The sequence below is a fragment of the Pseudomonas sp. GYB4201 genome, assembly GCF_056312595.1.
In genome coordinates, this window is record NZ_JBWGIG010000008.1 from 168,012 (window position 1) to 223,656 (window position 55,645).

A 55,645-nucleotide genomic window follows, 5' to 3' on the forward strand; every position below is an offset into this window, starting at 1 on the left:
ATACGCCGCCTCGCGCACCTCGGTCACCACCTCGCTGTCCACCGAGGAAAGCGCCCTGGACAGCGTCAGCGACGCCATCACCAGCGCCAAGACCCTGCTGATCCAGGCCGGCGACGGCACCCTCAGCGACGAGGACCGGGCGTCCATCGCCACCTCGCTGCAGGGGGTGTACGACACCCTGGTGTCGCTGGCCAACACCACCGACAGCAGCGGCAACTACATCTTTTCCGGCTACCAGAGCCAGAGCCAGACCTTCGTCACCGACGAAGATGGCAACCTGACCTACCAGGGCGACGACAACGCGGTGATGCAGCAGGTCAGCGCCACCGAGACCCTGGCCAGCGGCGACACCGGCCAGACCGTGTTCCTCAGCGTCGGCAGCGCCGCCGGCTTCGTGGCCCAGGCTAGCGCCGACAACAGCGGCTCGGTGACCTTCGACGGCCCGGACATCACCGACACCAGTGACGCCAACTACGGCACCGGTTTCACCCTGACCTTCGCCGTGGACGACGAGGGCGTGGCCACCTACAGCGTCGACGGTGGCGACGCGGTGGCCTATGAGGCGGGCGACACCCTGGAAATCAACGGCCTGTCGCTGACCCTGGACGGCGAGCCGGCCGACGGCGACAGCATCAGCGTCAGCACCGCCAGCGACGCCGACCCGAACATCTTCACCACCCTGCAGAACATCATCACCGCGTTGAACACGCCGGTGGAGGATGACGCCGACCAGGCTGCGCTGAGTAACACCCTGTCCACCAGCAGCCGCGAACTGGACAACGCCCTGGACAACGTCCTGACCGTGCGCACCTCGGTGGGCACGCGCATGAACGAGATCGATGTGCTGGACACCGTCGGTGACGATGCCTCGCTGAACTACGCCACCAGCCTGTCGAACCTCACCGACGCCGACTACACCACCTCGGTGTCCAACTACACCGCGCTGCAAGTGGCGTTGCAGGCGGCGCAGCAGACCTTCTCCAGCGTGCAGGGCATGACCCTGTTCGACTACATCTGACGGGGCTCAGGCCGGCACGATCATGTTGCCGACCAGGGTCTGCAGGAAGTGCAGGGACTCATCCAGCAGTAGCTGGATGAAGTGCCCCAGGTGGCTGGTCAGCGCCATGATCAGCACCAGGCCGGTGCTCAGGGTGACCGGGAAACCCACGGCAAACACCGTGAGCTGCGGCGCCGCACGGTTGAGAATGCCCATGGCCAGGTTGATGATCAGCAGCGCCGCCACCATGGGCAACGCCAGCAGCAGGCCGGTGAGGAAAATGTGCCCGCCGTAGCGCGCCACCATCTCCCACGACGACGGGTCGAAATGCAGGTTGCCCACCGGCAGGCTCTGGAAGGTGCTGGCCAGCAGGCGCAGCACCAGCAGGTGGCCGTCCAGGGCGAGGAACATCAGCAGGGTGGTCATGCTCAGCAGCCGCGACAGCACCATGGTGTTGGTGTTGCTTTCCGCCGAATAGAAACTGGCGAACGCCAGGCCCATCTGCATGCCGCAGATCTCCCCGGCCATCTCCACCGCCGCCAGGGTCACGCGCATCACCATGCCCAGGCTGGCGCCGATCAGCAGCTGTTCGACGGCGATGCCCAGGCTTTCCCAGGACATGATCGGCACGTCGGGCATGGCCGGCAGCACCGGCGCGATCAGCACGCTGAGCAGCACCGCCAGGCCGGCTTTCACGGTGTTGGGAATGATGGTGTGGCCCAGCAGCGGGTCGGCCAGCATGAACGCAGCGATGCGGCACAGCGGCCAGAAGAACAGCGCCAGCCAGTGTTGCAACTGGCCCGGATCGAGCTCCAGCATCGGCCGTCAGCCCACCAGGTGGGGCAGGCCCACCAGCAGGTCGCGGGTGAAGTCGAGGATCATGTCCATCATCAACGGCCCGGCCAGCACCAGTACGGCGCAGATACCGACGATCTTGGGGATGAACGACAGGGTCGATTCGTTGATCTGCGTGGCGGCCTGGAACAGGCTGACCACCAGGCCCACGGCCAGGGTGGTGAGCAGCAGCGGGGCGGCCACGAACAGGCTGACGCGCATGCCCCTGTAGGCCAGGTCCATGACCATTTCCGGTGTCATCGTGGTGGGGCTCCGAAGGTGGGTGTCAGGTGTAGAAACTCTGCGCCAGGGAGCCCAGCAGCAGCTGCCAGCCGTCCACCAGCACGAACAGCATCAGCTTGAACGGCAGGGAAATGGTGGCCGGTGGCACCATCATCATGCCCAGCGCCATCAGCACGCTGGCGACGATCAGGTCGATGATCAGGAACGGCACGAAGATGCTGAAGCCGATCTGGAAGGCGGTTTTCAGCTCGCTGGTGACGAACGCCGGCATCAGCACGCGCATGGGCACCTGCTGCGGGCTGTCCAGGTCCTGCAGGTCGGCGATGCGCGCGTACATGGCCAGGTCGGTCTCGCGGGTCTGCTTGAGCATGAAGCCGCGGAATGGCTGGCTGCCCTTGTCGAGCATCTCCTCCAGGCCGATCTGGTTGCTGGAGAACGGCTGCCAGGCCGTGTCGTAGGCCTTGTTCAGCACCGGCGACATGACGAAGAAGGTCAAGAACAGCGCCAGGCCCAGCAGCACCTGGTTGGGCGGCGCCGAGGTGGTGCCGATGGCGGTGCGCAAAAGGCCCAGGACGATGATGATGCGGGTGAAGCCGGTCATCATCAGCAGCAGCGCCGGCAGGAACGCCATGGACGACAGCAGCATCAGCGTCTGCAGGCTCAGCGACCATTGCTGGCTGCCGTTGCCCATGGCCTGGCTGGTGAAGGCTTCAAGGCCCTGGGTGCCTTGGGCGAAGGCGCTGTCGATACAGGCGGGCAGCAGGCAGGCGGCCAACAGCAGGGGGCGCAGGTTCATGGCTTGTCCGTCCCGCCCAGGCGTTGCTTCAGGGCCGCGGCCAGGCGCTCGGCGAACGCCGGTGCCAGGGCGGTGGGCGCCACTGCCGGCGCTTGCTCGGGGGCGGGCATCTCGCCCAGCGCGCTGATGTGCTGTGGGGTTACCCCCAGCACCAGCCAGCGTTCCTGCACCTGGACGATGACCACGCGCTCGCGCTGGCCCACCGACGTGCTGCTCACCAGTTGCAGGTGCGCGCCAGGGCGGGTGTGGCCCGGGCGCAGGCGCTTGGCCAGCCAGCCGCACAGCAGGATGCTGGCCACCACCACGGCGAACGCCAGCGCGGTCTTGCCCAGCAGCGCCAGGCCCAGCAGATTGTCGGGGGAGGACGAGCTGCTCATCGGTTGAGTTTCTGCACCCGCTCGGACGGGGTGATGATCTCGGTGATGCGGATGCCGTACTTCTCGTCCACAACGACCACTTCGCCCTGGGCGATCAGGTAGCCGTTGATGAGGATGTCCATGGGCTCGCCGGCCAGGCCGTCCAGCGCCAGCACCGAGCCCTGGGCCAGTTCCAGCAGCTGCTTGATGGTGACCCGGGTGCGGCCCAGCTCGACGCTGAGCTTGACCGGGATGTCCATGATCATTTCCAGGTCGCGGCTCACTGCGCCGCCGCCCTGGCCAGCCAGCGGCCGGAACATCTTGCTGGCGGCCGACGCCGGGGCTTCCACGGGCGCGGCTTCCTGCTCGGCGAGGGCCTCGGCCCACGGGTCGTCGAGGCCGGCGTCGTCGCCCTGTTCAGCCATGGCGCTGGCCCATTCGTCTTCCAGCGACGGTTCGTCCGCCGGGTTGTCCTGGGGGGTGTTCGGGTCAGTCATGGGCGGAGTCCTTGGCTGGGGGCATGGGGCCTTTCACGAAGCTGGCCGCTTCGGGGCCGGCGGGGGAGTGGTCGATCAGGTCTTTCACCAGCAGGGCGCACAGGCCGTCCTGGCTGCCGTATTCACAGGTCATCACCGGCACGCCGTCGACCTTGGCGACGATGGTGTCGGGCAGCTCGATGGGCAGCACGTCGCCCACCTGCAGGGCCATGACCTGGCCGATGCTGGTGTCCAGCTCGGTGAAGTCGGCCACCAGCTCGATGTGCGACTGGGTGATCTCGCCGGCCATCTTGCGGCTCCAGGCGCGCTCGGCGTCCGGGTCGCTGTCGGTCAGCGGGCCGTTGAGCAGCTGGCGCAGCGGCTCGATCATCAAGTAGGGAATGACGATGTTGAAATCGCTGGAGAGGTTGCCCACCTCCAGGTGGAAGGTGGTGTTGACCACGATCTCGTTGGGCGAGCTGGTGATGTTGGCGAACTTGGCCTGCATTTCCGAACGCAGGTATTCGATTTCCAGCGGGTACACCGAGCTCCAGGCGTCCTGGTAGGCGCTGATGGCCAGGCTCAACAGGCGGCGGATGATGCGCTGCTCGGTGCGGGTGAACTCGCGGCCTTCGGACTTGGCCAGGAAGCGCCCGTCGCCGCCAAACAGGTTGTCCACCACCATGAACACCAGGTTGGGCGGAAACACCGTCAGCACGATGCCGCGCAGCGGTTTCATCGCCAGCAGGTTGATGTTGGTGGGCACCGGCACGTGGCGGGAAAAGTCGCTGAAGCTCTGGTAGCGCACGCTGTCCACGGTGATGTCGGCGCTGCGGCGGATCAGGTTGAACAGGCCCATGCGGAAATAGCGGGCGAAGCGTTCATTGATGATATCCAGCGCATGCAGCCGCTCGCGGATCACCCGATGCTGGGTGGCCGGGTCATAGGGGCGGATATGAGCGTCCCAGCTGGTGGCATCGCCATCGGCGGGGTGTTCGTCCTCGCCGCTGACGCCCTTGAGCAGGGTATCGATCTCTTCCTGCGACAACAGGTCTTCTAGGGCCATGGGCTATTGCACGATGAAGTCGGTGTAAAGGACGTCGAGTATGGAAAGCTCGGGTTGGGGTGTAGCCAGGGGCCGCTTGACCAGCTCCAGCACCTTGGCGGCCAGGGCGCTCTTGCCCTGGCTGGTCATCAGCGCGGTGCTGTCCTGTTCGCCCAGCAGCTTGAACAGCTGGCTGCGGATTTGCGGCACGTAGGGTTGCAGGAACGCCTGGGTAGCCTTGTCGCCCACCGTGATGCTGAAGCCGATGTACAGCAGGCGCTGCTCGTGCTGGGGGTTCTGAAGGTTCACCGTCAGCGGCGGGATGGTCACCAGCTCCGGCGCCGCAGGCGGCTGGGCAGCCGGGGCGGTGGCGGTTTCCATGCGGGTCACGTAGTACCAGGTACCGGCGACGCTGGCCGCGGCCAGCACCACAACGCAGAGGATCATCAGCAGCCAGGGGGTCTTGCGGGTCGTGCTCATCCGGTGTCTTCGTAGGTCTGATCAGACAAGCCGCGAGTATGAACACCGGGGCCTGCGGACCATGGCCGGATAAGGGCAGGCAATGCCCCGTATCTTCGGGTTTTGATTGCCCACCGCCCCGTAGCAGCGGCCGCCAGGCCGCGTCATGGGCGCGATGGACGCGGCCTGCGGCCGCTGCTACGGGTTATGTGTAGAGGTCGATGCGGGTCAGCAAGGGCGTGGCGATTGGTTCGCTGGGTTCTTCTTCGGCTACGGATGCACTCGTCGACGGGACATACGGCGCCTGCTGGTCCCGCGCCTGGCGCGACGGCTGGTCGCTGACCGAGGTGTCGCCCAGGGTGATGCCCTGGGCGGCCAGGGCTTCGCGCAGCTGTGGCAACGCCTGCTCCACCGCGCTGCGCACCGCCGGGTGGGCGCAGACGAACTGTGCCTGGGTGCCGCTGGTGTCCTGCTTGAGGCTGATGGACAGCGGGCCGAGGTCGGCCGGGTGCAGTTGCAGGTCGACCTGGTGCTTGCCGCGCTGGTGCAGGTTGAGGACTTGCTGGCTTAGGCCCGACTGCCATTGCGAGCTGCCGACGGCGGCAGTCAGGCTGGGGTTGTTGGTGTTGACCTGCGCGGTTTCGCTGCTCACCGCTGGGCTGGCGGTGGGTGTCCAGGCGCTCAGGGCATCAATGGGTGGTGGGCTGGAGCTGTCGCTGTCGGTGGTCGTGTTGTCGTCCTGGGTCGGGGCGGGCGTCACGGCTGCGGTGGTATCGGTGGGTACGGCGGCGACGGGCGAGGTTTCGTCTTCGCTGACGGCAGGCTCGGTTTTCGGCTCAGTGGTCTTCACGGCGGGCAGGGCGGTGCTGCGCTGGGTCACCAGGGGCGTGGTCTGTGCGGCGGTGTCGGCAACCTCAGGGGTGGTCACGACCGGCGCGGGCATAGGCGCGGGTGCAGCGTAGGCCTGTACCGTGCTGGGGTCCGGAGTGCCGGCGGTGTCGATCAGGTGCATGCGGTCGCGGATATGCTGCAGCTGCGTATCCACGCTGTCGTCGGTATCAGGGGTGGCTTGAGTGTCGGCTGGCTCGGCGGGCGCAGGCGGCACTTCGATGTCTGCGGTTTCCTCTTGCGTCACGACCGGCTGTGGCTTGGCCACTGCGATCGCCGGTGCCGCCACGGGAGCCGTTGGTTCGGACACTGGCTCGGGAGCCGGTTCAGGCAATTGCGGCAAAGGCTCGGTCGGCAGCTCGACGTCGGCTGTTTCGAGCGGAACAGGTTCGGTCAAGACGGGTGGCGTCTCCACGGCCGCCTCTACTGCTACGGGCGCGGTTTGCACTGGCTCCGCCTGCACCTGGGTAGCAGCGTCCAGCGCCTGGGCGAAGACGCTGCCGTCGCTCTCGGCCGCCGTGGCCTGGGGGGCGCTGGCGGCTGCCGGGCTGACCAGCAATGCGGTGATGTCCATGGTGCCTCTCAAGTGCGGGAGAAGGTGCCGGGCTGCTGGCGCATCCGGGCCCCGAGTTCGTCGTCCAGGCGCTGCTCGCGGCGGCCGGCGGTCAGTTGCAGCTGTGCCGCGCGGCGTTGCAGCAGGGTGTCGTAGGCGTGCGCCTTGCGCCATTCGGCCTGCCAGGCCAGCTGGCACTTGTCGATCTCGGCCTGCTGCTTGGCCATGCTGGCGCGCGCGCGGTCCATGGCGGTGTCCAGCGAGGTCAGGAAGGCGCGGTAGTTGGCCAGCCCGGACGGGCTCATGCCTTCCTTGTGCAGCTTGTGCTGCAGGCCCTGGCGGTACTCCTGCTGGTACTGCTGCAGGGTCTTGAGCTGGGCGGCCAGCTGGCGCAGTTGCTGGCGGTGCTGGGCCAGGGTGCGGGCCGCGGCATCCTGGGCCTTGTGCGCCAGTTCAGACAGCAGGTCGAGGGACGAAGTCATGCGGGGGTCTCGTCATTTGCCCGGGAACAGCTGGTTGAGGGCCTGGAGCGTGGCGTCCAGGGTGGTCTGTTCCTGGATGCGCTGTTGCAGGAAGCGCTCCAGGTGCGGGTTGAGCTGCACCGCGCGGTCCAGCAGCACGTCGTGGCCGGGGGCGTAGGCGCCGACGGTGATCAGGTCGCGGTTGCGCTGGAACTTGCTCAGCACCTGCTTGAACTGCTGGGCCTTGCGCTGCTGGCTGTCGCTGACGATGGCGGTCATGGCGCGGCTGATCGACGCCTCGATGTCGATGGCCGGGTAATGCCCGGCTTCGGCCAGGGTGCGCGACAGCACGATGTGGCCATCGAGAATCGCCCGCGCCGAGTCGGCAATCGGGTCCTGCTGGTCGTCGCCCTCGCTGAGCACCGTGTAGAACGCGGTGATCGAGCCGCCGCCGGGCGGGCCGTTGCCGGCGCGTTCCACCAGCTTGGGCAGCTTGGCGAACACCGACGGTGGGTAACCCTTGGTGGCCGGCGGCTCGCCGATGGCCAGGGCGATCTCGCGCTGGGCCATGGCGTAGCGGGTCAGCGAGTCCATGATCAGCAGCACGTCCAGGCCCTGGTCGCGGAAGTCCTCGGCCACGCGGGTGGCGTAGGCGGCGCCCTGCAAGCGTTGCAGCGGCGAGGTGTCGGCGGGCGCGGCCACGACCACGGCGCGGCGCAGGCCCTCCTCGCCAAGAATATTGTCGATGAAGTCCTGCACTTCGCGGCCACGCTCGCCGATCAGGCCCACCACGATGACGTCGGCGCGGGTGTAGCGGGCCATCATGCCCAGCAGCACCGACTTGCCCACCCCGGAGCCGGCGAACAGGCCCAGGCGCTGGCCGCGGCCGACGCTGAGCAGGGCGTTGATGGCGCGAATGCCGACGTCGATCTGGCGGTCGATGGGCGCGCGCTTGAGCGGGTTCAGCGGCGGCGTGGCGAGCGGGCTGCGACGCACGTCGGCCAACGGGCCCTTGCCGTCCAGCGGCTCGCCGCGGCTGTCCAGCACCCGGCCCATCAGCGCCGGGCCCAGCGGAAACTGGCGGCTGGCGGCGCCGCCGGTCTCGCGCTCGTCCAGCGGCAGCACGCGGGCGCCGGGTTGCAGGTCGCCGATCTCTTCCAGCGGCATCAGGTACAGGGTGTCGCTGGCGAAGCCCACCACCTGCGCCTCGGCGTACTCGCCGCCCTGGGTCTCGATGCGGCAGGCGCCGCCCAGGGGAATGCTCAGGCCCACGGCCTCCAGCACCAGGCCGGTGGCGCGCACGATGCGCCCGCTGTGCACGTAGCGCGGGGCCTGGCCCAGGGCCACGCGTTGGGCGTCGAAGTGCTGCTGCCAGCGCGCGGTGATGGGGTTGGCCGGGGTCATGACGTGGCGGCCGGCAGGTTGTCGTGCAGGCGGCTGCGGATGCCGGCCAAGGCGGTTTCCAGGGTGGCGTCGAGTTCGCCGCTGGCGCTGCTCACCCGGCAACCGCCACGGGCCAGGCCGACGTCGGCCAGCAGGCTCCAGCCGGCGGCTTCCAGCGGCTCGCCGAGGGCCTCGCGCACCAGCGCCAGGTCGTCCGGGTGCAGCCACAGCCGCGGCTTGCCGGCCAGCGCCGGCTCATGTTGCAGCAGCGCCTGCACGGTGTGGATCACCTGCTCGGGGTGCGCCTGCAACGCCTGGCCGGCGATCTGCCGGGCAGCGGCCAGGGCCACTTCGGTGAGTTGGGTCAGCAGTTGCCCGTCGAGCTGGCGCAGGGCCTGGTCGAAGTTGTCGCACAGGGCCTGCAGCGGCGCCAGGGTGGCGTGGATCTGTTCCTGCAGCGCCGCCTCGCCGGCCAGCCGGCCTTGCTCCAGGCCCTGGGCATAGCCCTCGGCCTGGCCGGCGCTGAAACCAGCCTCGTGGCCCTGGCGCCGGGCTTCCTCGCGCACCTGGTCGCGCCGCGCCTGCAGCTCCAGCTTGCGCTGGAAGGCATGCTTGCGCTGGGCTTCGGCCTGGGCCTCGTCCAACTCCAGGGCAGGCGGCGCCTCGCTGGGCAGCACGGCCATGCGCCAGGGCTGCCATTGCCCGGTCGCGTCGGGCCAGGCCTGGTCGTCAGACATAGGAGTCGTCCCCGTTGCCGGTCACGATGACGCCGTTGTCGGCCAGGCGGCGCACCACCTGCAAGATGGCCTTCTGCTCGGCTTCCACCTGGGACATGCGCGTCGGCCCGCGGGCCTCCATGTCTTCGCGGAACAGCTGCGCGGCACGCTGCGACATGTTCATCAGGAACTTGTCCAGCAGCGCCGTCGGCGCACCCTTGAGGGCGATGGACAGCGAGTTGGTCTCCACTTCCTGGAGGATGGTCTGGATGCCGCGGTCGTCGATGTCCAGCAGGTTCTCGAACAGGAACATCTCGTCGAGGATCTTCTGGGTGAGGTCTTCGTTGTGCGCGCGCAGGGTCTGGATGGCCGACTCTTCCAGGGTCGAGTTCATCAGGTTGAGAATCTCGGCCACGGTGCGCACGCCGCCCATCTTGCTGCGCTTGAGGTTCTGGCCGTCGAGCATGCCGCCCAGCACTTCGGTCAGCTCCTGCAGCGCCACCGGCTGCACGCCGCTGAAGGTGGCGATGCGCAGGATGATGTCGTTGCGCTGGCGCTCCTCGAACAGTTCGAGGATGTCCGAGGCCTGGTGGCGGTCCAGGTGCACGAGGATGGTGGCGATGATCTGCGGGTGTTCCTCGCGGATCATCTCGGCCACCAGCGAAGCCTCCATCAGGTTCAGCTTGTCGATGCCCGAGCCGCCATCGTTGGCCTCCAGAATGTCGTCGATCAGGCTGGCGGCGCGCTCGCTGCCCAGGGCCTTGGTCAGCACCGCGCGAATGTGGTCGCTGGACTGGATGTTGATGGCCGCGTACTGCTCGGTTTCCTCGATGAACTCCTCGAGCACCTTGCGCATTTCGTCGTGGGACACCTGGCTCAGGCGCGCCATCTCCATGCTGATGCTTTCCACGTCCTGGCTGGGCAGCAGCTTGAACACTTCGGCGGCCTCGTCGGCCTCCAGCGACAGCAGCAGGATGGCGCTGCGGCGGGTAGCGGTCATTTTACTTGTCATCTTTTTTCATCCAGCCCCTGATGATCATGGCGATCAGGCGTGGGTCTTCCACGGAGATCTCGCGCAGGCGTTTCATGTTCTGCTCGTAGCCCTGGGCCTTGCGCTGGCCGGCCGGCATTTCCACGGTCTCGCCGCTGGCGGTGACGATGGTCGGCGGCGCCTCGGCTTCCTGGGCGGCCTTCAGGGCCTGGGCGTGGCGCTTGTTCATCGGGCGCAGCACCATCAGCCACAGCAGTAGGGCGATCAGGGCCACCAGCAGGTAGCGCGACAGGCTCATGGCCAGGCCGTAGAACTCCGGGGTGCGCCACCAGGCCAGTTCCGGGCCGCTGGTGTCTTCGCTGGCGAACGGGCTGTTGATCACCTTCAATTCATCGCCGCGCGCTTCGGTGAAGCCCATGGCCTGGCGCACCAGGCTGTCGATGTTGGCCAGTTCTTCCTTGCTCAGGGGTTCCTGGGCCGGCTTGCCGTCCTTCTCCGTGGCGCGGTAGTTGATGACCACGGCGGTGGTCAGGCGCGTGACTTCGCCCTGGGCCTGCTTGACGTGCTCGACGCTGTGGTCGACCTCGTAGTTGGTCATGCGCTCGCTGTGCAGGGTCTTGCTGCGTGCCGAGGCGCTGGTGTCGCTGTCGTCGGTGGCGGCCTGGCTGCCTTCGCCCGGTTTCGCCGGTGCGGTGGCGCGGGTCGCCGGTGGCTGGTTGGGCGGGGTGTTGGTCAGCGCGCCGGGCACGCCGCGGGCGGCCGAATCGCTGCCGGCCAGGCTTTCGTTGACCTGCTTGCTGCGTACCGCGGCGTGGTCGGGCGACTGGTTGGGCTCGTAGTGTTCGGCGGTGCTCTCGCGGCTGTCGAAGTCGACCTTGGCCACCACTTGCGCGTGCACGTTCTGGCGGCCCAGCAGCGGCGCGAGGATGTCCTCGATGCGGCGCTGGTAGGAGCGTTCGATGTCGCGCACGTAGGTCAGCTGGGTGCCATCCAGGCCGTTGCTGTCGCTGGGGTTCTGCGACAGCAGGCGGCCGCTCTGGTCGACGATGGTGACGCCGTCGATGCTCAGGTCGGCGACGCTGGAAGACACCAGGTGGGCGATGGCGTTGGCCTGGCTCTGGCCCAGCTCGCGGCCGGGCTGCAGGTTGAGCATCACCGAGGCGCGGGCCGGCTCGCGTTCGCGCACGAACACCGACTGGCGTGCCATCACCAGGTGCACCCGGGCGCTGGCGATCGGCCCCAGGGATTCGATGGTGCGCGCCAGTTCGCCTTCCAGGCCGCGCTGGTAGTTGAGCTGTTCGGCGAATTGGCTGACGCCGAAGGCCTGCTTGTCCATCAGCTCGAAACCGACGTTGCCGCCCTTGGGCAGCCCCTGTTCGGCCAGCTGCAGGCGCAGCGCGTTCATCTGCGCGGCCGGCACCAGGATGGCGTGGCCACCTTCGCTGAGGCGGTAGGGGATCTGGCGCTTCTCCAGCTCGCTGATCACCTGGCCACCGTCGGCCTCGCCGAGGTTGGAGAACAGCACGCGGTATTCAGGCTCGCGTGCCCACAGGGCCAGCACCACCAGCAGGGCCACGGCGGCCGCGCCAGCCAGCACCAGGGGCAGCGGTTGCCCGCGCAGGCGCGCCAGCAACGGTTCGAAGACGCCGGTCTTGTGCTTGGCGGGGGTGACTTTGGCGGAGCCTTTCCCTTGGGCCGCGTTACTCACACGCACCTCGCAGGCGAGGGTAGGGGCGGTACAAAAGACATTGCTCGTTCCGGTGTCGAAAGTGGTCGAGAAGCCTCGCCGCAGTGGTGCGGCGGAGCAGCCTGTTGCCAGCGCTGGCAGGTATCGCAGGGCGGCTATTATCTCGACCCGCCCCGGATCTAAAGGACGGAAAAGCCAGCGCTTTTGTAGCCAATTGGTTGCTTGTGAGAGACCGCCACCTTGTTAACCTTTGGTGCTATCACCTTGCCTTCTTTTCTGTCTGGACAAGTTCTTGCCATGAATACATCCGCTATTGCCGCCGCCCTGCAGCAACTCAACCTGATGGCCAACGAGTCCCAGGGCGCAAGTTCTGTTCTGTCGAGCAGCGCCGCCGGTGGCGGCTTCGGCGGCGAACTGCAGGCCTCGCTCAAGCGCATCAACCAGCTGCAGAACACCGCCGTGCAGCGCTCCAACGCCTTTCAGGCCGGCAGCCCGGACGTTTCGCTCAATGACGTGATGGTGGATATGCAGAAAGCCTCGGTAAGCCTGCAGATGGGCGTGCAGATGCGTAACCGCCTGGTGACTGCTTATAAAGACGTGATGGCCATGCAGGTTTGAACGAGGGAAATGTATCTGTCTGTACGTATGTCGATACGTTCGGGTGCTTGAAGGTCGTGATGAAAAAAAATTCAGGAATGAACTAAGGGTGTACTCGGGTGGATACCCGGAGGGCTCAGGTGTGTAACTGGCTTATTACTTAGGTTGCAGCGACGAAAGTGCCGTCAACATGGGTTGTTGGAAGTCTGGAAGTTACAAAAAAAGCCTTTGTTTAAAAGGCGTTACTTAAAAAATAAATAGACATGTGTCGTTAAAGTTTTATATTCGGCTGCCGATTTCCTCTGCGTCATTGCGAATGTTTCATTCGTGATGGGGTGACTTTTGATTGGCCCTGCTTAATAGGCGCGGACCTGTGAGGACTATATGACGACGACCACTTCCACTTCTTCCTCTTCTGCTACCAGCGGAACCATTACCTCGTTGGGCGTGGGGTCGGGGCTGGATCTGGACTCGATTCTCGATAGCCTTGAAGAGGCCCAGGAAACCAGCCTGTTGACGCCGATCGAGAACGAAGAAGACGACATCAACGCCGAAATCACCGCGTATGGCACCTTGACCAGTTCCCTCACCAGCCTGCAGACGGCCATCGAGACGCTGACCGATCCCGACACCTACGATGCCCTGACCAGCAGCGTCAGCGGCACTGGCACGAGCGCGGCCGTCACCAGCGAGGCGGTGACCGGCACCTATTCGATCGTGGTCAGCCAGCTGGCCAGCGCGCAGAGCCTGGCCACCGATGGTGTCGCCGATTCTACAACGGCCCTGGGCACCGGTACCCTGACTATTACAGTGGGTGACGACGAAAGCTTCAGCATCGACCTGACGTCGAGCAACAACACCCTGGAAGGTATCCGCGACGCCATCAATGACGCCGGCGGCTCGGTAACCGCCTCCATCGTCAACGACGGCAGCGACACCCCGTACCGCCTGGTGCTGACCTCCAACGACACCGGCACCGACTCGGAAATGACCGTGACCTTCGACGGCACGGGCGACGCCGCCGACCTGTTCGGCTACAGCGCCGACAGCGACAGCAACGCCATGACCGAGACCGTGGCCGCCGCCGATGCGCTGCTGACCGTGAACGGCCTGAGCGTCACCAGCCAGAGCAACACGGTGGAGGAGGCCCTGCAGGGCGTGACCCTGAGCCTGACCGACACCGGCACCTCGACCCTGACGGTGAAGCGCGACACCGACTCGATCATCGATGCCATCAACGATTTCGTCGACGCCTACAACTCGTACGCCTCGACCATGGACACGCTGACGTCCTACGACGCCGACGACGACACCGCCGGCACCCTGCTGGGTGACTCCACCACGCGCCGCGTGGACAGCACCCTGAGCAAGGACCTGTACAACTCGATCTCCAACAGCACCTTCAGCTACCTGTCGCAGCTGGGGATCAGCCTGGGCGTGGACGGCACCCTGAGCATCGACGACGACACGCTGGAAGACGCGGTGACCAATAACCTCAGCGACGTCACCGACTTTTTCGTGGGCACCGATGACAGCGAGGGCTTCGCCACGCAGATGGCCGCCGACCTGGATACCTTCCTGGACGAGGACGACGGCTCGATCGTCTCGGTGGTCAACGACCTGAACGACCAGCTCGACGACCTGGAAGAGAAGTACGAAGACAAGCAGGACTACATCGACAGTGTGATGGACCGCTATACCGAGCAATTCACGGCCCTGGACACACTGATTTCCGAGCTTGATTCGACAGCGGACTACCTCACTACCCAGTTCGATGCGTTGAGCAGTGATGATTAATCCTCGATAGATGGGAGTGAGGTTGTGAGTGTATTGCGCGGAGCGAATGCCTACGCGACGGTGGGGTTGGAGAGCGGCATCCTGGCCGCCTCGCCGTACCAACGAATCGTGATGTTGTTCGACAGCTACCAGGCTGCCATCCGTACCGCCCGGCTGCACATGCAGGCGGGCGACATGGCCGGCAAGGGCCGGGCCATCACGTCGGCCATCAAGATCGTCAGCCGCGGCCTGCGCGGCTCGCTGGACCTTGAGCGCGGCGGCGAGATCGCCGCCAACCTGGACCAGCTCTACGACACGGTGGTGCGGCTGTTATTGCGGGCCAATCTGCATAACGACGAGGAGGTCCTGGATGTGGCAGCAAGCCTGATTGAAAACATTGGTTCCGCGTGGCGGCAGATAGGACCTCGAGTCGAGGGGGAGGATGGCGATGTCGCAAGCGCAGGTGGTTGAGTCGTACGAGCGGTTGCTGGCGCAGTCGCAACGCATGCACGAGTGCGCGTTGCAGGGGGACTGGGAGCAAATCCTGTTGTTGAAGTCCGAGGGATTGATCGATGAAGAGACCCTGCGGCGCGAAGAGGCCGGGGTGCAACTGGACGACGAACATCGTCGTCGCAAGTTCGAGTTGATCAGGCGAATACTCGAACTGGAAGTTGAGGTTCGCAAATGCCTGGCCGAGCGCCAGAGTCATCTGGGTGCACTGATAGTTGCCGGCCGCTTGAAGCGCGGACAAGGCAAGGCATATATGCCAAGTGCCACTGTTAGGCCACTACTTAGGGCAGTGGTTCGTCCGGAAGTTTAATACTGCGACAGGATGTCGCGACCAATAAGAAATGTATCTCCAACATTACCCGCCAACGAGCCGTGGCAACACTTTGTTGTCATCTTGATACTGGTTGGTGGGCCAGGGTTATAAATAGCAAATCGGTCCGTAATATCTAGGCGGACCTGCCAACTGATACGACAAGTGCAGGGGAGTAGCAAGTGTTGAACGCCGATAGAGGTCTGGAAGACATTCAGGATCTGAATTTTTCTTATTTGTTGCTGGTACAACGGCTGTTGCGCAAGGACCGTGCTACCGCCATGTTCCGTCTCAAGTTGACCGAGGGCATGGCGGACCTGCTGGTGAAGCTGACCAGCAAGCAGCTGACCCAGTTGGCGCGCATCAACCAGCTGGTGTGCCGCCCGGTGTTCGATGAAGCCGAGTGCCTGTCGCGGGTGTTGGGGAACTCCCGCGAGCTGGGCCTGGTGGAAATTCATTCGTCGTTGCTGATGGCGTCGGTGGACGCCGGGGGCGACACGGGGGGACGCGTGGGGCAGGCCCATGTCTGAGAAAAGTCTGGTCGAGGAGATGTTCCAGGTGCAGCTGGCGATCGAGCTGATCGAGCTGGGCGCGCGCCTGCAGGTGCTGGAGGTGGAAACCAGCCTGAGCCGTGGCCGGCTGATCCGCCTGTACAAGGAAGTGCGTGGCGTGTCGCCACCCAAGGGCATGCTGCCGTTCTCCACCGACTGGTTTGTGACCTGGCTGCCGAATATTCATTCGTCCCTGTTCTACGGCATTTATCTGCGGCTGACGCGCATTGGTTGTGATCGCATCGAGGCGTTCATCAAGGCCTACCGCCTATACCTGGAGCAGGTAGGCGGCGACGATGAGTCCGAGGTGGTGCTGGGCCTGACCCGCGCCTGGACGCTGGTGCGCTTCTTTGAAAGCGACATGCTGGAGCTGGTGTGCTGCTCGTCCTGCACCGGCAATTTCGTCGCCCACTCCCATGGCCCGGCGCAGCGCTATGTGTGCGGGATCTGCCAGCCGCCGTCGCGTGCGGGCAAGACCTTGAAGCGTCGTGAGAGTGAAGAGCTGGACGATTTGCGCCAGGCGTAGGAATTCGCGGTGCCTGTGACGCGGCCTGATGGCCGCTGCTACAAGGCTGCGTCATGGCCGCGAGGCTGCGGATTAAAGTTGCCCCCCGCCACGCCGATCTTCGCCAAGGCCACTCCCGGCGTTGAAAAAGGAACGGCCTGTGCTCATTGCGTTAGGACTCATCGGTATCCTGTTGTCGGTCTTCGGCGGCTATGCGCTGTCAGGCGGCAGCCTGGGGCCGCTGTACCAGCCCACCGAAATGCTCATGATCGGTGGCGCGGCCCTGGGGGCTTTCGTCGCTGCCAACAACGGCAAGGCAATCAAGGCCACCCTGGGCACCGTCGGCCGCCTCAAGCGCAGCACCCGCTACCACAAGGCCTTGTACCTGGACGTGCTGGCGCTGCTCTACCACCTGCTGGGCAAGGCCCGCCGCGAGGGCATGCTGGCGGTGGAGCGCGACATCGACGAGCCCGGGCAGAGCCCGTTGTTCGCCGACTACCCGGCGTTGCTCGACGACCCGATGATCCTGACCTTCATCACCGACTACATGCGCCTGATCCTCAGCGGGCAGATGCAGGCCCATGAGCTGGACGAGCTGATGCTGCACGAGATCGAGGCCTTCGAGCACGAGGCGCACATCCCCGCCGATGCCCTGTACAAGGTCAGCGACGCGCTGCCGGCGTTCGGCATCGTTGCCGCGGTGATGGGCGTGGTGAAGGCGCTGAGCGCCGTCAACGTGGGCCCGGACCTGATGGGTGAAATGATTGCCCACGCCCTGGTGGGCACCTTCCTGGGCATCTACCTGGCCTATGGCGTGATCGCCCCGCTGGCCAGCCGCATCGACCGCCAGGTGGCCGAGGCGGTGAAGATGCTGCAATGCCTGCGCATGACGTTGCTGGCCAGCCAGCAGGGCCTGGCGCCGATGCTGGCGGTGGAGTTCGGCCGCAAGGCCCTGCACCACGGCGAGCGGCCGTCGGCCCTGGAACTGGAAAGCTACCTGCGCGGCACGCCGGTCGGCGCCATGGCCCTGGGATGAGCGAGCGTCCGATCATTGTGCGGCGGCGCAAGGGCGCCGGCCACGGCCACCACGGCGGCGCCTGGAAAATCGCCTTCGCCGACTTCATGACCGCGCTGATGGCGCTGTTCCTGGTGCTGTGGGTGCTGTCCAACGCCAGCAAGTCGCAGAAGAACGCAGTGGCCGACTATTTCAGCACGCCGCTGCTCAGCGCCATCAACCGCAGCCAGAACCCCATACCCGGTGGCACCCCGGCGCTGGCGTTCAAGGAGACTTCGCTCAACCCCATCGAGCTGCCGGCGCGGCCGTTGTCCGAGGAGGAGTTCAAACGCCTAGATGCCCTGCGCCAGCGCCTGCAGCGGGTGATTCGGCTGAACCCGGCGCTCAAGGACCTGAGCAAGCAGATCCTCATGGAGCTGACCCCCGAAGGGCTCAACCTGCAGCTGATCGACAGCGAGCAGCGGCCCATGTTCGAGCTGGGCAGCGCACGGGTGGCGCCGTACATGCGCACCCTGCTGCGCACCATCGCGCCGGTGCTCAACGAACTGCCCAACAGCGTGCAGATCAGCGGCCACACCGACAGCCACCCCTATGCCGGCGGCGAGGCCGGCTACAGCAACTGGGAGCTGTCGGCCGACCGCGCCAAGGCATCGCGGCTGGAGCTGGTGAGCGGCGGCCTGGACTCCGCCAAGCTGCTGCGCATCTCCGGCATGGCCGACCGCATTCCCACGCGCAACGCCGAGCCGGCGGACGCGGCGAACCGGCGCATCGAGATCACCGTGCTGGACAGCCAGGTGGCGCAGAAAATCCTCACCCGCAACGAGTGACCGGCCCCGTAGCAGCGGCCCAAGGCCGCGTCCGAGCCCGCCGCCAATCCACGGCGTACCCCGACGCGGCCTTTGGCCGCTGCTACGGGAAATAAGCGTGGTTTGTGCTTCTGTTCCAACGATGGGGCCGGCAGGCGGCTAAGCAAAATACCGCCCTTATCACCAGCCGATGAACCGCCATGGCGGAAGACACTAGCAACGAAGACAAAACCGAATCGGCGTCAGCGCGCAGAATCGAGAAAGCCCGCGAGCAGGGCCAGGTGGTGCGCTCCCGCGAGCTCAATACCTTCCTGGTGCTGCTGACCGGCGTGGCTGCGCTTTGGGGCGGTGGCGGCTGGTTCTACGGGCAGCTGTGCCAGGTGCTGGAGCACGGGCTGCTGTTCGAACGCGCCCAGGCCTTCGACAGCACGCGCATGGTCCAGGCCGCGCTGGGCCTGGCGCAGCTGGGGTTGCTGACGGTGATGCCGTTCCTGCTGGTGCTGATGCTGGCCGGTGTCGCTGCCTCGCTGCTGCTGGGCGGGCTGGTGATCACCCTCAAGGCCCTGCAGCCGAATTTCTCGCGCATGAACCCTATCGCCGGCCTGGGCCGCATGTTTTCCCTGCGCGCCCTGGCGGACCTGGGCAAGGCCTTGGCCAAGGCGTTCCTGGTGGGCTGCGTGGCGGTGCTGTTCCTCAAGAGCCATGCGCTGCTGTTGCTCGATCTCACCGGCATGCCCGTGGAGCTGGCGCTGGCCACGGCCATGGGCCTGGTGGCCAAGGCCTGCGCGCTGGTCATCGGTTCGCTGGTGCTGGTGGTGGGCCTGGACGTGCCGTTCCAGTTCTATACCTACTACCAGAAGCTGCGCATGACCCGCGAAGAGGTGCGCCAGGAGCACAAGGACACCGACGGCGACCCGCACATCAAGGCGCGCATCCGTCGCCAGCAGCAGCTGATGGCGCGCTCGCGAATGATGAGCAAGGTGCCCAAGGCCGACGTCATCGTCACCAACCCCACCCACTACGCCGTGGCCCTGGCCTACCAGGACAAGATGTCGGCGCCGCGGGTGATCGCCAAGGGCGCCGATGAGGTGGCCGCGCGCATCCGCGAGCTGGGCGAGGAGCACCGCATTCCCATGCTCGAGGCGCCGGCCCTGGCCCGTGCCCTGTATTTCCACGTGGATATCGACCGCGAGATTCCCGCCACCCTTTACACCGCCGTGGCCGAGGTGCTGGCCTGGGCCATGCGCCTCAAGCGCGTCAGTGAGGCCGGTGGCCGGGTGCCGCCCAAACCGAAAAACCTGCTGGTACCCGCCGGCATGGATCAGCCTGGCCCCCTGGGGGCTGCCGCCGAGGAAACACCGAACCAATGAACGCCATGACCAACCTGCTGGGTCCCGATTCCTGGCTGGCCAGGGCCGACCTGAAACTGCTGGCCGGCCCCGTGCTGATCGTCATGATCCTGTCGATGATGATCCTGCCGCTGCCGCCGTTCGTGCTCGACCTGCTGTTCACCTTCAACATCGCCCTGGCGATCATGGTGCTGCTGGTGAGCATGTTCACCGAGAAGCCCCTGGACTTCTCGGCGTTCCCGGCGGTGCTGCTGTTCACCACTTTGCTGCGCCTGTCGTTGAACGTGGCGTCCACCCGCGTGGTGCTGATGGAAGGCCACCAGGGCCCGGATGCGGCCGGCCGCGTGATCGAGGCGTTCGGCGAGTTCCTGGTGGGCGGCAATTTCGCCGTGGGCATGGCGCTGTTCCTGATTCTGGTGATCATCAACTTCATGGTCATCACCAAGGGCGCCGGGCGTATCGCCGAGGTGGGCGCGCGTTTCACCCTGGACTCCATGCCCGGCAAGCAGATGGCCATCGACGCTGACCTCAACGCCGGCCTGATCGGCGAGCCGGAAGCGCGCAAGCGCCGCCGCGAGGTGGCCCAGGAAGCCGACTTCTACGGTTCCATGGACGGTGCCAGCAAGTTCGTGCGCGGCGACGCCATGGCCGGCCTGGTGATCATGGGCGTCAACGTGGTGGGCGGCCTGATCATCGGCATGTTGCAGCACGGCATGGCCTTCGCCGATGCCGCGCACACCTACACCATGCTCACCATCGGCGACGGCCTGGTGGCGCAGATCCCGGGGCTGGTGATTTCCATCGCCGCCGGTGTCACCGTCTCGCGAGTCAATACCGAGGAAGACGTTGGCCAGCAGATGATCGGCCAGCTGTTCATTCGGCCCCAGGTGCTGATTCTCACCGCTGGCGTTATCGGCCTGCTGGGCCTGGTGCCGGGCATGCCCAACCTGGTGTTCCTGCTGTTCACCGCGCTGCTCGGCGGCCTGGGCTGGTGGCTGCACAAGCGTGACCAGCAGCAGGCCGCCGCGCCGCAGGAGCAGGTGGTGCCCAAGGCCGCCGCGCAAAGCTCCGAGGCCAGCTGGGATGACGTCAGCCTGGTGGACACCCTGGCGCTCACCGTCGGCCACCGCCTGATCCCGCTGGTGGACAGCCGCCAGCAGGGCGAGATGCTGGTGCGCATCAAGAGCGTGCGCAAGAAGTTCGCCCAGGACGTGGGCTTCCTGCCGCCGGTGGTGCGGGTGCGCGACAAGGTCGACATGCTGCCCAACACCTACGTCATCAGCCTCAACGGCGTAGAGGTGGGACGCGGCGAGCTGTTCCCCGGCAAGTGGCTGGCGATCAACCCCGGCCAGGTCACCGGCAAGCTGGAGGGCGAGGTGATCGTCGACCCGGCCTTCGGCCTGCCGGCCATCTGGATCGACTCGAGCATGCGCGAACACGGGCAGATCTTCGGCTACACCGTGGTCGACGCCAGCACCGTGGCCGCCACCCACCTCAACCACCTGCTGTACCTGCACGCCAAGGACATGCTGGGCCGTGGCGAGGTGCAGAAGCTGCTGGACAAGCTGGGCAAGGACAACAAGGCGCTGGTGGAGGAGGTGGTGCCCAAGCTGGTGTCCATGGGCACCTTGCAGCGCATCCTGCAGCACCTGCTGGAGGAGGAAGTCTCGATCCGCGACCTGCGCAGCATCCTCGACGCGCTGGCCGAGTTCGTCACCGCCCAGCCCGAAGCCGACGTGCAGGACATGACCGCCGTGGTGCGCGTGGCCCTGGGCCGCGCCATCACCCAGCAGTGGTTCCCCAACAAGACCGAGCTGCACGCCATTGGCCTGGGCTCGAACCTGGAGCAGGTGCTGCTGCAGGCCGTCACCAGCGGCGGCGCCCTGGAGCCGAGCCTGGCCGACAACCTGATGCAGCAGACCGAAATCGCCCTGGCGCGCCAGGAGGTCAGCAACCACCCGGCGGTGGTCGTGGTGCCGAGCAAGCTGCGGCCGCTGCTGTCGCGCTTCCTGCGCCGGCGCCTGCGGCAGCTGGTGGTGATGTCCCTGGCAGAGATTCCGGAGGGCCGGACCTTGCGTATAACCAGCCTGATTGGAGGTGGTAACTGATGGGCGTGCAACGATTCGTCGGTGCCAATAGCCGCGAAGCCATGCACCAGGTGCGCCTGGTGCTGGGGGAAGATGCGCTGATTCTGTCCAGCCGCAGCGTCGAGCAGGGCGTGGAGATCATGGCCGTGGCCGACGGCGAGCCGGCGCCGCTGAGCCCGCGCCGCGCGGCGGCCGCCTATGCCCGCCAAGCGCCGGAGCTTGTTGCACCTGCACCTGCCGTTCAGGCACCCATGCCAGCCAATGACTTCACGGCCCTTGGCGAGCTGCTGCGCGGTGAAATGGAGCAGATGCGCCAACTGCTCAAGCACCAGCAACCGGCACCCGTCGACGAGCCGCGCCAGGCCCTGCTGCGCGACCTGCTGGCCAGCGGCTTCAGCCACTGCCTGAGCCAGGAACTGCTGGACGCCGCCCCCGTGGCACCGCCGCTCGACGGCCCCGGCCGGGCCACCTGGCTGGCCGAGCGCCTGGGCGCGCGGCTGTCGGTGCTGGCGGACGACACGGCGCTGCTGGAAGAGGGCGGGGTCATCGCCCTGGTCGGCCCCACTGGCGTGGGCAAGACCACCACCACCGCCAAGCTGGCTGCACGTTTCGTCATGCGCCATGGCGCCGGCGGCCTGGCGTTGGTGACCACCGACAGCTTCCGTATCGGCGCCCATGAACAACTGCGCATCTACGCCGAGCTGCTGGGCGGCGAAGTGCACGCGCTGGGCGTCGAGGACGACATCGAGCAGCTGCTGGCCAGCCTCGCCGACAAGCGCCTGGTGATCATCGACACCGTTGGCATGAGCCAGCGCGACCAGCGCCTGCTGGCGCAGATCAAGCGCCTGGCCAACGGCGACAGCCTGGTGCGGCTGATGCTGGTGCTCAACGCCGCCAGCCATGGCGACACCCTCGACGAGGTGGTGGACACCTACCGCCGCGCGGCCGTGAGTGCCGGCACCCGCCTGCGTGACTGCATCATCAGCAAGTGCGACGAGGCCCCGCGCCTGGGGCCGGTGCTGGACGTGCTGATCCGCCACGACCTGCGCTTGAACTACTCCGCCAGCGGCCAACAGGTGCCCGAGGACCTGCAGCTGGCCGACCCGGCGCAGTTGCTGGGGCAGGCCCTGACCCGCGAACGGCCCTCCCTGTACAGCGCGCAGCCGGGCGCCGCGCCGGGCAAGGGGCAGCAGCTCGACACCCTGGCCCGCAACCTGCTTGGCCACGGCCGCTTGCTGGGCACGCTGCGCGCCAGCCTGCACCAGCAGGTCGAGGATTTCGGCCTGCTGGAAAGCGCCTGGCAGATGGCCGAACTGGCGCCTACGGACCAGGGCCCGGCCTTGGCCCGGCTGCTGGCCGCAGCCCCGCTCGCCGTCGGCTCGGCGCGCCAGGCGCTGTGGGGGGCGGAGCGACCGGTGGTGGGCGCCACCTGGCGCATGCCGGTGCTGAGTTTTGCCGCCGATGGCGCCTTGGGCATCCGCCCGTGGCTGGCCCACCAGTTGCCCATCGGTGCGCGCCAGCGGCTGGACTGGAGCGCGGCGACGTTGCAGGCCAGCCGCCATGTGTGGGCCGGCTGCCCGGGGCGCGACCTGGCGCAGCGCCTGCAGCAGTCGGGGCAGGCCTGGCTGGCGGGCGCCCAGCGTGGCCAGCGGGTGGTGCAGGGCGGCCAGGCCTGCAACCTCGCGCAGCTTGCCGAGCGCGGCCAGGCCCACGGTTTCCAGGCCCTGCGCCAGCGCGGCCGCTGGGTGAAGTTCGAACTCAGCCACCTGCCGGTGGCCCTGGCGGCCCTGCCGGAACAGCCCGTGCGGGCCTGGTTCGGCACGCTGCGCCACTGCGACAGCGAGCAGGTGCTGGGCCAGCGCTATTGGTTGGCGGACGGCAATGCTGATGTCGCGCAGCAGGCAGCCAGCATTGGCCGGTTGCAGATGTGCGAGTCCTTGCCATCGCTGACCCTGCGCGCCTGGAACATCCTCGGCGAGCGCCAGGGGCCCTTGCACGCGGAGCTGCGCCTGTTCCTGGCCGCGGCGCTGGCGGCCTGCGCCTGCCGCCTGGACCAGGAAGACGCGCCCTGGGCGCCGGTGGTGCGCCAGCAACTGCTGGAGCTGTATGGCAAGCGCCGGGTGTGCAGCCCGCTGTTGCTGCTGGAAAGCCTGCTGCATATGCTCACCAGCCGCGCCGCCCTGGCTGGCCTGCTTCATGAGTGACCAGGCCCAGGGCCTGCGCCGCTGGGCCGAGCTGCGTGCGCGGCAAAGCCAGCGCCCTGTGCCGACGCTGGTGGTCGTGGGGCCGCCGTCCGTGGCGGTTGCGGCCATGGCCACGCTGCGCCGCTGGGCCGGCTTGGGCCACCCATGGGTGGGCGACCCGGCGCGCTGGCAGGTGCTGACGGTTAGTGCTGGCGCCGGCAACGTCGCCGAGCTGGCGCGGCAGCACTCGCGCTGGGCGCTGTGGCTGGGCGCCGGGCCGGACGATTACCGCCGCGCCTGCCTGGAGCTGCGCCAGCTGGTCGCCGCCGGTGGCCCGCGGCGCCTGCTGATGCTGCATGGCGGCGTGGTTGCACGGGCAACCGTGCTGGAAAACCTGCGCGGCGCGGCCTTGCGGATGCTCGGCGTGCAGCTGCTGATGGTGGCCGAAACCCCCGTCTCGCCGGCCCTGACCGCCACCCCTGGATAAAGTTCAATCGACCGAAAAGCCACCAAACGCCACGGCTATTCCGCCCTTACCCACGCAGGGTAAGCAGTAATAATGCCCGCGCCCATGACCCGCCAGCCACGCCGTGACCCCACGTGGGGCAGGGCATGCCCTCAGTTTCCTCATCACACCAGGCCTGCAGGATGTACACAGCTCAGGGAAAAATAAAATCAAGCGAGTTGCTGGAACAGTACCTGCCACTGGTACGGCGGCACGCGCTTGAGTTGAAAACCAGGGTGCCAGCCAACGTCGAGCTGGATGACCTGGTGCAGGCCGGCAGCATTGGGCTGCTGGACGCCCTGGCCCGCTATGACACCACCCAGGGTGCCACCTTCGGCACCTTCGCTTCCCAGCGTATCCGCGGCGCCATGATCGACGAGCTGCGCAGCCGCGACTGGGCGCCACGCAGCGTGCGCCGCAACGCGCGCGCCATGAAGGGCATCATCCGGCGCCTGGAGCAGGCCTTGGGCCGCCCGCCCGAAGAGCGTGAAATCGCCCAGGCCATGGAGCTGTCGCTGGAGCAGTACCGGCAGTTGCTGCTGGACATCAACGGCTGCCAGCTGATGCCCATCGAAGACATGGGCGAGGAAGAAGCCAATGGCATCAGCAGCGGCTACGGCGCCTCGCCGTTCGTGGAGCTGGTGCAGGAACGCAACCGCGACCGGTTCATCAAGGCCCTGGATGCGCTGCCCGAGCGTGAGCGCATGCTGTTGGCGCTGTACTACCAGGAAAAGCTCAACTTCAAGGAAATCGGCGCCGTGCTCGGCGTCAGCGAGTCGCGGGTGTGCCAGCTGCACAGCCTGGCGGTGTCGCGCCTGCGCGACGCCCTGGCCGATTAGGCCGCGGGCGCCGGGCTGGCCAGGCAGTGCTTCAGCGCTGAACTGGAAATGCCCGGCGTGCGCGGCAGGTAGCGCACTTCGCACAGCGACCTGAGGGTGTCGAAGTGCCCCTTCCAGTCATCCCCCATGCCGAACACCGACACGCCCAGGCGGCGAATGTCGTCGGCTTTCTGCGCCCAGCAGGTTTCCGCCAGGGTCATGTCCACGCACTTGAGTGAACGCACGATGTCCAGGCGGTCGGCGAAGGGAATCACCGTTTGCTTGCCCTTGAGCAGGTTGAACTCGTCGGTGGACACCCCGACGATCAGCGTGTCGCCCAGCGCGCGCAGGTTGCGCAGCAGGTTCAGGTGGCCGATGTGGAACAGGTCGAAGGTGCCGTAGGTGATGACGACACGGCTCATGCTGGCAGCACCGCGTCCAGGGCCGCGCGTGCCTGCAGCAGCAGGCTGTCGTCCGGGCGGTGCACCAGCGCGTGGCCGGCCAGGGCGCGGGCCTTGTGCAGGTGGCCGCTTTCGATGTGCGAGTAGATACGCGACACGGCGTAGCACTCGGTCAGCAGGGCAAAGCCGCAGAGGTTTCGGGCAGCAATCACCGTGTCGAACTGTGCATCGGGGGTGCGCCAGTCGCCGTACACGGCGGTCAGCCAGGTGTCGGCGTTGCGCAGTTGCCACAGCGGCCTGCCGTCGGGCGCCTGGCCCTTGTCCAGGTGCAGGGTGGGGTAGCGGGTCTGGCGGTGCCATTCGCGCGGGCCGTCCTTTACCCAGAAACCGGTGCAGGTGTTGCCGTCGCCGTCGACCACGAAGCCCGACAGGTCCAGGGAAACCTTGTGCAGCGGATGGTAGAACGCCTTGGGGTTGGTCAGCCGGTGCGAGCCCACCGGTTCCACCCAGCCGCGGCGGAGCAGGCAGTGGGTGGCGCGCTCCATCTCGCAGTGCGGCAGGCCGAAGTCGATGTCCTTGTCGAAGGGCAGCAAGCCGCCCTCGCGGGTCAGGCCCAGCAGGGTGCCGTAGGCGGCGAAGGCATGCACGCCGGCCTGGCACAGCGCCGCCAGGGTGTCCCACAGCAGTTGCTCCACCTGGGGCTTGTTGAAGTCGCTGCGCGGTGCCTTGGGCGTCTGCGTGATCGGCTGTTGCAGGCGCAGGGCCAGGGCCTGGCGGTAGTGCTCCAGGGCTTCGGGCAGGCGCACCTGGTGGTGGCGGATCACGCCCATCACCAGCTGCGCCGATGTGCTCTGGGGGGCCAGTTGCAGGGCCCGGGCCACCAGGGTTTCGGCGCGCTCGCTGTCTTCCTGCTGGTTGTGGATCTCGCCCAGCTTGACCAGCACCTGCACCTGGTCGGGGTCCAGTTCCAGGGCACGTTCGAGCAGCGGTATCGCTTCGGCGGTGTGTTTGTGCTTGCTCAGCAGCAGGCCCAGGTCCGCGTGCAGGCGGGCGTTGCGCGGCGCCAGGGGCAGGGCCTGGCGGAAGCTGGCGATGGCTTCGTCAGTGCGCTGCTGCTTGAGCAGGGCGCGGCCGCTGTTGATGTAGGCGTTGGCCGCTGCTTCGGACTTGTTGTGCAAGGGGATGCGGGCGGTGCGAGACATGATGGACCCCGGTTGAGTGGCTGGACGAGCAGGCCGTTACCACGGCGCTGGGCTGTACTCGGCGGTGAGGGTGAAGGTGGTGGCCTCGAGGCTGGCCGCCGGCACGTAGTGGCGGGCGCTCAGGTAGCGGGCGGCCTGGCCCTGGTCGATGTCGGCCAGCAGCCGGTAGGCCAGGTCGTGCAGCCCGTAGGCAGTATCGAGGGCGAAGGCCAGCTTCAGCCGCCGCTGCGCTGGCAGCTGCGCCAGGCGCGCAGGCGTCGGGATGAACAGCGCCTGCAGCGTGTGCAACTGGGTGGCGCGTGGCTCGGCCAACTGCAGGTCGGCGGGGAACTGGCTCAGGTGGCTGGGTGCATGGAAGCGGTAGAACTGCAGGCCATGCTCGGCCAGGCGCTGGCACAGCGGGCCAAACTCGAAATCGCCCGCGTGGGGGGTGAGCATCGACAGGCTGACCTGGGCCAGCAGCACGTGCTGCAACGTGGCGGCGCCATGTTCGAGGATGGCCAGGGTGTCGTGGCGGTCGTCCAGCACCAGCCAGTCCAGGGCCTTGAGCCCTTGCAGCTGGTCGAGGCGGGCGCTGCGGATAGGCAGGCGCGCCAGCACCTGGGCACCGCGCTGCAACGGCGCGGGCACCGGCACCAGCGGCTGCGGCGCGCGGCTGGTGCTTTGGCGCGGGTCCAGGCAGGCGTGCAGGGTCAGCGGGCGGCCATCGCCCAGGGCTACGCCGTTGATCATCTGCACTTCGGGGTGGGCGGCCAGCGGCGAGCCGTGCAACAGGCTGGCCGGGTCGAAAATGATGACGCTCAGGGCGTCCAGGGCCATCAGCTCGGCGAAGTCGGGGCGGCTGGCAAGGCCGGCGCCGTGGTCGAGGGTGACCAGGCGGCCCTGGAAATTCCAGTTGAAGGTGATCGCCGTCATGGTCCGGTGGTCCTGAAGGAATTCTGTGGGAAAGCCAAGGGTAGGGCGCGAGGCCCTGGGGTGAAGCGGCAAGAACAGGCCCGCCACGGGGCCTGTTCCGCTTATGGCGCTTATTGCAGCAGCGACAGCATTTGTTGCGGGGTGGAGTTGGCTTGCGCCAGTACCGAAGTACCTGCCTGTTGCAGGATCTGGGCGCTGGTCATGGCCGAAACTTCAGTGGCGTAGTCCACGTCTTCGATGCCCGAACGTGCCGAGGTCAGGTTGGTCTCGGTGGTGGAGATGTTGGAGATCGCCGAGTCGAACCGGTTCTGCACCGCACCCAGGTCCGAACGCATGGAGTCCACGGTGTTCAGCGCCGAGTCCAGGGTGGTCAGGGTGTTGGTGGACTTCTTGGTCACTTCGTTGTCAGTGTCGATGCTCACCGAGACCGTGGCGGTGGAACCACTGCCATCGACGGTCACGTCGGCGGCGTAGTAGGTGGCAGTCGAACCGCTGCCTACTTGCAGGAAGTAGTCGCCGTCGTCGTCCTGCACCAGGGTGCCGCCGGTGGAGCCGCTGCCGCCGTAGGTGATGGCCTTGCCCGACTTGTCGGTGATGGTGGTGTTGGTGCTGGACAGCGTCATCGAGGCGCCGCCTTCGTCTTCCACCGAAGCGCTGCTCAGCGAGCCGTCGTAGCCGTTGACGTTGAAGCCGCTCAGGCCCAGGGTGGAGCTGTTGATTTCGCTCAGCTTGATGTCGATGGTCTCGCCATCGTTGGCGCCGACCTGGATGGTGATGGTCTGGTCGGAGTCCAGCACGCTCACGCCGTTGAACGCGGTCTGCGAGGAGATACGGTCGATCTCGTCCAGGCGCTGGGTGATTTCGTCCTGGATCGACTGCAGGTCGGACTGCGAGTTGGTGCCGTTGGCAGCCTGTACCGACAGCTCACGGATACGCTGCAAGTTGTCGTTCACCTCGTCCAGCGCGCCTTCAGTGGTCTGCGCCAGGGAGATGCCGTCGCTGGCGTTGCTGCTGGCCTGGTCCAGGCCGGTGATCTGCGAGCTCATGCGGTTGGCAATGGCTTCACCGGCGGCGTCGTCGGAGGCGCTGTTGATTTTCAGGCCCGAGGACAGGCGTTCGATGGAAGTGCTCAGGGAGCTTTCCGACGAACTCAGGTTCTTCTGGGCGATCATCGACGTGATGTTGGTATTAATGACGGACATGCTGCACTTCCTTCTGTGTAGGGGCCTGGAACCCAGGGTTTCAGCGGCTTTGGCCTAACCCCTGGGTTTTAACCGCGAAGATCGGCACCACCCCTTCCACCTTTAGAAATGCCCGAAAATTTTTTCCCCGGCGGCGTTCGTCGCTGGATTTCGACGGGAAAAAGGGCTGTGTTAGCGGCATTGAATCCACCACGCGCGCGTTATAAATCCGGCCGTTGCTGTTCATTTACCGGAGCCCGTGATGAATCCCTCGACCCTGATCGGCCTGTTGTCAGGCCTGGTCCTGCTGGCCTTGCTGTTGCTGTTTTCGGCGCAACACCCGCTGATGTTCCTTGACCTGCCGAGCCTGGGCATCGTGCTGATCGGCACCTTTGCCGCCACCTGCCTGAGCTACCCGCTGAGCGAGGTGCGCCGGGTGCTGGGGCTGTTCGCCACGGTGATCCGCAAGGAACCGGTGCATGCCCATGACGACATCGAGCAGCTGGTGAGCATGGCGCGGCTGTGGGTGGACGACGACCTGCGGGCGGTGGAGAAGGTGCTGGCAAACACCCGCAACCCCTTCCTGCGCTCGGGCGTGCAGCTGGTCATCGACAAGACCCCGGAAGCCGAGATCATCGAGCTGCTGCAATGGCGCATCGTGCGCATGCGCGCCAAGGAGCGCGCCGAGGCGCAGCTGTTCCGGGTGATGGCCAGCTATGCGCCGGCGTTCGGCATGCTCGGCACCCTGGTGGGGCTGGTGAACCTGATGTTCGTGCTGGGCGACGGCGACATGGTCACCATCGGCCACCAGATGTCGGTAGGCCTGATGACCACCCTGTACGGCGTGCTGCTGGCCAACCTGGTGCTCAAGCCGGTGGCGGTGAAGCTGGAGCGGCGCACCGAGCAGCGCGTGCTGCTGATGAACATGGTGATCCAGGGCGTGGCGATGATGTGCAACAAGCGCAGCCCCGGCCTGATCCGCGAGACCCTGGGCACCTTCGTCAGCCACCACCCGGACGAGATCCGCGAACAGCTGCGCATCACCCCGCGCCTGGGCGAGAGCGCCCGCCCATGAGCCGGCCACTGGAGGCCCTGGGGCGCACGGGCGGCGAGGGCGACGACGACAGCTGGATGATGACCTACCTGGACATGATGACCCTGCTGCTGGTGGTGACCATGGCCATGTTGGCGATTACCACGCGCCTGCACGGCAACCCGCCGCCACCCGTGGCGCCGCTGCCGTTCATGGGCCAGGGCCTGCTGCCCCACGGCCTGGCGTTGCTGGGGCGGCCGCAGGTAGTGAAGCCGGTGCTGGCCGCGGTGCCAAAGGCCGAGCCGGCGCCCGCGCCGCCTGCACCACCGCCGTTGCCGACCACCGAGGAACTGGCGAAAAACCTGGGCATCGACGCCTTGGGCAAGGACATCCAGGTGGATATTTCGCAGAAGACCGTGAGCTTTCGCCTGAGCAGCGAGCTGCTGTTCGAATCCGGCCAGGCTGACCTGAGCCGCGCGGGCATCGGCGCCTTGCAGCAATTGCTGCCGGTGCTGGGCAAGAACAGCCAGCCGATCCTGGTGGAAGGCCACACCGACGCCGAGAAGATCCAGAACCCGCGTTTCCCGTCCAATTGGGAGCTGTCCAGCGCCCGCGCTGCCAGCGTGGTGCGCTACCTGCAGGGCAACGGCGTCGATGGCCAGCGCCTGCGCGCGGTGGGCTTTGGCGATACCCACCCGTTGGGGGATAACGCCACGGTGGCCGGGCGGGCTGAAAACCGCCGGGTAGAAGTGGTGCTGGAAGCCGTGCCCAGCCCGCCGCCCTCAGTGGCCGTGGCTACGGCCCACATGTGAGTGTTCGGCCTCGGGCGCTGTCACCGCGCCGTTGACCTCCAGGCGCTGGAGAATGCCGCACTGGTCGTTCTCGCCCACGGTGCCGCAGCGCTGGCGCAGTTCCAGCAGCTGGGCTTGCAGGGCCTGCAGGCCGTCGATGCGCGCACGCACGTGGTGAATGTGCTCGTCGATCAGGGTGTTGACGCTTGCGCACTGGTCCTGGGGGCTGTCGCGCAGGGTCAGCAGGCTGCGGATTTCGTCCAGGGTCATGTCCAGGGTGCGGCAGTTGCGGATGAACGTCAGCCGCTCGACGTGGGCCTGGGTGTAGAGCCGGTAGTTGCCGTCGCTGCGCGCGGGCGGCGGTAGCAACTGCTCGCGCTCGTAGTAGCGGATGGTCTCGACCTGGCAGTCGGTGGCCTTGGCCAGTTCGCCGATTTTCATGGCTGCGCCCTCCAAAGGTGCTTGACCCTATAGTGGCTACAGGGTGTTCACTTGGCAACAGGCACTTTACCAGACCTGACCAATGAGCCAGCAGCCAACCCATAGCCACAAGCACGACGACCACGGCCACGCCCATGAGCACGCGGCCATTCGCGGCCACGCCCACGGCGGCAGCTGCTGCGCCAGCGACAAGCCGGCGCCGCCCGCTACCGTGCGCCTGAGCGCCACGGCCAGTGCTGACGCGCGCCTGAGCCGCTTCCGCATCGAGCAGATGGACTGCCCCACCGAGCAGACCCTGATCCAGAACCGCCTGGGCAAGCTGGCCGGCGTCGAGGCGCTGGAGTTCAACCTGATCAACCGGGTGCTGGGCGTTCGCCACTCGTTGGCCGCTGATGACGTGATTATCGAGGCCATTGCCGGCCTGGGCATGAGCGCCGAGCCCCTGGACGGCCAAGGCCAGGCCAGCCCTGGAGCGCCGGCACCGGTGCGCAAGCCCTGGTGGCCGCTGGCGCTGTCCGGCGTGGCCGCGGTGGCCTCGGAAATCGCCCATTTCAGCGGCCTGGCGCCCAGCTGGCTGATCGCCGGGCTGGCGTTGCTGGCGATTGCCAGTGGCGGCCTGACCACCTACAAGAAGGGCTGGATCGCCCTGAAGAACCGCAACCTGAACATCAACGCGCTGATGAGCATCGCCGTCACCGGCGCGGTACTGATCGGCCAATGGCCGGAAGCGGCCATGGTGATGTTCCTGTTCACCGTGGCCGAGCTGATTGAGGCGCGCTCGCTGAGCCGCGCGCGCAACGCCATCGGCGGCCTGCTGCAGCTGACCCCCGAACAAGCGACCGTGCGCCAGGCCGACGGCCAGTGGCTGGAACTGGACGCCCGCAAGATTGCCCTGGACGCTGTCGTGCGGGTGCGCCCTGGCGAGCGCATTGCCCTGGATGGCGAAGTGGTCAGCGGGCAATCCAGCGTCGATCAGGCGGCCATTACCGGCGAAAGCCTGCCGGTGGAGAAGGCGGTGGGCGACAAGCTGTTCGCCGGCACCATCAACCAGGCAGGCGCCCTGGAATACCGGGTGACCGCGCTGGCCAGCAACTCCACCCTGGCGCGCATCATTCATGCCGTGGAACAGGCCCAGGGTGCCCGCGCGCCCACCCAGCGCTTTGTGGATAACTTTTCACGGGTGTACACCCCGGCGGTGTTCGCCCTGGCCCTGGCCGTGGCGGTGCTGCCGCCGCTGTTCATGGGCGGCGCCTGGTTCGACTGGATCTACCGCGCGCTGGTGCTGCTGGTGGTCGCCTGCCCGTGCGCGCTGGTGATTTCCACCCCGGTGACCATCGTCAGCGGCCTGGCCGCGGCGGCGCGCAAGGGCATCCTGATCAAGGGCGGGGTGTACCTGGAAGGTGGCCACAAGCTGGACTTCCTGGCGCTCGACAAGACCGGCACGCTGACCCATGGCAAACCGGTGCAGACCGACTTCGTGCCGCTGGACCCTGCCTATGCCGCCACTGCCGAGCAGATCGCCGCCAGCCTGGCCGCTCGCTCCGACCACCCGGTGTCCCAGGCCATTGCCCGCCCGGCGCTGGAAGCCGGCGAGGCGCTGCTGGAGGTCATGGACTTCCAGGCCCTGGCCGGGCGTGGCGTGAGCGGTAGCATCAACGGCCAGCTGTACCACCTGGGCAACCACCGCCTGGTGGAAGAGCTGGGCCTGTGCTCGCCGCAACTGGAAGCCCAGCTGGACGTGCTGGAGCGCCAGGGCAAGAGCGTGGTGCTGTTGCTGGACACCAGCGGCCCGCTGGCCTTCTTCGCCGTGGCCGACACCCTCAAGGACAGCAGCCGTGAGGCCATCGCCCAGCTGCACGCCCTGGGCATCAAGACCCTGATGCTGACCGGCGACAACCCCCACACTGCCAGCGCCATCGCCGCCCAGGTAGGCATCGACCAGGCGCGCGGCAACCTGCTGCCAGCGGACAAGCTGCAGGCCATTGAAGAGCTTTATGCCCAGGGCCACCGGGTGGGCATGGTCGGCGACGGCATCAACGACGCGCCGGCCCTGGCCCGCGCCGAGCTGGGCTTTGCCATGGCGGCGGCGGGCACCGATACTGCCATCGAGACCGCCGACGTGGCGCTGATGGACGACGACTTGCGAAAAATCCCGACGTTCGTCAGGCTCTCGCGCCAGACCCGGTCGATACTGATGCAGAACATCGTGTTGGCGCTGGTGATCAAGGCCGTGTTCCTGGCAATGACCTTTGCCGGGGTGGCGACGATGTGGATGGCGGTGTTCGCCGATATGGGCGTCAGCCTGTTGGTGGTCTTCAACGGGTTGAGGCTGCTACGCAAGTAATGAGGTGGTGATGCTGAGTGCCGAGCTGAAGGCGTTTTACATGGTGGCCCGGCTGGGCAGCATCACCCTGGCGGCGAAAAAACTGGGCCTCAGCCAGCCCACCGTGACCACGCAGATTCGCCACCTGGAAAGCCAGTACGCGGTGGAGCTGTTCTACCGTGGCGGCCGCCGCCTGACCCTGAGCGACGACGGCGCCCGCCTGCTGCCCATGGTCAAGGCGCTGCTGCAGCAGGAAGCCGACATCGAGTTCTTCCTGCGCAACAGCGGCCAGGGCGAGGGCGCCCTGCGCATTGCCGCCACGGCGCCTTACTACATCCTCGACCTGGTGAAGATCTTCCGCGAGCGCCTGCCCCAGGTGGAGGTGTCGATGGAAATCGGCAATTCCCAGCAGGTGCTGGAAATGCTCGAGGACTACCGGGTGGACCTGGCCGCGTCCTCGCAGCTGGTGGACGACGCCCGGCTGATCCGCCGGGTGCTGGGCACCGACCCGCTGGTGCTGGCGGTACACCGGCATCACCCGCTGGCGGTGCACAACCAGGTGCCGCTCAGCGCCCTGGCCGGGCAATGCCTGCTGATGCGCGAGCGTGGTTCCACCACCCGCAGCCTCACCGAGCAGTGGATGAAGGATGAGCAGGTGGCCATCGGCACGGTGCTGGAGATCGGCAGCCGCGAGTCGATCCGCGAGGCGGTGCTGCGCAACATCGGCGTCAGCCTGATCGCCCGCCACGAGGTGCCGCACAACCCCGAGCTGAAGGTGCTGACCATCGACAACGCGCCGGTGATGCACGAATACCTGTACTGCCTGAAAGAACGCCGCCAGGCCCGCCTGCCTGCGGCGTTCCTGGGCCTGGCCCAGGAGGTCTCGGGACTCCCCCCGTAGCAGCTGCCGAAGGCTGCGTCCGCTGGCACCGCATTCTCTACGCCGAGCCGTGTGGTGCGCGGACGCAGCCTTCGGCAGCTGCTACGGGGTTTTGCGGGATCCGTTGTTACAACCCAAATCTGCCAATACCACTATCGGCAGCTTTTGCCCTACTGCCACAGGACGTTCGCATTCGCTGCCTAGGATGACCCCCATCTGCTAGATGAGGTCCCGTCCATGAACCATTCCCCTGCTACCGGCGCGCACATGTCCGTGCGTGGTATCCACAAGCGCTTCGGCGCCTTCACCGCGCTCAACGACGTCTCGCTGGACGTTGCCGCCGGTGAGCTGGTGTGCCTGCTGGGCCCGTCGGGCTGCGGCAAGACCACGCTGCTGCGCTGCATTGCCGGCCTGGAGCGCCAGGACCGGGGCCAGCTGTACATCGGCGACCGCGACATCTCCCAGCTGCCGCCCCAGGGCCGCGACTACGGCATTCTGTTCCAGTCCTACGCGCTGTTCCCCAACCTCAACGTCGAGGCCAACATTGCCTACGGCTTGTCGGGCCAGAGCCGTGACCAGGTGCGCAAGCGTGTCGGCGACATGCTGGAGCTGGTGGGCTTGTTGGGCAGCGAGAAGAAATTCCCCGGCCAGCTGTCCGGCGGCCAGCAGCAGCGCGTGGCCTTGGCCCGCGCCCTGGCGCCGTCGCCGTCGCTGTTGCTGCTGGACGAACCCATGTCGGCCCTCGACGCCCGGGTGCGCGAGCACCTGTGCACCGAGCTGCGCCAACTGCAACGCCAGCTGGGCATCACCACGCTGATGGTTACCCACAACCAGGACGAGGCCATGCTGATGGCCGACCGCATCGCCGTGATGAACAACGGCCAGGTCGAGCAGTACGCCACCGCCCAGGAGATCTACGACAAGCCGGCCACGCCGTTCGTCGCCGAGTTTGTCGGCCAGGGCAACTGGCTGCCGTTCCAGCGCAGCAGCGACAGCCATGCACAGGTGGGCGGGATGAACATGCGCCTGGCCCCCGATGCCAGCCGCGCCAACAGCGGTCGGCTGTTCTGCCGCCCGGAGGCCATCAGCGTCAACCCGCCGGTGCACGAGGAAAACCTGTTCCAGGCGCGGGTGCGCGAGATCACCTTCCTGGGCAACCGCTGCCGCATGAGCTTCGAATTCAACCAGTTCCCCGGCCACGCGCTGCTGGCCGAAGTGGCCCCCGAATCCATGCCGCGCCTGGGCAGCCCGGACATCTGGGTAGCCCTGCCGCCGCGCAGCCTCCAGGTGTTCGCCTGAGATGGCCGCGCAGATGAGCCTGCCGGTGATGGACGCAAAAGCGCCGGCCCAGTCTTCGTCGGCAGCCCTGGGTGACCGTCTGTTCGTGGTCGGCGGCAAACTGCTGTTGCTGGCGTTCCTTTGTGTGGCGGTGCTGATGCCGCTGCTGGCGATCTTCTGGCGCGGCTTCACCCCGGTGGCCGGCGGCGGCTGGGCGGCGGCACAAGACCTGGTGGCCAGCGACAATTTCCATTGGCTGCTGGGCAATAGCCTCAAGGTGTCGTTCAGCGTGGCCGCCATCGTCGTGCCGCTGGCCTACCTGTTCGCCTACGCCCTGCAACGCACGTTGATCCCCGGCAAGGCGGTGTGGCGTGGCATATCCCTGCTGCCGCTGCTGGCGCCGTCGATGCTGCCGGGCATTGCCCTGGTCTACCTGTTCGGCAACCAGGGCCTGCTGCGCGGGCTGGTGGCTGACAATATCTACGGTTTCTGGGGCATCGTCCTGGGCGAGGTGATCTACACCTTCCCGCATGCGCTGATGATTCTGCTGTCGGCCCTGTCGTTGGCCGATGCGCGGCTGTTCGACGCCGCCTCGAGCATGGGTGCTAGCCCCTGGCGCGCCTACCGCAGCATCACCTGGCCGGCCACGCGCCAGGCGGTGTTCGCGGCGTTCTGCCTGGTGTTCACCCTGACCATCACCGACTTCGGCGTGCCCGTAGTGGTGGGCGGCGACTATCAGGTGTTGGCGCTGGAAGCCTACAAGGCGGTGGTGGGCCAGCAGCAATTTGGCCGCGGCGCCTTGATCGGCATGATCCTGCTGCTGCCTGCGCTGTTCAGCTTCGGCGTCGACGCCTGGCTGCGCCGCCGTCACGGCGAGGCCATGAGCGGCCGCGCCCAGGTGTTCCGCCCCGCGCCTTCGCGGCTGCGCGATGGCTGCTACCTGGCGGTAGTGTTGCTGGTGTGCGCGGCGCTGCTGCTGGTGGTGGGCATGGCGGTGTACTCGTCGCTGGTGAAATTCTGGCCCTACAACCTGTCGCTGTCGCTGGTGCATTACCAGTTCAACACCACCGCCGGCGGCGGCTGGTTGGCCTACAGCAACAGCGTGAAGATGGCCGTGGGCACGGCGCTGATCGGCAGCGCGGTGATCTTCACTGGCGCCTACCTGATGGAGAAAACCCAGGGCCTGCGCCGCCTGAACCTGCTGCTGCGCATGCTCAGCTTCGTGCCCATGGCGGTGCCCGGCCTGGTGCTGGGCCTGGGCTACGTATTCTTCTTCAACCTGGGCGGCAACCCGCTGCATGTGTTCTACGGCACCATGACGTTGCTGGTCGTGTGCACCGTGGCCCACTACATGACCACCGCGCAAATGACCGCCACCACCGCCCTGCGCCAGCTGGATGGCGAGTTCGAAGCCGCGGCGCTGTCGCTCAAGGCGCCGCTGTACCGCCATTACCTGCGGGTGACCGTGCCCATCTGCCTGCCGGCGCTGCTGGACATCATTCGCTATCTGTTCGTTTCGGCCATGACCACGGTGTCGGCGGCCATCTTCCTCTACAGCCCCGACACCATCCTGGCGGCGGTGGCGGTGCTGAACATGGACGACGCCGGCAACGTTGGCGGCGCCGCGGCCATGTCCACCTTGATTCTGCTGACCTCGGCCGCCGTGTCGCTGCTGCTGGCATGGGCCTCGCGCGGCTTGCTGCGCCGCTCCCAGGCCTGGCGCCAGGGCCTTTGATTGCACACCCACTGACCTCCAACTGACTCAGGAACCGCACCATGTTCAAGCCACTTGCTCTTGTCGCTGCCGTTGTTGCCGCTTTCAGCCTGCAGGCCAGCGCAGCCACCACCCAACTGACCGTCTACACGGCCCTGGAGCCGGAGCAACTGACCACCTACAAAGAGGCGTTCGAAAAGGCCAACCCCGACATCGAGATCAAGTGGGTGCGCGACTCCACCGGTATCGTCACCGCCAAGCTGCTGGCCGAGAAAGACCGCCCGCAGGCCGACGCGGTGTGGGGCCTGGCGGCCTCCAGCCTGGCCATCCTCGACCAGCAGGGCATGCTCGAAGCCTACTCGCCGAAGGACTTGGGCAAGATCGGCGCGAACTACCGTGACGCCGCCAACCCACCCAAGTGGGTAGGCATGGACGTGTGGGCCGCCACCATCTGCTTCAACACCGTGGAAGCCGAGAAGCAGGGCCTGACCAAGCCCGTGAGCTGGCAGGACCTGACCAAGCCCGAGTACAAGGGCAAGATCGTGATGCCGAACCCGGCCTCATCGGGCACCGGCTTCCTGGACGTCAGCGCCTGGCTGCAGACCTACGGCGAGAAGCAGGGCTGGAAGTACATGGATGACCTGCACCAGAACATTGGCCAGTACGTGCACTCCGGCTCCAAGCCGTGCAAGCTGGCGGCCTCGGGTGAGTTCCCGATCGGCATCTCGTTCGAATACCCGGCCGTGCAGCTCAAGCGCCAGGGCGCGCCGCTGGACATCATCCTGCCGAAGGAAGGCCTGGGCTGGGAAATCGAAGCCACCGCGGTGATCAAGGGCACCCCTCATGAAGACGCCGCGAAGAAACTCGCCGACTTCTCCGCCAGCCCCGCGGCCATGGAGCTGTACAAGGAAAACTTCGCCGTGCTGGCCCAGCCGGGCATCGCCAAGCCGCAGACCGAACTACCGGCCGACTACGAACAGCGCCTGATCAAGAACGACTTCAGCTGGGCGTCGAAGAACCGCGACAGCATCCTGACCGAATGGCGCAAGCGCTATGACGGCAAGTCCGAGAAGGTTGCGGCCCAGTAATTCCAGGGAGGCGTTCCCATGACCCAACACAGCGACATGCTCATCGTCGGCGCCGGCATCCTGGGCTTGTCCCATGCCTACGCCGCCGCCAGGCGCGGCCTCAAGGTCCGCGTGTTCGAACGCAGCGCCACGCCCCTGGGGGCGTCCGTGCGCAATTTCGGCCAGGCGCTGGTCACTGGCCAGCCTGTGGGCCAGATGCATGCCCTGGCCAAGGCCAGCCGCAGCCTGTGGGCGCACTGGGCCGAGCAGGCCGGGTTCGCCCTGAAACGCAACGGCTCGCTGCTGTTCGCCCGCAACGAGCTGGAACACCAGCTGCTCGAGCGCTTCTGCGCCGAGCGCGCGGTGGAGCATGGCTACCGGGTGGAGCTGTTGCAGGGCGAGGCCCTGAACCAGCTGTACAACGGCCAGTTCCGCCACCACCACGCGGCCTTGCTGGGGCTGGATGACCAGCAGCTGTATTCGCGCGAGGCGATTCCGGCGCTGGTGGAGTTCCTGCGCGGGCAGGGCGTGGAGTTCCACTTCTCCACCCTGGTGCGCGACGTGGAACCGGGCAAGCTGCGCAGCACGGCGGGCACCTTACCGGCTCGCACATCGTGGTGTGTTCGGGCCACGACTACCAGACGCTGCTCAGCGACGCCATGGCGGCCTTGCAGCCGCAGGTGTGCCGCCTGCAGATGCTGCGCGTGCGCCCGCAGTTCGAACTGGACCTGCAGCAGGCGGTGCTCACCGGCTTGAGCTGCCTGCACTACGGCGCGTTCGAGGGCCTGCCGGAGACCCGGGCCCTGCAGGCCCAGGTGCAGCAGGATAGCCCGCACCTGGTGGAGCAGGGCATTCACCTGCTGGTCAGCCCCACGCCGTACCGCGAGCTGATCATCGGCGACTCCCACCACTATGGCCGCGATGCGTCGCCGTTCAACGCCGAACAGGTGGATGACTGGATGATCGAGCTGGCCGAGCACACGCTGGGTGGCAAGCTCAAGGTGGTGGAGCGCTGGCAGGGCGTGTATGGCGCCAAGGGCAGCAAGCCGTTCTCGTTGCTGCGGGTGGCGCCGGGCTTGAGTTCGGCGCTGATGCACACGGGCGTGGGCATGAGCGTGGGGCCGGCGCTGGCGGAGCGTAACGTTGCCGACCTGCTGGGCGAGGCCCCGCACGGCCTGGACGTCCCGTAGCAGCGGACGCAGGCCGCGTCCGGCGACACTGCGGTGCCTGGGACGCGGCCTTTGGCCGCTGCTACGGGTTAGAGTTCGGCGGACAGGTGCTCGATCTGTTCGTGGCGTTCGGGCTGGTTGGGGCGCGGGTGGGGGTTGAGGGTGGACCACTGCGGGTGCGCGCGGGCCTTGCCCAGTGGTTCGGGTAGCTTGCCCTCGCGCCAGCTCTTGTCCTGGGGCACGGCGACCTCGATGCTGCCCATGGCCGCGTGCCCGCGCGCGTCCAGTGCTTCCAGCAGCTGCCGTTGGCGCAAGGCCAGCAGGCGTAGTACGTTGTCGTCTACGGTCAGCTCGCGCTGGCCCTTGAGCTTGCCCAGCAGCCGGCCGCCGTAGCCCCGGGCGGTCTGCAACGCGCCGCCGGCGATAGCGCCAGCCAGGGCTGCCAGGCCCAGGGTGATACCGCCTACCAGCAAATCGACGCCGGCGCCGGCCGCGGCACCTGCCGCTATCCCGCCCCCGACTTTCACGCCAAGCTGCTTGAGCGTCTCGGGGTTGAACAGGTCGTCGCCCCAGCGCCCGTCCAGCAGAGGCAGGTCGCTGGCGGCGGCGTCCTCCAGGCGGAAGGCGTAGAGCTTGAGCAGCGCCTGCACGCATTTCTGTTCGCGCTGGCGTACGGCCTCGCGCAGGGCGGCGATGGCAGCGTCCACGCCTTCGCGGTCGGCGGCCACGCTGCGGCGGCAGGCGGCGCAGTCGATCAGCAGTTCGGCAATCAGCGAACGTGCCCGCTGGCGGCGGGCCAGGCGCTGGGCCTGCTGGTCGTCGATCAGCCGTTGCAGGCTGGGGCGTGCATGTTCCAGCAGCAGCGCCAGGCTTTCATACAGGCGCCGCTCGCCATCTTCCGGCGGCGCCACGCTGTCGAAGCGCACCAGCGCGTGCAGGCCCAGGCGCGCCAGGGCTTCGCGCCACTGTTCCTCGCGGTGGCCGGGGCTGGCGACGAAGTTGAGCACCGGCAGCAGCGGCTTGCCGCAACCGTTGAGCACTTCCAGTTCGTCGCGGTACTTGGCCAGCACCGGCTCGCGGGCGTCGATCACGTACAGGCCGGCGTCGCTGGCCAGCAGCTGGCGCAGCACCTTGGCTTCCTGTTCGAAACGCTGGCGGGCCTCGCTGCCCTGCAGGAAGCGTTCGGTGCGCGCCGGGCCGTCCAGGCGCTCGCCGGGGCGATCGAGGCGTTCCAGGTAGTCGAGCAGGGCAATGGCGTCTTCAAGGCCGGGGGTGTCGTACAGCTCCAGCAGCGCCTCGCCGTCCACCGACAGCCGTGCGCCCTCCACGTGGCGGGTGGTGCTGGGGCGGTGGGAGACCTCGCCAAAGCCGACGTCACGGGTGAGGGTGCGCAGCAGCGAGGTCTTGCCGACGTTGGTGTGGCCGACCACGGCCAGCTTAAGAGGCTTGGTCATTGCCGGTCTCCAGCCAGATCAGGGGCAGGCTTGCCACCACGTCGAGGCCGAGCCGGGCCAGGGCCTGGTGCCAGTCGTCGAGGCGCTCGGCATCCAGCTGCTGGCCGGCAGGCGCGGGTAGCAGCCAGATGCGGGTATGGCCGGCGCTGCGCGCCAGTTCCGCGATCAGCCCCAGGCTGCCGCGGTCGGGCGAGCGGCGCGGGTCGCAGGCGATGGCCAGGCGCGCGGCGGGGTAGCGCGCCAGCTGGTCGAGCAGGCGCCGGCGTGATTCGCGGCTGTCGAGGACCCCGGCATCGCCCACCGTGGCGGGCAGGGCGGGCGGCCAGGGCTGTTGGTCGTCGAGTTCCAGGCCCACCAGCAGCGCGCCGCCGGTGGTTGCCCCGGCCAGCGGCGCCGGCACTTCGTGCAACTGCGCCGGGGCGCTGTCGTTGACGCCCAGGCGTTCGCTGCTGGGCATCAATTGCTCGCGCAGTTCGGCGTGGCCGGGCAGGCTCAGGTCCAGCTGCAAGCGCCTGCGGCCCAGGCGCCAACGGCCCCAGCAGGCCACGGCCAGCAGCAGCCGCGGGACGATGCCGAACACCACCAGCACGCCGATCAGCCAGCCGGCCCAGGCCTGGCGGGCGCTGTCCACGGCCAGCACGCTGTCGCCGCTGGCGCGGATGGTGTCGACGTCCGGCACGCTGAAGCCCAGCAGCGCGGGCAGGGCGCCCAGGCCGCGGGTCATGGCCACGAAGGTGTCGGGGCCTAGAATGGTGGTTTCCCAGACGAAGCCGTAGCGCCGGGTGGCCAGCAATAGCAGCAGGATCACTAGCGCGCTGCTTAGGGCCAGCAGCCACAGGCCATTCACCAGCGCGCCGAGCACCCAGCGGTTGAGGCGCTGGCGTTGCAACAGCACCACCAGCGCCGGGCCCAGGTGCACGGCGTTGGCGTCGCGCGCCAGCCGGGCGCTGAGCCATATCCACAGGCGGCCCAGGCTGGCCGTGTGTTCGCCGGCCAGCAGCAGGCCGCTGAGCCAGCCCAACAGCAGAATCCAGTTCAGCCCCAGCAGGCTGCCCAGCGCCCAGAAGACGTTGACCGGGCCGTTGCCCAGGGCGGCGAAGGCCAGGCCGGCGCCGCTGAAAATAACCAGCACCGCCAGCAGCATCACGCTCAGGCGCGCGCCCTGCTTCCAGTGGCGCAGGGCGGGCAGCAGGCCGTCGCGTTCGGCCAGCCACAGGGCCCGGTGCTGCACCCGCGCGGTCAGGTCGCCGCCCTGTTGGCGGGCGCGGCGGTTGGCCTCCTGGTCGTCCAGGGGGCCGGCCTGCTCTTCGCGCAGGCGTATGGCTTCGGTAAGCCAGAGAGTGTCCAGTGCTGTCACGCCACCATCCATTGATCAAACCAGCCCAGAGCATAACCCAGCGAGGCCCCGGGCTCTGCTATCCTCGCGGGATGAAAAATACACTCCCCCTCAGCCTGATCGCGGCGCTCGCGCAGAACCGTGTCATCGGCATCGAAAACAGCATGCCCTGGCACCTGCCGGGTGATTTCAAATACTTCAAGGCCACCACCCTGGGCAAGCCGATCATCATGGGCCGCAAGACCTGGGATTCGCTGGGCCGGCCGCTGCCGGGCCGGCTGAACATCGTGGTCAGCCGCCAGGAAGGCCTGGTGCTGGAAGGCGCCGAGGTGTACCCGTCGCTGGAAGCCGCCATCGCCCGCGCCGAAGCCTGGGCCCAGGCCAATGGCGCCACGGAGCTGATGTTGATTGGTGGGGCGCAGTTGTATGCGCAAGGGCTGGACCTGGCCGACCGCCTGTACCTGACCCGCGTGGCGGCCAGCCCGGCGGGCGATGCCTGGTTCCCTGAATACGACGAGACCCAGTGGCTGCTGGTCTCGAACACCGAAAAACCGGCGGTGGGCGATGCCCCCGCGTACGCCTTCGAAGTCTGGGACCGCCGCTGATTTGCGGGAGCGGCTACACAGCCTGTAGCAGCGGCCGCCAGGCCGCGTCAGGGGTCAACGGTGCGCCAGCTCGGCGTGCTCGTCGGCATCCAGCAGCGCCCGATCGGTCTGCTGCAATACCTGGCTGGCGATGGTGCCGGCCGTCATCGAACCGCTGACGTTCAACGCCGTACGGCCCATGTCGATCAGCGGCTCCACCGAAATCAGCAGCGCCACCAGCGACACCGGCAGCCCCATGGCTGGCAGCACGATCAGCGCCGCGAACGTCGCGCCACCGCCCACGCCCGCCACGCCGGCCGAGCTCAGGGTCACGATCGCCACTAGGGTGGCAATCCACATCGGGTCCAGCGGGTTGATGCCCACGGTGGGTGCAACCATCACCGCCAGCATGGCCGGGTACAGGCCCGCGCAACCGTTCTGGCCGATGGTGGCGCCGAACGAGGCGGCAAAGCTGGCGATGGCCTGCGGAATGCCCAGGCGCTGGGTTTGCGCCTCGATGCTCAGCGGGATGGTGGCCGCGCTGGAGCGGCTGGTGAAGGCGAAGGTCAGCACCGGCCACACCTTGCGGAAGAAGCGCAGCGGGTGCACGCCGGCGATGCTCAGCAGCACGCCGTGCACCATGAACATCAGCGCCAGGCCGATGTACGACACCAGCACGAAGCTGCCCAGCTTGAGGATGTCCTGCAGGTTGGAGCTGGCGACCACCTTGGCCATCAGCGCCATCACGCCGTAGGGCGTCAGCTTCATCACCAGGCGCACCAGGCGCGTGACCCAGGCTTGCAGGGTCTCGATGGCGCTGACCACTTTCGCGCCTTTCTCGGCGTCATCCTTGAGCAGTTGCAGGGCGGCCACGCCGAGGAAGGCGGCGAAGATCACCACGCTGATGATCGAGGTCGGCTTGGCCCGGGCCAGGTCGGCCACAGGGTTCTGCGGCACGAAGGACAGCAGCAGCTGCGGGATGTTGAGGTCGTTGACCTTGCCCACGTAGTCGCTCTGGATCGCCTGCATGCGCGCCAGTTCCTGGGTGCCGGCCACCAGGCCCTCGGCGGTGAGGCCGAACAGGTTGGTCAGGCCCACGCCGATCAGCGCGGCAACGGCCGTGGTGAACAGCAACACGCCGATGGTCAGGAAGCTGATCTTGCCCAGGGACGAGGCGTTGTGCAGGCGCGCCACGGCGCTGAGGATGGAGGCGAAGATCAGCGGCATCACGATCATCTGCAGCAGCTGCACATAACCGTTGCCCACCAGGTCCAGCCAGCCGATGGTGGTTTTCAGCAGCGGGTTGCCCTGGCCGTAGATGGCGTGCAGGGCGCTGCCGAACAGCACGCCCAGCGCCAGGCCGATGAGGACCTTCTTCGCCAGGCTGAATGAGGTGCGGCTGGTTTGCGCCAGGCCTAGCAGCAGGGCCAGGAACACCAGCAGGTTGAGTAGCAAGGGCAGGTTCATTGAAGCTCCAGGGGAATTGATTCCGGCGCTTGCGCCTCTGATGGGCGCTGGCCAACCACAAACTCTAACACCCTGAATTTTCTGTCATTTATACGAAGTTCGAATGAGCTAAGTCGTTTTTGGAATAAGGAGGTGGCGCTTACAGGCAAGCGCGTGGCGCGATCGGGCCCCTGGCGGTCGTGTTCGCGCCAGAGTTGTCATGAGCATTTGCTAGGGTCCGTGCATCACTCTGGGGAGCACCACCGATGAAGCCACTGCGTAACCTGATTGCCGTCACCCTGGGCCTGGCGTTGGCCAGCCAGGTCTTCGCCACCGAACTCAAGCACTGGCCACAGGCCCAGGCCAAACAGCTCGACGCGATGATCGCGGCCAATGCCCACAAGGGCAACTACGCGGTGTTCGACATGGACAACACCAGCTACCGCTACGACCTGGAAGAGTCGCTGCTGCCGTACCTGGAAAACAAGGGCGTGCTGACCCGCGAGAAGCTCGACCCGTCGCTGAAGCTGATCCCGTTCAAGGACACCGCCGGCCACAAGGAAAGCCTGTTCAGCTACTACTACCGCCTGTGTGAAGTGGATGACATGGTCTGCTACCCGTGGGTGGCGCAGGTGTTCTCCGGCTTCACCCTGACCCAGCTCAAGGGCTACGTCGACGAGATGATGGCCTCGGGCAAGCCGGTGCCGGCCACCTATTTCGAGGGCGATGTGGTCAAGACCATGAACGTCGAGCCGCCCAAGGTGTTCACCGGCCAGGCCGAGCTGTACAACAAACTGATGGAGAACGGCATCGAGGTGTACGTGGTGACGGCGGCCTCGGAGGAGCTGGTGCGCATGGTGGCGGCCGACCCCAAGTATGGCTACAACGTGAAGCCGCAGAACGTGATTGGCGTGAGCACCCTGCTCAAGGACCCCAAGACCGGCGAGCTGACCACCGCGCGCAAGCAGATCGAAGCCGGCAAGTATGACCCCAAGGCCAACATGGGCATGGAACTGACCCCGTACCTGTGGACCCCGGCCACCTGGATGGCCGGCAAGCAGGCGGCGATCCTGACCTATATCGATCAGTGGAAAAAGCCGGTGCTGGTGGGCGGTGACACACCGTCGAGCGACGGCTACATGCTGTTCCACAGCGTGGACGTGGCCAAGGGCGGGGTGCACCTGTGGGTGAACCGCAAGGCCAAGTACATGGACCAGCTGAACGGCATGATCAGCAAGAACGCGGCGGCGCAGGCCAAGGAAGGGTTGCCGGTAACGGCAGACAAGAATTGGGTGATCGTGAAGCCTGAGGAAATCCAATAACCCCGTAGCAGCTGCCGAAGGCTGCGTCACGGCCCGCACGCGGTGCCTGTGACGCGGCCTGGCGGCCGCTGCTACAGAGTTGGTTGGCTTACAGCCCGTCCAGCATCGCCTTGTTGCGCACCGCGCCCTTGTCGGCGCTGGTCGCCAGCAGGGCGTAGGCCTTCAGCGCGGTGGTCACCTTGCGTGGGCGGACTTCGGCCGGCTTCCAGCCTTTCTTGTCCTGTTCCACGCGGCGTGCCGCCAGTTCTTCATCGCTGACCAGCAGGTTGATCGAACGGTTAGGGATGTCGATCAGCACCTTGTCGCCGTCCTGCACCAGGCCGATGGCGCCGCCAGCCGCCGCTTCCGGCGAGGCGTGGCCGATGGACAGGCCCGAGGTACCGCCCGAGAAGCGGCCGTCGGTCAGCAGGGCGCAGGCCTTGCCCAGGCCCTTGGACTTCAGGTACGAGGTGGGGTACAGCATTTCCTGCATGCCCGGGCCGCCTTTCGGGCCTTCGTAGCGGATGATGACGATGTCGCCTTCCTTCACTTCGTCGGCGAGGATGCCGCGCACGGCGCTGTCCTGGCTTTCGAAGATCTTGGCGTTGCCTTCGAACACATGGATGGACTCATCCACGCCGGCGGTCTTCACCACGCAGCCGTCCAGGGCGATGTTGCCGTACAGCACGGCCAGGCCGCCTTCTTGCGAATAGGCGTGCTCGAAGCTGCGGATGCAGCCGTTCTCGCGGTCGTCGTCCAGGGTTTCCCAGCGGGTCGACTGGCTGAAGGCGGTCTGGGTCGGGATGCCGGCCGGGCCTGCCTTGAAGAAGTGGTGCACCGCTTCGTCGTTGGTCTGGGTGATGTCCCACTTGGCGATGGCTTCTTCCATGCTGCGGCTGTGCACGGTCGGCAGGTCGGTGTGCAGCAGGCCGCCACGGGCCAGCGAACCGAGGATGCTGAAGATGCCGCCGGCGCGGTGCACGTCTTCCATGTGGTACTTCTGGATGTTCGGCGCCACTTTGCACAGCTGCGGCACCACGCGGGACAGGCGGTCGATGTCGCGCAGGTCGAACGCCAGCTCGGCTTCCTGGGCGGCGGCCAGCAGGTGCAGGATGGTGTTGGTCGAACCGCCCATGGCGATGTCCAGCATCATGGCGTTCTCGAACGCCTTGAAGTTGGCGATGTTGCGCGGCAGCACCGACTCGTCGTTCTCGCCGTAATAGCGCTGGCACAGCTCGACGATGGTGCGGCCGGCCTGCAGGAACAGCTGCTCGCGGTCGCTGTGGGTGGCCAGGGTCGAACCGTTGCCCGGCAGGGCCAGGCCCAGGGCTTCGGTCAGGCAGTTCATGGAGTTGGCGGTGAACATGCCCGAGCACGAACCGCAGGTAGGGCAGGCGCTACGCTCGTACTCGGCGACTTTCTCGTCAGAAGCGCTGGAGTCGGCGGCGATGACCATGGCGTCCACCAGGTCCAGGCCGTGGCTGGCGAGCTTGGTCTTGCCGGCTTCCATCGGGCCGCCGGAGACGAAGATCACCGGGATGTTCAGGCGCAGGGCGGCCATCAGCATGCCGGGGGTGATCTTGTCGCAGTTGGAGATGCAGACAATGGCGTCGGCGCAGTGGGCGTTGACCATGTATTCCACGGAGTCGGCGATGATCTCGCGGCTCGGCAGCGAATACAGCATGCCGTCATGGCCCATGGCGATGCCGTCGTCGACGGCGATGGTGTTGAATTCCTTGGCCACGCCACCGGCGCGTTCGATCTCGCGGGCTACCAGCTGGCCCAGGTCCTTCAGGTGCACGTGGCCCGGGACGAACTGGGTGAACGAGTTGGCGATGGCGATGATCGGCTTCTTGAAGTCGGCGTCCTTCATCCCCGTGGCGCGCCACAGGGCGCGGGCGCCGGCCATGTTGCGGCCGTGGGTGGACGTTTTCGAGCGATAGTCAGGCATGGAGCACTCCGGGCGGCTAATCAGGTATCAGTAAGGGAGTGAGCTTCTCTTGTCCTTTGCAGCGGCGACAGGTAGCTGCCACTGCGGATGAGGTCGGTGACGCTGCAGGATCGCTGCGCGCTCGACCGGAGCTCATAAACCCGCCGGGGGATGATTGGCGATGAATAGCTCGATTCTACACCGCTGGCGGCCGGATGGAATGCCATGAACGACCACGTGCGTCTGGCCGGCGATTTGTAGGACGTTTCTGATTTTGCCGGAAGGGGTATTTAAGCCTTGCTTACCTGGTTACTATCCCCGCGCCGCATGTGCGGCTGACGAGAAATCATCCCCATGGACCACCCCAGTTTAAGTTCCTTCGAGAACCACATTCTGGCCCCGACCGCAGCGGCGGCGGGCCTGCCTGTGAGCTGACGCGTCCGCTCGCCAGGCAGCCCTGCGCCGCTGACTGGAGAGCAACACATGACTACCCTGAACTACGAAATCGATTCGCAACGCAGCCGTGCCCAACTGGAGCGCGAAGACCTGCGCAAGCTGGCCACCTACCCCGAGGACAGCGCCGGCGCGCTGATGACCAGCGGCTATTCCACCGTGGGCGTGCACCTCAGTGCCGCCGAGGCCATCGACAGCCTGCGCCGCGAGGCGGCCGACGCCGACACCATCTACCAGACCTACGTGCTCGACGAGCAGCGCTGCCTGCTGGGCACCCTGTCCCTGCGCGAACTGATCCTGGCTGCGCCGCAGGTGCGTGTGGGCGACCTGATGATCACCCCGGTGATCAGCGCCCGGGTCGATGCCGACCAGGAAGAGGTGGCGCGGCTGATCCGCCATCACGACCTGCTGGCCCTGCCCATCGTCAACGGCGACGGCGCGCTGGTAGGCATCGTCAGCTGTGACGACGCCATCGACGTGGTGGTGGAAGAGGCCACCGAGGACTTCCACAAGGGCGCGCTGATCGGCAAGCACCTGGGCAACATCGCCACCGCCTCGGTGGGCGTGCTGTACCGCAAGCGCGTGCTGTGGCTGGTGCTGCTGGTGTTCGGCAACCTGTTCTCCGGCGCCGGCATCGCGGCGTTCGAAGACGTCATCGCCGCCAACATCGTGCTGGTGTTCTTCCTGCCCCTGCTGGTGGACAGCGGCGGCAACGCCGGCGCGCAATCGGCCACCCTGATGGTACGTGCCCTGGCGACAGGCGACGTGGTCATGCGCGACTGGCTGCGCCTGCTGTGGCGCGAATGCTCCGTGGCGCTGTTCCTGGGCGTGACCATGGCCGTGGCCGTGGCCCTGCTGGGCGCCATCCGCGGCGGCTGGGACATTTCATTGATCGTCGCCAGCAGCATGCTGGTCATCGTGCTGATCGGCAGCCTCATCGGCATGAGCCTGCCGTTCATGTTCAGCCGCCTGCGCATGGACCCGGCAGTGGCCAGCGGCCCGCTAATCACCTCCATCGCCGATGCGGCGGGGGTGTTGGTGTACTTCGGGATTGCTTCGATGGTGCTGGATCTCTGAAGCGCGATTGCAGCGTTTTGCCGCACGGTAGGAGCCGACCTTGGTCGCGATGCAGGCGACGCGTTTGTTCAGGCGCGGCCTCATCGCGAGCAAGCTCTGCTCCTACCCTATGGTTTTGTATAAAGGCGGTGGGTGGTGATCAGGCCGATCAGGCATAACGCCAGGAAGGCTACCCCCAGCATCATTTCAAAATCGGCCGCCACCAGGCTGATCGCCGCGCTGCCTAAACCCCCTGCCACCAACACCAGCGTGTTCAACACCGACGCCGATGCCCCCGCGCTTGCCGGCACCAGCTCCATGGCGCGGGAGGTGGCGGCCGGGCGGGCGATGGTGGTGCCGGCGGTGCAGATCATCATCGGCAACAGCACGGTCGCCACGCTGCGTTCGGTGGCTAGGCCCAATACCAGCATGGCCAGGCCTGCGGCGCCGATCAGCAACAGCCCGGTGAACAGCTGGTGGCGGTGGCTGACGCTGCGGCTCATGTGGCTGGCCAACAGGCCGCCCAGCACATAGGCCGCGCCATAGCCCAGCAGGGTCAGGCCGAATTCAAGCTGCGACAGTTGGAAGTAGTCGAGGAAGATCAACGGCGAGATGGCAATGAAGGCGAAGTGGCAGGTAAAGGCAATCGCCGCAATCAATGAGAAGCCCATGAAAGCCGGGTTGAGGAACAATTCGCTGTAGGTTGCCAGCAGGGTTTGGCTTTTCCGAACGGCGCCACGGGCGGGCGGCAGGATGCGTATGGCCTGTATCAGCACGCCCAGGGCGATCAGCGTGAATACATGGAAGCTGGCCTGCCAGCCGAACAGATGCTGCAGCAACGCCCCCGCCAAGGGCGAAAGCGAAATCAGCACGCCGCTGGCGCTGGTGACCAGGATGCGCGCGCGTTCCCGCTCGCGGCCTTCGAACAGATCCTGCACCAGTGCATTGAGCAGCACGAAGCAGCCGCAGCCGATGGCTTGCACCGTGCGGAACGCTATAAAGCTGGCGAAGGTGTCGGCGTTCGCGCAGCCAATCGCGCCGATGATGGAAATCCCCAACCCCAGGATCAGCAGCCCCTTGCGGCCAACCCGGTCAGACAGTGGGCCGAGCAAGAACTGCGACACGGCAACCCCGATGGCGAACACGCTGATGGACAGGGCGATGTCGTGGGTGGGGGTGGCGAAATGAGCAGACAGCGCGGGGAAGGAGGGCAGGACGACGTCGAGGGGGAAGACGGCGAGCAGAACCATGGCCAGCAGCAGTGCCATGACGGAGCGTTTATGCGGAGCAGACATGAGCCAAGCCTTTTTGACAACGAAGGCTACTCGCATCCAAATCGTGGTCAATAGCGGCTAGATCACGAAATTTCCCAAGTTTTTGTAGGAATAATCGTAGCCGCTGCCGCAGGCTGCGCTGGCCCTGTGCCTCGCTGAAGATCTGCAGCGAACACATGGGCCAGCGCAGCCTGCGGCAGCGGCTACGCGGCATTTCTCATCGCTGGGCAGGTATCAGCTATTGGGCAGCAACCGGCAGGTAATGCTCTTGATGTAGCGAGTTTCCGGGATGGCCGGGTGTACCGGGTGGTCCGGGCCCTGGCCGCCGCGTTCCAGCAGCTGGATGTTGCGGTCTAGGTGGCGGGCGCTGGTCAGCAGGATGTTCTGCAGGTCGTCTTCAGGCAGGTGCATGGAGCACGAGGCGCTGACCAGGATGCCGTCCTTGCTGAGCAGGCGCATGGCCTGTTCGTTCAGGCGGCGGTAGGCGCCTTCGCCGTTCTTCAGGTCTTTCTTGCGCTTGATGAAAGCGGGCGGGTCGGCGACGATCACGTCGAAGCGCTCTTCGGAGGCCTTCAGTTGCTTCAGGGCTTCGAACACGTCGCCTTCCACGCAGGTGACCTTCTCGGCGAAGCCGTTGAGGGCGGCGTTGCGCTCAACGCCGTCCAGGGCGAAGCCCGAGGCGTCGACGCAGAACACTTCGCTGGCGCCGAAGGCACCGGCCTGCACGCCCCAGCCACCGATGTAGCTGAACAGGTCGAGCACGCGCTTGCCCTTGACGTACGGGGCCAGGCGGGCGCGGTTCATGCGGTGGTCGTAGAACCAGCCGGTCTTCTGGCCTTCCATGACCGGGGCCTGGAATTTCACGCCGTTTTCTTCCAGGTCGACCCACTCAGGCACCACGCCGAAGGCGGTTTCCACGTAGCGTTCCAGGCCTTCGGCGTCACGGGCGGCCGAGTCGTTCTTGAACAGGATGCCGCTGGGCTTGATGACCTGGATCAGCGCGGCCATGACGTCGGCCTTGTGCTGTTCCATGGTGGCCGAGGCCAGCTGTACCACCAGAATGTCGCCGAAACGGTCGACAACCAGGCCCGGCAGCAGGTCGGAATCGCCGTACACCAGGCGGTAGAACGGCTTGTCGAACAGGCGCTCGCGCAGCGACAGGCAGACGTTCAGGCGGTGCACCAGCAGCGACTTGTCCAGCGGCAGCTTGGCGTCGCGCGACAGCAGGCGGGCGCAGATCAGGTTGTTGGGGCTCATCGCGACGATGCCCAGCGGCTTGCCACCGGCGGCTTCGAGCACGGCCTGGTCGCCGGCCTTGAAACCATGCAGGGGCGTGGCGGCTACGTCGATCTCGTTGCTGTAGACCCACAGGTGACCGGCGCGCAGGCGGCGGTCGGCATTGGCTTTGAGGCGAAGGCTGGGCAGGGACATGAAGTCGCTCCGGGGAAAAAAGAGCGGGAGTATAGCGTGAACGCAAATGGCAGGCTTGCCCGCTTGACGAATAGCCGCGTAGCAGCTGCCGCAGGCGGCGTCAGGCCCCCGCGCGGTTCGGCTGGAAATACGTGGCGCCGGTGGACGCGGCCTGGCGGCCGCTGCTACGGGGTATCGGTTTTGATACGTGAAAGGTAGTGGCCACTTGTCATGAAACAGATAGCTAGCGGTTGTGCCGCCGCCCCTCGCAAGGGTTAAAATCGCACCTCAGTCCAGAGTGTGTACTTATGTCCCAAGAGCTTTCAGAAGAACAGATCCAGCAGGCCTTGCAGGGGATCAGTGTGCCGCCTCAACCGCAGATCATGGTAGACCTGCAGATGGAGCAGTACATGCCCGACCCGGACCTGGAAGTGATCGCTCGTCTGATAGCGCAGGACCCGGGCCTGTCGGGGGCGCTGCTGAAAATCGTCAACTCGCCGTACTACGGGCTGTCGAACAAGATCGCCTCCATCCAGCGCGCGGTGAACCTGCTGGGCAGCCGCTCCATCATCAACCTGATCAACGCCCAGTCGATCAAGGGCGAGATGAGCGACGAAACCATCGTCACCCTCAACCGTTTCTGGGACACCGCCCAGGACGTGGCCATGACCTGCCTGACGCTGGCCAAGCGCATCGGCTCCCAGGCGGTGGACGAGGCCTACGCCCTGGGCCTGTTCCACGACTGCGGCATTCCGCTGATGCTCAAGCGTTTCCCCGACTACATGAGCACCCTGGAGCGCGCCTACGCCAACGCCGGCCCCGAACTGCGCGTGGTGGACACCGAAAACCAGGCGTACAACACCAACCACTCGGTGGTGGGCTACTACACCGCCAAGTCCTGGCGCCTGCCCGAGCACCTGGGCAACGCCATCGCCAACCATCACAATGCCCTGGCGATCTTCAGCGATGACTCCAACCAGAACAGCCAGTTGAAAAACCTGCTGGCGATCCTGAAGATGGCCGAACATATCTGCTCGTCGCACCGGGTGCTGGGCAACCAGAACGAAGACCACGAGTGGAACACCATCAGCCATCTGGTGCTCGACTACGTCGGCCTGTCGGACTACGACTTCGAGAACCTGAAGGAATCCATCCGCGAGCTGGGCGCGCGCTGACGCTACCCGCCGCTCTGCAACGAGCCTTCCATGCCTGAATTGCCTGAAGTCGAAACGACCCGCCGGGGCATTGCGCCCCACCTTGAAGGGCAGCGCGTGAGCCGCGTGATCGTGCGCGATCGCCGCCTGCGCTGGCCGATCCCCGAAGATCTGGACACGCGGTTGTCGGGGCAGAAGATCATCGGCGTCGAGCGGCGGGCCAAATACCTGCTGATCAACGCCGAGGTCGGCACGTTGATCAGCCACCTGGGCATGTCCGGCAACCTGCGCCTGGTGGAAGTGGGCCTGCCGGCGCTCAAGCATGAGCACGTGGACATCGAGCTGGAGTCGGGGCTGGCGCTGCGCTACACCGACCCGCGGCGCTTCGGCGCCATGCTCTGGAGCCTGGACCCGCTCAACCACGAGCTGCTGGTGCGCCTGGGGCCGGAGCCGCTGACCGCGCTGTTCGACGGCGAGCGGCTGTTCCAGCTGTCGCGCGGCAAAAGCATGGCGGTGAAGCCGTTCATCATGGACAACGCCGTGGTGGTGGGGGTGGGCAACATCTACGCCACCGAAGCGCTGTTCGCCGCTGGTATCGACCCGCGCCGCGAGGCGGGTGGCATTTCCCGGGCGCGCTACCTGAAGCTGGCCATCGAGATCAAGCGCATCCTGGCCATGGCCATCGAGCGTGGCGGCACCACCTTGCGCGATTTCATCGGCGGAGACGGCCAGCCGGGCTACTTCCAGCAGGAGCTGTTCGTCTACGGGCGCGGCGGCGAGATGTGCAAGGTGTGCGGCAGCACCCTGCGCGAGGTGAAGCTGGGCCAGCGCGCCAGCGTGTACTGCCCGCGCTGCCAGAAGTAAGCGGTTACGCGCCGGGCCTGACAACCCGGCAGACGCTGATATAGTGAAGAATCAAGTAGCCGCAAACGCCCGCAAAAGGACTGTGCCATGAATTGCTTCCGTACCCTGTCCCTCGTACTGATGCTGTGCCTGGGCCTGCAGGCCTTGCCCAGCCTGGCCGACGAACTGCAGGAAAGCAGTGGCAGCGGCGACCCGGTGTACCAGGTGCAGAGCCCGCCCGCTTTTTCGATGATCGCCGACCTGGTCATTGCCCGGCCCTTGCTGATTGCCGCCACGGCCATCGGTGCGGCGGTGTTCGTGGTGTCGCTGCCGTTCACCGCCCTGGGCGGCAACGTCAAGGACGCCGGCAAGGCGCTGGTGGTCGACCCCGGCAAGGCGGCGTTCGTGCGCTGCCTGGGCTGCACCGGCGACGGCTACGGCAAGCGCCAGTAACCGTCACGCCGGTCACGGGTTGGCCGGCATCACCTCGGAAACACCTACGCCACGCGGGTCGCTGGCGGCTTCCACCTTGCCATTATCCTTGTGCCACAGCAGCACCTGCTGGTTGCCGTAGGCGCGGCCGGCCTGCTTGAGGCTGTAGCCGCGGCCTTGCAGCTCGGCCAGCTGGGCAGCGGTGAACGCACCCGGCTCGTACTCCACCACATCCGGCAGGTACTGGTGATGGTAGCGCGGCACGGCCGGCCAGGTTGGCACCGGCTGGCCATCCAGGTACTGCAGCATCGCCAGCAGCACCATGCTCGGGATGCGACTGCCGCCCGGTGTGCCGAAGGCGGCAAAATCCGTCGGGCTTTCGATGAAGCTGGGGCTCATGCTCGACAGCGGGCGCTTGCCCGGCGCCACGGCGTTGGCCTGGCTGCCGGCCAGCCCGTAGGCGTTGCTGCCGTGGGGGTCGGCGGCGAAGTCGTCCATTTCGTCGTTAAGCACCACCCCGGTGCCAGCGGCGGTGAAGGCGGCGCCGAACGGCAGGTTCACCGACAGCGTGGCGGCCACGGCGTTGCCCTGGTTGTCGAGCACGGCGAAATGGGTGGTGTGCTCGCCCTCGCGCCAGGCCGGGGCGGGCGGCAGGTCGGCGCTGGGCGTGGCTTGCTGCGGGTCGATGCTGGCGGCCAGGCTTTTCAGGTAGGCGGGGGAAAGTAGCGCCTGGGTCGGGTTGTTGACGAAGTCCGGGTCGCCCAGCTGGCTGCGGTCGCGATAGGCGCGGCGCAGGGCTTCCACCACGTAATGCACGCGCTGCACCGGCTCGGCCTGGCGCCACGGCACCTGCTGCAAGATGGCCAGCGACTGGGCCAGGGCGATGCCGCCGGCCGAGGGCGGCGGGGCGCTGATCAGCTCGCGTTGGTCGGCCAGGGCAAAGCGCAGCGGCGCGCGGCTGGCCACCTGGTAGTCGGCCAGGTCCTTCAGGGTCCAGATGCCGCCGCCAGCCTGCACCGCCTTGACCAGCGCCTGGGCGGTGGCGCCGGCGTAGTAGCCATCGCGGCCCTGTTCGGCGATGCGGGTGAGGGTTTGCCCCAGCTCGGGTTGGCGCAGCACTTCGCCGACGGCCGGTACCTCGCCATCGCGCAGGAACAGGCGCGCGGTTTCCGGGTCGTCGCGCATGGCCGCCAGGCGCGCGGTGGCCCAGGCGCGGTACACGCGGTCCACGGCAAAGCCCTTGTTGGCCAGGCGGATGGCCGGCGCCAGGGAGTCTTTCAGCGGCAGCTTGCCGTAATGCGCGGCCAGTTCCACCAGCGCCGCGGGCAGGCCGGGGATGCCGCTGGCCAGTGCGCCGGTGGTGGACAGCCCCGGTTGTTCCTTGCCGTCGCGCAGGTACATGTCGGCGCGGGCTGCAAGCGGTGCTTTCTCCCGGGCATCCAGGAAGCGATAGGCGGCCGGGGTGCCGGCCTGGCGCAGCAGGAAGTAGCCGCCACCGCCCAGCCCGGAGGCGTAGGGCTCCACTACCGCCAAGGCGGCACTGATGGCAATGGCGGCATCGAAGGCGTTGCCGCCCTCGGCGAGGATTTTCTGCCCGGCGGCGGTGGCCTGCGGGTGAGGGCTGGCGATGGCCGCCGCAGCCGGCAGCGGCTGGGCGTGGGCCAGGGCGGAGCAGCACAG

53 protein-coding genes and 1 pseudogene (2 of these 54 only partly in view) are annotated in these 55,645 nt (G+C 66.7%); 28 read left to right on the forward strand and 26 right to left on the reverse strand.

Translation table 11 applies throughout. The features are described 5' to 3' along the window. Positions 1–1,018: the 3' portion of a flagellar hook-associated protein FlgL gene (gene flgL / locus AC0Z2B_RS10130; RefSeq protein WP_416421447.1), read on the forward strand. It extends 182 nt beyond the left edge of the window; only the last 1,018 of its 1,200 coding nucleotides appear in the window; its start codon lies beyond the left edge, outside the window; it ends in the stop codon at positions 1,016–1,018. 6 nt (positions 1,019–1,024) lie between these two features. Here the strand turns inward: flgL and fliR are convergent, their stop codons facing one another. The 13 genes from fliR to fliF form a co-directional block, all read right to left on the reverse strand. After that, complete coding sequence (gene fliR / locus AC0Z2B_RS10135) at positions 1,025–1,816, reverse strand: flagellar biosynthetic protein FliR (RefSeq protein ID WP_416421446.1); 792 nt, start codon at positions 1,814–1,816, stop codon at positions 1,025–1,027. A gap of 6 nt (positions 1,817–1,822) precedes the next feature. Continuing rightward, the gene (gene fliQ / locus AC0Z2B_RS10140) at positions 1,823–2,092 is read right to left on the reverse strand and encodes a flagellar biosynthesis protein FliQ (protein WP_416421445.1); all 270 of its coding nucleotides are present in this window, start codon (positions 2,090–2,092) and stop codon (positions 1,823–1,825) included. A 25-nt stretch (positions 2,093–2,117) separates the two neighbouring features. After that, positions 2,118–2,765 (reverse strand): flagellar type III secretion system pore protein FliP, encoded by a 648-nt coding sequence (gene fliP / locus AC0Z2B_RS10145; protein WP_416427494.1) that lies wholly within the window; start codon positions 2,763–2,765, stop codon positions 2,118–2,120. Between the two features lie 101 nt (positions 2,766–2,866). After that, on the reverse strand, positions 2,867–3,247 hold the full coding sequence (gene fliO, locus AC0Z2B_RS10150) for a flagellar biosynthetic protein FliO (protein WP_416421444.1): 381 nt from the start codon (positions 3,245–3,247) through the stop codon (positions 2,867–2,869). Beyond that, positions 3,244–3,723: a flagellar motor switch protein FliN gene (gene fliN, locus AC0Z2B_RS10155; RefSeq protein ID WP_476296443.1), complete on the reverse strand. Its 480-nt coding sequence runs from the start codon at positions 3,721–3,723 to the stop codon at positions 3,244–3,246. The genes fliO and fliN overlap by 4 nt, the downstream gene beginning before the upstream one ends. After that, positions 3,716–4,768 carry a flagellar motor switch protein FliM gene (gene fliM / locus AC0Z2B_RS10160; RefSeq protein ID WP_476296445.1) on the reverse strand — a complete coding sequence of 351 codons (1,053 nt, stop codon included), beginning with the start codon at positions 4,766–4,768 and terminating at the stop codon, positions 3,716–3,718. The genes fliN and fliM overlap by 8 nt, the downstream gene beginning before the upstream one ends. A gap of 3 nt (positions 4,769–4,771) precedes the next feature. Beyond that, positions 4,772–5,227 carry a flagellar basal body-associated FliL family protein gene (locus AC0Z2B_RS10165; RefSeq protein WP_416421441.1) on the reverse strand — a complete coding sequence of 152 codons (456 nt, stop codon included), beginning with the start codon at positions 5,225–5,227 and terminating at the stop codon, positions 4,772–4,774. Positions 5,228–5,411: 184 nt separating this feature from the next. Next, entirely contained in the window at positions 5,412–6,668 is a 1,257-nt protein-coding gene (locus AC0Z2B_RS10170; protein ID WP_476296447.1) for a flagellar hook-length control protein FliK, read from the reverse strand. A gap of 8 nt (positions 6,669–6,676) precedes the next feature. Continuing rightward, on the reverse strand, positions 6,677–7,129 hold the full coding sequence (fliJ, locus tag AC0Z2B_RS10175; RefSeq protein WP_416421439.1) for a flagellar export protein FliJ: 453 nt from the start codon (positions 7,127–7,129) through the stop codon (positions 6,677–6,679). A 12-nt stretch (positions 7,130–7,141) separates the two neighbouring features. Beyond that, positions 7,142–8,512 (reverse strand): flagellar protein export ATPase FliI, encoded by a 1,371-nt coding sequence (fliI, locus tag AC0Z2B_RS10180; protein WP_476296449.1) that lies wholly within the window; start codon positions 8,510–8,512, stop codon positions 7,142–7,144. After that, entirely contained in the window at positions 8,509–9,228 is a 720-nt protein-coding gene (locus AC0Z2B_RS10185) for a flagellar assembly protein FliH (protein ID WP_476296451.1), read from the reverse strand. The genes fliI and AC0Z2B_RS10185 overlap by 4 nt, the downstream gene beginning before the upstream one ends. Further along, positions 9,221–10,207, reverse strand: coding sequence for a flagellar motor switch protein FliG (fliG, locus tag AC0Z2B_RS10190; protein ID WP_416421436.1), 987 nt, complete (start codon positions 10,205–10,207; stop codon positions 9,221–9,223). Before fliG ends, AC0Z2B_RS10185 begins: the two co-directional genes overlap by 8 nt. A gap of 1 nt (position 10,208) precedes the next feature. Further along, positions 10,209–11,906, reverse strand: a complete 1,698-nt coding sequence (fliF, locus tag AC0Z2B_RS10195; RefSeq protein ID WP_476296453.1) for a flagellar basal-body MS-ring/collar protein FliF — start codon at positions 11,904–11,906, stop codon at positions 10,209–10,211. 276 nt (positions 11,907–12,182) lie between these two features. Between fliF and fliE the strand changes: the two genes are divergently transcribed. From fliE to AC0Z2B_RS10260, 13 genes are all read left to right on the forward strand, one after another. Then, positions 12,183–12,503, forward strand: a complete 321-nt coding sequence (fliE, locus tag AC0Z2B_RS10200; protein ID WP_416421434.1) for a flagellar hook-basal body complex protein FliE — start codon at positions 12,183–12,185, stop codon at positions 12,501–12,503. A 363-nt stretch (positions 12,504–12,866) separates the two neighbouring features. Then, complete coding sequence (gene fliD / locus AC0Z2B_RS10205; protein ID WP_416421433.1) at positions 12,867–14,279, forward strand: flagellar filament capping protein FliD; 1,413 nt, start codon at positions 12,867–12,869, stop codon at positions 14,277–14,279. Positions 14,280–14,303: 24 nt separating this feature from the next. After that, the gene (gene fliS, locus AC0Z2B_RS10210) at positions 14,304–14,729 is read left to right on the forward strand and encodes a flagellar export chaperone FliS (RefSeq protein WP_416421432.1); all 426 of its coding nucleotides are present in this window, start codon (positions 14,304–14,306) and stop codon (positions 14,727–14,729) included. Next, positions 14,707–15,078 (forward strand): flagellar protein FliT, encoded by a 372-nt coding sequence (gene fliT, locus AC0Z2B_RS10215; RefSeq protein ID WP_473004822.1) that lies wholly within the window; start codon positions 14,707–14,709, stop codon positions 15,076–15,078. The genes fliS and fliT overlap by 23 nt, the downstream gene beginning before the upstream one ends. Positions 15,079–15,260: 182 nt before the next feature. Then, a complete protein-coding gene (gene flhD / locus AC0Z2B_RS10220; RefSeq protein WP_233270906.1) occupies positions 15,261–15,608 on the forward strand; it encodes a flagellar transcriptional regulator FlhD in 348 nt (115 codons plus the stop codon). Further along, positions 15,601–16,155, forward strand: coding sequence for a flagellar transcriptional regulator FlhC (gene flhC / locus AC0Z2B_RS10225; RefSeq protein WP_476296455.1), 555 nt, complete (start codon positions 15,601–15,603; stop codon positions 16,153–16,155). Before flhD ends, flhC begins: the two co-directional genes overlap by 8 nt. 139 nt (positions 16,156–16,294) lie before the next feature. Then, a complete protein-coding gene (gene motA, locus AC0Z2B_RS10230; RefSeq protein WP_473004820.1) occupies positions 16,295–17,170 on the forward strand; it encodes a flagellar motor stator protein MotA in 876 nt (291 codons plus the stop codon). Continuing rightward, on the forward strand, positions 17,167–17,976 hold the full coding sequence (motB, locus tag AC0Z2B_RS10235; RefSeq protein WP_416421428.1) for a flagellar motor protein MotB: 810 nt from the start codon (positions 17,167–17,169) through the stop codon (positions 17,974–17,976). The genes motA and motB overlap by 4 nt, the downstream gene beginning before the upstream one ends. Positions 17,977–18,155: 179 nt before the next feature. Next, positions 18,156–19,325 carry a flagellar biosynthesis protein FlhB gene (flhB, locus tag AC0Z2B_RS10240; RefSeq protein WP_476296457.1) on the forward strand — a complete coding sequence of 390 codons (1,170 nt, stop codon included), beginning with the start codon at positions 18,156–18,158 and terminating at the stop codon, positions 19,323–19,325. Continuing rightward, entirely contained in the window at positions 19,322–21,412 is a 2,091-nt protein-coding gene (gene flhA / locus AC0Z2B_RS10245) for a flagellar biosynthesis protein FlhA (RefSeq protein WP_476296459.1), read from the forward strand. The genes flhB and flhA overlap by 4 nt, the downstream gene beginning before the upstream one ends. Beyond that, positions 21,412–23,595: a flagellar biosynthesis protein FlhF gene (flhF, locus tag AC0Z2B_RS10250; RefSeq protein ID WP_476296461.1), complete on the forward strand. Its 2,184-nt coding sequence runs from the start codon at positions 21,412–21,414 to the stop codon at positions 23,593–23,595. Before flhA ends, flhF begins: the two co-directional genes overlap by 1 nt. Continuing rightward, complete coding sequence (locus tag AC0Z2B_RS10255; protein WP_476296463.1) at positions 23,588–24,061, forward strand: hypothetical protein; 474 nt, start codon at positions 23,588–23,590, stop codon at positions 24,059–24,061. The genes flhF and AC0Z2B_RS10255 overlap by 8 nt, the downstream gene beginning before the upstream one ends. A gap of 161 nt (positions 24,062–24,222) precedes the next feature. Continuing rightward, positions 24,223–24,918, forward strand: a complete 696-nt coding sequence (locus AC0Z2B_RS10260; protein WP_476296465.1) for an RNA polymerase sigma factor FliA — start codon at positions 24,223–24,225, stop codon at positions 24,916–24,918. Here the strand turns inward: AC0Z2B_RS10260 and AC0Z2B_RS10265 are convergent. From AC0Z2B_RS10265 to AC0Z2B_RS10285, 5 genes are all read right to left on the reverse strand, one after another. Beyond that, positions 24,915–25,319: an adenylyltransferase/cytidyltransferase family protein gene (locus tag AC0Z2B_RS10265; RefSeq protein ID WP_476296467.1), complete on the reverse strand. Its 405-nt coding sequence runs from the start codon at positions 25,317–25,319 to the stop codon at positions 24,915–24,917. The two genes, AC0Z2B_RS10260 and AC0Z2B_RS10265, sit on opposite strands and share 4 nt — an antisense overlap. Next, the gene (locus AC0Z2B_RS10270) at positions 25,316–26,500 is read right to left on the reverse strand and encodes a tetratricopeptide repeat protein (RefSeq protein WP_476296469.1); all 1,185 of its coding nucleotides are present in this window, start codon (positions 26,498–26,500) and stop codon (positions 25,316–25,318) included. Before AC0Z2B_RS10270 ends, AC0Z2B_RS10265 begins: the two co-directional genes overlap by 4 nt. A 36-nt stretch (positions 26,501–26,536) precedes the next feature. Then, positions 26,537–27,415, reverse strand: a complete 879-nt coding sequence (locus AC0Z2B_RS10275) for a hypothetical protein (protein WP_476296471.1) — start codon at positions 27,413–27,415, stop codon at positions 26,537–26,539. A 110-nt stretch (positions 27,416–27,525) separates the two neighbouring features. Beyond that, on the reverse strand, positions 27,526–28,617 hold the full coding sequence (locus AC0Z2B_RS10280) for a FliC/FljB family flagellin (protein WP_473004810.1): 1,092 nt from the start codon (positions 28,615–28,617) through the stop codon (positions 27,526–27,528). Between the two features lie 40 nt (positions 28,618–28,657). Then, positions 28,658–28,843: a hypothetical protein gene (locus AC0Z2B_RS10285; protein ID WP_416421418.1), complete on the reverse strand. Its 186-nt coding sequence runs from the start codon at positions 28,841–28,843 to the stop codon at positions 28,658–28,660. 15 nt (positions 28,844–28,858) lie between these two features. Between AC0Z2B_RS10285 and AC0Z2B_RS10290 the strand changes: the two genes are divergently transcribed. Further along, complete coding sequence (locus AC0Z2B_RS10290) at positions 28,859–29,671, forward strand: motility protein A (protein WP_416421417.1); 813 nt, start codon at positions 28,859–28,861, stop codon at positions 29,669–29,671. Then, entirely contained in the window at positions 29,668–30,441 is a 774-nt protein-coding gene (locus AC0Z2B_RS10295) for an OmpA/MotB family protein (RefSeq protein WP_476296473.1), read from the forward strand. Before AC0Z2B_RS10290 ends, AC0Z2B_RS10295 begins: the two co-directional genes overlap by 4 nt. Here the strand turns inward: AC0Z2B_RS10295 and cadR are convergent. Then, a complete protein-coding gene (cadR, locus tag AC0Z2B_RS10300; protein WP_473004805.1) occupies positions 30,412–30,861 on the reverse strand; it encodes a Cd(II)/Pb(II)-responsive transcriptional regulator in 450 nt (149 codons plus the stop codon). The two genes, AC0Z2B_RS10295 and cadR, sit on opposite strands and share 30 nt — an antisense overlap. Before the next feature lie 82 nt (positions 30,862–30,943). Here cadR and AC0Z2B_RS10305 point away from each other — a divergent pair, with 82 nt between their 5' ends. From AC0Z2B_RS10305 to AC0Z2B_RS10330, 6 genes and pseudogenes are all read left to right on the forward strand, one after another. Further along, complete coding sequence (locus tag AC0Z2B_RS10305) at positions 30,944–33,205, forward strand: heavy metal translocating P-type ATPase (protein WP_476296475.1); 2,262 nt, start codon at positions 30,944–30,946, stop codon at positions 33,203–33,205. Between the two features lie 10 nt (positions 33,206–33,215). Continuing rightward, positions 33,216–34,085: a LysR family transcriptional regulator gene (locus AC0Z2B_RS10310; RefSeq protein ID WP_476296477.1), complete on the forward strand. Its 870-nt coding sequence runs from the start codon at positions 33,216–33,218 to the stop codon at positions 34,083–34,085. Between the two features lie 216 nt (positions 34,086–34,301). Then, complete coding sequence (locus AC0Z2B_RS10315) at positions 34,302–35,363, forward strand: putative 2-aminoethylphosphonate ABC transporter ATP-binding protein (RefSeq protein ID WP_476296479.1); 1,062 nt, start codon at positions 34,302–34,304, stop codon at positions 35,361–35,363. Position 35,364: 1 nt separating this feature from the next. Then, positions 35,365–37,077, forward strand: a complete 1,713-nt coding sequence (locus AC0Z2B_RS10320; protein ID WP_476296481.1) for a putative 2-aminoethylphosphonate ABC transporter permease subunit — start codon at positions 35,365–35,367, stop codon at positions 37,075–37,077. A 41-nt stretch (positions 37,078–37,118) separates the two neighbouring features. After that, on the forward strand, positions 37,119–38,144 hold the full coding sequence (locus AC0Z2B_RS10325; protein WP_476296483.1) for a putative 2-aminoethylphosphonate ABC transporter substrate-binding protein: 1,026 nt from the start codon (positions 37,119–37,121) through the stop codon (positions 38,142–38,144). Positions 38,145–38,162: 18 nt separating this feature from the next. After that, positions 38,163–39,313 (forward strand): annotated as a pseudogene (locus AC0Z2B_RS10330) (TIGR03364 family FAD-dependent oxidoreductase). Between the two features lie 68 nt (positions 39,314–39,381). Here AC0Z2B_RS10330 and AC0Z2B_RS10335 read toward each other — a convergent pair. Both AC0Z2B_RS10335 and AC0Z2B_RS10340 read right to left on the reverse strand, forming a co-directional pair. After that, positions 39,382–40,746 (reverse strand): DUF3482 domain-containing protein, encoded by a 1,365-nt coding sequence (locus AC0Z2B_RS10335; protein WP_476296485.1) that lies wholly within the window; start codon positions 40,744–40,746, stop codon positions 39,382–39,384. Then, positions 40,730–42,103, reverse strand: a complete 1,374-nt coding sequence (locus AC0Z2B_RS10340) for a DUF2868 domain-containing protein (protein WP_476296487.1) — start codon at positions 42,101–42,103, stop codon at positions 40,730–40,732. The genes AC0Z2B_RS10335 and AC0Z2B_RS10340 overlap by 17 nt, the downstream gene beginning before the upstream one ends. Before the next feature lie 71 nt (positions 42,104–42,174). Between AC0Z2B_RS10340 and AC0Z2B_RS10345 the strand changes: the two genes are divergently transcribed. Beyond that, entirely contained in the window at positions 42,175–42,687 is a 513-nt protein-coding gene (locus AC0Z2B_RS10345; protein ID WP_476296489.1) for a dihydrofolate reductase, read from the forward strand. Between the two features lie 54 nt (positions 42,688–42,741). Here the strand turns inward: AC0Z2B_RS10345 and AC0Z2B_RS10350 are convergent, their stop codons facing one another. After that, the gene (locus AC0Z2B_RS10350; protein WP_476296491.1) at positions 42,742–44,133 is read right to left on the reverse strand and encodes an L-cystine transporter; all 1,392 of its coding nucleotides are present in this window, start codon (positions 44,131–44,133) and stop codon (positions 42,742–42,744) included. A gap of 245 nt (positions 44,134–44,378) precedes the next feature. On the opposite strand from AC0Z2B_RS10350, the gene AC0Z2B_RS10355 reads away from it, so the two are divergent. After that, the gene (locus tag AC0Z2B_RS10355; RefSeq protein WP_476296492.1) at positions 44,379–45,434 is read left to right on the forward strand and encodes an HAD family hydrolase; all 1,056 of its coding nucleotides are present in this window, start codon (positions 44,379–44,381) and stop codon (positions 45,432–45,434) included. An 88-nt stretch (positions 45,435–45,522) separates the two neighbouring features. On the opposite strand, the gene ilvD is transcribed toward AC0Z2B_RS10355, so the two are convergent. Then, positions 45,523–47,364, reverse strand: a complete 1,842-nt coding sequence (gene ilvD / locus AC0Z2B_RS10360; protein ID WP_416427386.1) for a dihydroxy-acid dehydratase — start codon at positions 47,362–47,364, stop codon at positions 45,523–45,525. A gap of 462 nt (positions 47,365–47,826) precedes the next feature. Between ilvD and mgtE the strand changes: the two genes are divergently transcribed. Beyond that, complete coding sequence (gene mgtE / locus AC0Z2B_RS10365; RefSeq protein ID WP_473004794.1) at positions 47,827–48,873, forward strand: magnesium transporter; 1,047 nt, start codon at positions 47,827–47,829, stop codon at positions 48,871–48,873. A 107-nt stretch (positions 48,874–48,980) separates the two neighbouring features. On the opposite strand, the gene AC0Z2B_RS10370 is transcribed toward mgtE, so the two are convergent. Continuing rightward, positions 48,981–50,147 carry an MFS transporter gene (locus AC0Z2B_RS10370; RefSeq protein WP_476296494.1) on the reverse strand — a complete coding sequence of 389 codons (1,167 nt, stop codon included), beginning with the start codon at positions 50,145–50,147 and terminating at the stop codon, positions 48,981–48,983. Positions 50,148–50,360: 213 nt separating this feature from the next. Next, on the reverse strand, positions 50,361–51,557 hold the full coding sequence (locus tag AC0Z2B_RS10375) for a class I SAM-dependent rRNA methyltransferase (protein ID WP_008364826.1): 1,197 nt from the start codon (positions 51,555–51,557) through the stop codon (positions 50,361–50,363). A gap of 341 nt (positions 51,558–51,898) precedes the next feature. Here AC0Z2B_RS10375 and AC0Z2B_RS10380 point away from each other — a divergent pair, with 341 nt between their 5' ends. From AC0Z2B_RS10380 to AC0Z2B_RS10390, 3 genes are all read left to right on the forward strand, one after another. Next, positions 51,899–52,711: an HDOD domain-containing protein gene (locus AC0Z2B_RS10380; protein ID WP_476296502.1), complete on the forward strand. Its 813-nt coding sequence runs from the start codon at positions 51,899–51,901 to the stop codon at positions 52,709–52,711. 30 nt (positions 52,712–52,741) lie between these two features. Beyond that, positions 52,742–53,554, forward strand: a complete 813-nt coding sequence (mutM, locus tag AC0Z2B_RS10385; RefSeq protein WP_416427382.1) for a bifunctional DNA-formamidopyrimidine glycosylase/DNA-(apurinic or apyrimidinic site) lyase — start codon at positions 52,742–52,744, stop codon at positions 53,552–53,554. An 87-nt stretch (positions 53,555–53,641) separates the two neighbouring features. Next, a complete protein-coding gene (locus AC0Z2B_RS10390; protein WP_416427380.1) occupies positions 53,642–53,986 on the forward strand; it encodes a multidrug transporter in 345 nt (114 codons plus the stop codon). Between the two features lie 12 nt (positions 53,987–53,998). Here the strand turns inward: AC0Z2B_RS10390 and ggt are convergent, their stop codons facing one another. After that, positions 53,999–55,645 carry the 3' portion of a gamma-glutamyltransferase gene (gene ggt / locus AC0Z2B_RS10395; RefSeq protein WP_476296496.1) on the reverse strand. The gene runs 39 nt beyond the window's last position, so 1,647 of the gene's 1,686 nt are visible here — the last part of the coding sequence; the start codon falls outside the window, past its right edge; it ends in the stop codon at positions 53,999–54,001.

Bases quoted from the DNA above. Each gene is read 5' to 3' on its own strand.
- AC0Z2B_RS10345 (WP_476296489.1), top strand. From the start codon at position 42,175: ATGAAAAATACACTCCCCCTCAGCCTGATCGCGGCGCTCGCGCAGAAC.
- flhC (WP_476296455.1), top strand. From the start codon at position 15,601: ATGTCTGAGAAAAGTCTGGTCGAGGAGATGTTCCAGGTGCAGCTGGCG.
- flhA (WP_476296459.1), top strand. From the start codon at position 19,322: ATGAACGCCATGACCAACCTGCTGGGTCCCGATTCCTGGCTGGCCAGG.
- AC0Z2B_RS10260 (WP_476296465.1), top strand. From the start codon at position 24,223: ATGTACACAGCTCAGGGAAAAATAAAATCAAGCGAGTTGCTGGAACAG.
- AC0Z2B_RS10350 (WP_476296491.1), bottom strand. From the start codon at position 44,133: ATGAACCTGCCCTTGCTACTCAACCTGCTGGTGTTCCTGGCCCTGCTG.
- AC0Z2B_RS10335 (WP_476296485.1), bottom strand. From the start codon at position 40,746: ATGACCAAGCCTCTTAAGCTGGCCGTGGTCGGCCACACCAACGTCGGC.
- AC0Z2B_RS10270 (WP_476296469.1), bottom strand. From the start codon at position 26,500: ATGTCTCGCACCGCCCGCATCCCCTTGCACAACAAGTCCGAAGCAGCG.
- AC0Z2B_RS10315 (WP_476296479.1), top strand. From the start codon at position 34,302: ATGAACCATTCCCCTGCTACCGGCGCGCACATGTCCGTGCGTGGTATC.
- mutM (WP_416427382.1), top strand. From the start codon at position 52,742: ATGCCTGAATTGCCTGAAGTCGAAACGACCCGCCGGGGCATTGCGCCC.
- fliI (WP_476296449.1), bottom strand. From the start codon at position 8,512: ATGACCCCGGCCAACCCCATCACCGCGCGCTGGCAGCAGCACTTCGAC.
- AC0Z2B_RS10375 (WP_008364826.1), bottom strand. From the start codon at position 51,557: ATGTCCCTGCCCAGCCTTCGCCTCAAAGCCAATGCCGACCGCCGCCTG.
- motB (WP_416421428.1), top strand. From the start codon at position 17,167: ATGAGCGAGCGTCCGATCATTGTGCGGCGGCGCAAGGGCGCCGGCCAC.
- AC0Z2B_RS10255 (WP_476296463.1), top strand. From the start codon at position 23,588: ATGAGTGACCAGGCCCAGGGCCTGCGCCGCTGGGCCGAGCTGCGTGCG.
- fliQ (WP_416421445.1), bottom strand. From the start codon at position 2,092: ATGACACCGGAAATGGTCATGGACCTGGCCTACAGGGGCATGCGCGTC.
- flhF (WP_476296461.1), top strand. From the start codon at position 21,412: ATGGGCGTGCAACGATTCGTCGGTGCCAATAGCCGCGAAGCCATGCAC.
- AC0Z2B_RS10320 (WP_476296481.1), top strand. From the start codon at position 35,365: ATGGCCGCGCAGATGAGCCTGCCGGTGATGGACGCAAAAGCGCCGGCC.
- fliR (WP_416421446.1), bottom strand. From the start codon at position 1,816: ATGCTGGAGCTCGATCCGGGCCAGTTGCAACACTGGCTGGCGCTGTTC.
- AC0Z2B_RS10355 (WP_476296492.1), top strand. From the start codon at position 44,379: ATGAAGCCACTGCGTAACCTGATTGCCGTCACCCTGGGCCTGGCGTTG.
- AC0Z2B_RS10265 (WP_476296467.1), bottom strand. From the start codon at position 25,319: ATGAGCCGTGTCGTCATCACCTACGGCACCTTCGACCTGTTCCACATC.
- AC0Z2B_RS10285 (WP_416421418.1), bottom strand. From the start codon at position 28,843: ATGAACAGCAACGGCCGGATTTATAACGCGCGCGTGGTGGATTCAATG.
- AC0Z2B_RS10280 (WP_473004810.1), bottom strand. From the start codon at position 28,617: ATGTCCGTCATTAATACCAACATCACGTCGATGATCGCCCAGAAGAAC.
- fliT (WP_473004822.1), top strand. From the start codon at position 14,707: ATGTCGCAAGCGCAGGTGGTTGAGTCGTACGAGCGGTTGCTGGCGCAG.
- AC0Z2B_RS10305 (WP_476296475.1), top strand. From the start codon at position 30,944: ATGAGCCAGCAGCCAACCCATAGCCACAAGCACGACGACCACGGCCAC.
- AC0Z2B_RS10295 (WP_476296473.1), top strand. From the start codon at position 29,668: ATGAGCCGGCCACTGGAGGCCCTGGGGCGCACGGGCGGCGAGGGCGAC.
- AC0Z2B_RS10370 (WP_476296494.1), bottom strand. From the start codon at position 50,147: ATGTCTGCTCCGCATAAACGCTCCGTCATGGCACTGCTGCTGGCCATG.
- ilvD (WP_416427386.1), bottom strand. From the start codon at position 47,364: ATGCCTGACTATCGCTCGAAAACGTCCACCCACGGCCGCAACATGGCC.
- fliD (WP_416421433.1), top strand. From the start codon at position 12,867: ATGACGACGACCACTTCCACTTCTTCCTCTTCTGCTACCAGCGGAACC.
- flhB (WP_476296457.1), top strand. From the start codon at position 18,156: ATGGCGGAAGACACTAGCAACGAAGACAAAACCGAATCGGCGTCAGCG.
- AC0Z2B_RS10390 (WP_416427380.1), top strand. From the start codon at position 53,642: ATGAATTGCTTCCGTACCCTGTCCCTCGTACTGATGCTGTGCCTGGGC.
- AC0Z2B_RS10165 (WP_416421441.1), bottom strand. From the start codon at position 5,227: ATGAGCACGACCCGCAAGACCCCCTGGCTGCTGATGATCCTCTGCGTT.
- mgtE (WP_473004794.1), top strand. From the start codon at position 47,827: ATGACTACCCTGAACTACGAAATCGATTCGCAACGCAGCCGTGCCCAA.
- AC0Z2B_RS10290 (WP_416421417.1), top strand. From the start codon at position 28,859: ATGAATCCCTCGACCCTGATCGGCCTGTTGTCAGGCCTGGTCCTGCTG.
- fliO (WP_416421444.1), bottom strand. From the start codon at position 3,247: ATGAGCAGCTCGTCCTCCCCCGACAATCTGCTGGGCCTGGCGCTGCTG.
- AC0Z2B_RS10170 (WP_476296447.1), bottom strand. From the start codon at position 6,668: ATGGACATCACCGCATTGCTGGTCAGCCCGGCAGCCGCCAGCGCCCCC.
- fliJ (WP_416421439.1), bottom strand. From the start codon at position 7,129: ATGACTTCGTCCCTCGACCTGCTGTCTGAACTGGCGCACAAGGCCCAG.
- AC0Z2B_RS10310 (WP_476296477.1), top strand. From the start codon at position 33,216: ATGCTGAGTGCCGAGCTGAAGGCGTTTTACATGGTGGCCCGGCTGGGC.
- fliP (WP_416427494.1), bottom strand. From the start codon at position 2,765: ATGGGCAACGGCAGCCAGCAATGGTCGCTGAGCCTGCAGACGCTGATG.
- fliM (WP_476296445.1), bottom strand. From the start codon at position 4,768: ATGGCCCTAGAAGACCTGTTGTCGCAGGAAGAGATCGATACCCTGCTC.
- fliG (WP_416421436.1), bottom strand. From the start codon at position 10,207: ATGACCGCTACCCGCCGCAGCGCCATCCTGCTGCTGTCGCTGGAGGCC.
- AC0Z2B_RS10275 (WP_476296471.1), bottom strand. From the start codon at position 27,415: ATGACGGCGATCACCTTCAACTGGAATTTCCAGGGCCGCCTGGTCACC.
- cadR (WP_473004805.1), bottom strand. From the start codon at position 30,861: ATGAAAATCGGCGAACTGGCCAAGGCCACCGACTGCCAGGTCGAGACC.
- fliE (WP_416421434.1), top strand. From the start codon at position 12,183: ATGAATACATCCGCTATTGCCGCCGCCCTGCAGCAACTCAACCTGATG.
- AC0Z2B_RS10185 (WP_476296451.1), bottom strand. From the start codon at position 9,228: ATGTCTGACGACCAGGCCTGGCCCGACGCGACCGGGCAATGGCAGCCC.
- fliN (WP_476296443.1), bottom strand. From the start codon at position 3,723: ATGACTGACCCGAACACCCCCCAGGACAACCCGGCGGACGAACCGTCG.
- AC0Z2B_RS10325 (WP_476296483.1), top strand. From the start codon at position 37,119: ATGTTCAAGCCACTTGCTCTTGTCGCTGCCGTTGTTGCCGCTTTCAGC.